At 69.7% G+C, this 57,234-nt stretch carries 49 protein-coding genes (2 of these 49 running past the window's edge); 15 read left to right on the plus strand and 34 right to left on the minus strand.

All coding sequences use genetic code 11. From position 1 onward, the window contains the following. From ASD66_RS07540 to aat, 5 genes are all read right to left on the minus strand, one after another. A protein-coding gene (locus tag ASD66_RS07540) for a hypothetical protein (protein ID WP_056890465.1) crosses the window boundary here: on the minus strand, positions 1-289 show its 5' portion. 272 nt of this gene lie to the left of the window's left edge; 289 of the gene's 561 nt are visible here — the first part of the coding sequence; it begins with the start codon at positions 287-289; its stop codon lies off the left edge, out of view. A gap of 31 nt (positions 290-320) precedes the next feature. Continuing rightward, complete coding sequence (locus ASD66_RS07545; RefSeq protein ID WP_056890466.1) at positions 321-800, minus strand: hypothetical protein; 480 nt, start codon at positions 798-800, stop codon at positions 321-323. Positions 801-940: 140 nt separating this feature from the next. Next, positions 941-1,285, minus strand: a complete 345-nt coding sequence (locus tag ASD66_RS07550; RefSeq protein WP_056684452.1) for a hypothetical protein — start codon at positions 1,283-1,285, stop codon at positions 941-943. Positions 1,286-1,449: 164 nt separating this feature from the next. After that, positions 1,450-1,980: a hypothetical protein gene (locus tag ASD66_RS07555; RefSeq protein WP_056890467.1), complete on the minus strand. Its 531-nt coding sequence runs from the start codon at positions 1,978-1,980 to the stop codon at positions 1,450-1,452. A 117-nt stretch (positions 1,981-2,097) separates the two neighbouring features. Further along, complete coding sequence (gene aat / locus ASD66_RS07560; RefSeq protein WP_056890468.1) at positions 2,098-2,757, minus strand: leucyl/phenylalanyl-tRNA--protein transferase; 660 nt, start codon at positions 2,755-2,757, stop codon at positions 2,098-2,100. 18 nt (positions 2,758-2,775) lie between these two features. Here aat and ASD66_RS07565 point away from each other — a divergent pair, with 18 nt between their 5' ends. Further along, entirely contained in the window at positions 2,776-3,456 is a 681-nt protein-coding gene (locus ASD66_RS07565) for an EcsC family protein (protein WP_056890469.1), read from the plus strand. On the opposite strand, the gene ASD66_RS07570 is transcribed toward ASD66_RS07565, so the two are convergent. From ASD66_RS07570 to ASD66_RS07595, 6 genes are read right to left on the minus strand one after another with little or no spacing between them, the layout of a single operon-like run. Then, positions 3,417-4,631 carry a hypothetical protein gene (locus ASD66_RS07570; RefSeq protein WP_056890470.1) on the minus strand — a complete coding sequence of 405 codons (1,215 nt, stop codon included), beginning with the start codon at positions 4,629-4,631 and terminating at the stop codon, positions 3,417-3,419. The genes ASD66_RS07565 and ASD66_RS07570 overlap by 40 nt on opposite strands. Then, entirely contained in the window at positions 4,628-5,767 is a 1,140-nt protein-coding gene (locus tag ASD66_RS07575; protein ID WP_056890471.1) for a hypothetical protein, read from the minus strand. Before ASD66_RS07575 ends, ASD66_RS07570 begins: the two co-directional genes overlap by 4 nt. Positions 5,768-5,771: 4 nt before the next feature. Beyond that, the gene (locus ASD66_RS07580) at positions 5,772-6,860 is read right to left on the minus strand and encodes a hypothetical protein (RefSeq protein WP_056890472.1); all 1,089 of its coding nucleotides are present in this window, start codon (positions 6,858-6,860) and stop codon (positions 5,772-5,774) included. 42 nt (positions 6,861-6,902) lie between these two features. Then, positions 6,903-7,820, minus strand: a complete 918-nt coding sequence (locus tag ASD66_RS07585) for a hydroxymethylglutaryl-CoA lyase (RefSeq protein WP_056890473.1) — start codon at positions 7,818-7,820, stop codon at positions 6,903-6,905. Next, positions 7,817-9,733 carry an acetyl/propionyl/methylcrotonyl-CoA carboxylase subunit alpha gene (locus ASD66_RS07590; RefSeq protein WP_056890474.1) on the minus strand — a complete coding sequence of 639 codons (1,917 nt, stop codon included), beginning with the start codon at positions 9,731-9,733 and terminating at the stop codon, positions 7,817-7,819. The genes ASD66_RS07585 and ASD66_RS07590 overlap by 4 nt, the downstream gene beginning before the upstream one ends. 4 nt (positions 9,734-9,737) lie before the next feature. After that, entirely contained in the window at positions 9,738-11,366 is a 1,629-nt protein-coding gene (locus tag ASD66_RS07595) for a carboxyl transferase domain-containing protein (protein ID WP_082599362.1), read from the minus strand. 81 nt (positions 11,367-11,447) lie between these two features. Here ASD66_RS07595 and ASD66_RS07600 point away from each other — a divergent pair, with 81 nt between their 5' ends. The 3 genes from ASD66_RS07600 to ASD66_RS07610 all read left to right on the plus strand — a co-directional run bounded on the left by ASD66_RS07600 (position 11,448) and on the right by ASD66_RS07610 (position 13,799). Next, on the plus strand, positions 11,448-11,993 hold the full coding sequence (locus ASD66_RS07600; protein WP_056684422.1) for a TetR/AcrR family transcriptional regulator: 546 nt from the start codon (positions 11,448-11,450) through the stop codon (positions 11,991-11,993). Between the two features lie 42 nt (positions 11,994-12,035). Continuing rightward, the gene (locus ASD66_RS07605) at positions 12,036-12,614 is read left to right on the plus strand and encodes a class I SAM-dependent methyltransferase (RefSeq protein WP_056890475.1); all 579 of its coding nucleotides are present in this window, start codon (positions 12,036-12,038) and stop codon (positions 12,612-12,614) included. A gap of 273 nt (positions 12,615-12,887) precedes the next feature. Further along, positions 12,888-13,799 (plus strand): MBL fold metallo-hydrolase, encoded by a 912-nt coding sequence (locus ASD66_RS07610; protein WP_056890476.1) that lies wholly within the window; start codon positions 12,888-12,890, stop codon positions 13,797-13,799. A gap of 96 nt (positions 13,800-13,895) precedes the next feature. On the opposite strand, the gene ASD66_RS07615 is transcribed toward ASD66_RS07610, so the two are convergent. The 4 genes from ASD66_RS07615 to ASD66_RS07630 form a co-directional block, all read right to left on the minus strand. After that, positions 13,896-14,597: a hypothetical protein gene (locus ASD66_RS07615; protein ID WP_056890477.1), complete on the minus strand. Its 702-nt coding sequence runs from the start codon at positions 14,595-14,597 to the stop codon at positions 13,896-13,898. Then, positions 14,594-17,317 carry a DEAD/DEAH box helicase gene (locus tag ASD66_RS07620; protein WP_056890478.1) on the minus strand — a complete coding sequence of 908 codons (2,724 nt, stop codon included), beginning with the start codon at positions 17,315-17,317 and terminating at the stop codon, positions 14,594-14,596. The genes ASD66_RS07615 and ASD66_RS07620 overlap by 4 nt, the downstream gene beginning before the upstream one ends. A gap of 119 nt (positions 17,318-17,436) precedes the next feature. Continuing rightward, a complete protein-coding gene (locus tag ASD66_RS07625; RefSeq protein ID WP_056890479.1) occupies positions 17,437-18,543 on the minus strand; it encodes a hypothetical protein in 1,107 nt (368 codons plus the stop codon). A 51-nt stretch (positions 18,544-18,594) separates the two neighbouring features. After that, on the minus strand, positions 18,595-20,049 hold the full coding sequence (locus ASD66_RS07630) for a M28 family peptidase (protein WP_082599363.1): 1,455 nt from the start codon (positions 20,047-20,049) through the stop codon (positions 18,595-18,597). Positions 20,050-20,207: 158 nt separating this feature from the next. Between ASD66_RS07630 and ASD66_RS07635 the strand changes: the two genes are divergently transcribed. From ASD66_RS07635 to ASD66_RS07645, 3 genes are all read left to right on the plus strand, one after another. Further along, positions 20,208-21,332, plus strand: a complete 1,125-nt coding sequence (locus tag ASD66_RS07635; RefSeq protein WP_056890480.1) for a GTP-binding protein — start codon at positions 20,208-20,210, stop codon at positions 21,330-21,332. Positions 21,333-21,362: 30 nt separating this feature from the next. After that, positions 21,363-21,857, plus strand: coding sequence for a glutathione peroxidase (locus ASD66_RS07640; RefSeq protein WP_056684399.1), 495 nt, complete (start codon positions 21,363-21,365; stop codon positions 21,855-21,857). Between the two features lie 158 nt (positions 21,858-22,015). Beyond that, complete coding sequence (locus ASD66_RS07645) at positions 22,016-23,572, plus strand: DHA2 family efflux MFS transporter permease subunit (RefSeq protein ID WP_056684396.1); 1,557 nt, start codon at positions 22,016-22,018, stop codon at positions 23,570-23,572. Between the two features lie 91 nt (positions 23,573-23,663). Here ASD66_RS07645 and ASD66_RS07650 read toward each other — a convergent pair whose 3' ends face one another. The 4 genes from ASD66_RS07650 to tpx all read right to left on the minus strand — a co-directional run bounded on the left by ASD66_RS07650 (position 23,664) and on the right by tpx (position 28,553). Beyond that, the gene (locus ASD66_RS07650; RefSeq protein ID WP_056890481.1) at positions 23,664-25,124 is read right to left on the minus strand and encodes a hypothetical protein; all 1,461 of its coding nucleotides are present in this window, start codon (positions 25,122-25,124) and stop codon (positions 23,664-23,666) included. Between the two features lie 116 nt (positions 25,125-25,240). Continuing rightward, positions 25,241-27,376 (minus strand): RecQ family ATP-dependent DNA helicase, encoded by a 2,136-nt coding sequence (locus ASD66_RS07655; protein WP_056890482.1) that lies wholly within the window; start codon positions 27,374-27,376, stop codon positions 25,241-25,243. 66 nt (positions 27,377-27,442) lie between these two features. Next, positions 27,443-27,934 (minus strand): glutathione peroxidase, encoded by a 492-nt coding sequence (locus ASD66_RS07660; RefSeq protein WP_056890483.1) that lies wholly within the window; start codon positions 27,932-27,934, stop codon positions 27,443-27,445. A gap of 124 nt (positions 27,935-28,058) precedes the next feature. Beyond that, positions 28,059-28,553, minus strand: a complete 495-nt coding sequence (tpx, locus tag ASD66_RS07665) for a thiol peroxidase (RefSeq protein ID WP_056684386.1) — start codon at positions 28,551-28,553, stop codon at positions 28,059-28,061. Between the two features lie 119 nt (positions 28,554-28,672). Between tpx and ASD66_RS07670 the strand changes: the two genes are divergently transcribed. Together ASD66_RS07670 and ASD66_RS07675 are read left to right on the plus strand one after the other, a co-directional pair. After that, entirely contained in the window at positions 28,673-30,004 is a 1,332-nt protein-coding gene (locus ASD66_RS07670; RefSeq protein ID WP_056890484.1) for an MFS transporter, read from the plus strand. Positions 30,005-30,132: 128 nt separating this feature from the next. After that, positions 30,133-30,837: a calcium-binding protein gene (locus tag ASD66_RS07675; RefSeq protein WP_056890485.1), complete on the plus strand. Its 705-nt coding sequence runs from the start codon at positions 30,133-30,135 to the stop codon at positions 30,835-30,837. 11 nt (positions 30,838-30,848) lie between these two features. Here ASD66_RS07675 and ASD66_RS07680 read toward each other — a convergent pair whose 3' ends face one another. The 13 genes from ASD66_RS07680 to ASD66_RS07740 all read right to left on the minus strand — a co-directional run bounded on the left by ASD66_RS07680 (position 30,849) and on the right by ASD66_RS07740 (position 48,722). Then, positions 30,849-31,649, minus strand: a complete 801-nt coding sequence (locus ASD66_RS07680; protein ID WP_056684376.1) for a 2-phosphosulfolactate phosphatase — start codon at positions 31,647-31,649, stop codon at positions 30,849-30,851. Continuing rightward, on the minus strand, positions 31,646-33,604 hold the full coding sequence (locus tag ASD66_RS07685; protein WP_056890486.1) for a M13 family metallopeptidase: 1,959 nt from the start codon (positions 33,602-33,604) through the stop codon (positions 31,646-31,648). Before ASD66_RS07685 ends, ASD66_RS07680 begins: the two co-directional genes overlap by 4 nt. A 67-nt stretch (positions 33,605-33,671) precedes the next feature. Next, positions 33,672-34,643: an NADPH:quinone oxidoreductase family protein gene (locus ASD66_RS07690; protein ID WP_056684370.1), complete on the minus strand. Its 972-nt coding sequence runs from the start codon at positions 34,641-34,643 to the stop codon at positions 33,672-33,674. 21 nt (positions 34,644-34,664) lie between these two features. Further along, positions 34,665-35,879 (minus strand): M15 family metallopeptidase, encoded by a 1,215-nt coding sequence (locus ASD66_RS07695; RefSeq protein WP_056684368.1) that lies wholly within the window; start codon positions 35,877-35,879, stop codon positions 34,665-34,667. A 98-nt stretch (positions 35,880-35,977) separates the two neighbouring features. After that, positions 35,978-36,991 carry an electron transfer flavoprotein subunit alpha/FixB family protein gene (locus ASD66_RS07700; RefSeq protein WP_056684365.1) on the minus strand — a complete coding sequence of 338 codons (1,014 nt, stop codon included), beginning with the start codon at positions 36,989-36,991 and terminating at the stop codon, positions 35,978-35,980. Further along, positions 36,988-37,761, minus strand: a complete 774-nt coding sequence (locus ASD66_RS07705) for an electron transfer flavoprotein subunit beta/FixA family protein (protein ID WP_056684362.1) — start codon at positions 37,759-37,761, stop codon at positions 36,988-36,990. The genes ASD66_RS07700 and ASD66_RS07705 overlap by 4 nt, the downstream gene beginning before the upstream one ends. Next, entirely contained in the window at positions 37,761-40,283 is a 2,523-nt protein-coding gene (locus ASD66_RS07710; RefSeq protein WP_056890487.1) for a GcvT family protein, read from the minus strand. The genes ASD66_RS07705 and ASD66_RS07710 overlap by 1 nt, the downstream gene beginning before the upstream one ends. A gap of 166 nt (positions 40,284-40,449) precedes the next feature. Then, positions 40,450-41,439, minus strand: coding sequence for an ABC transporter substrate-binding protein (locus ASD66_RS07715; RefSeq protein ID WP_056684356.1), 990 nt, complete (start codon positions 41,437-41,439; stop codon positions 40,450-40,452). Positions 41,440-41,484: 45 nt separating this feature from the next. After that, the gene (locus tag ASD66_RS07720) at positions 41,485-43,524 is read right to left on the minus strand and encodes an ABC transporter permease (protein ID WP_235529986.1); all 2,040 of its coding nucleotides are present in this window, start codon (positions 43,522-43,524) and stop codon (positions 41,485-41,487) included. Then, the gene (locus ASD66_RS07725; RefSeq protein ID WP_056684352.1) at positions 43,521-44,570 is read right to left on the minus strand and encodes a quaternary amine ABC transporter ATP-binding protein; all 1,050 of its coding nucleotides are present in this window, start codon (positions 44,568-44,570) and stop codon (positions 43,521-43,523) included. Before ASD66_RS07725 ends, ASD66_RS07720 begins: the two co-directional genes overlap by 4 nt. After that, on the minus strand, positions 44,567-46,297 hold the full coding sequence (gene betA, locus ASD66_RS07730; protein WP_056890489.1) for a choline dehydrogenase: 1,731 nt from the start codon (positions 46,295-46,297) through the stop codon (positions 44,567-44,569). Before betA ends, ASD66_RS07725 begins: the two co-directional genes overlap by 4 nt. Positions 46,298-46,346: 49 nt before the next feature. Continuing rightward, positions 46,347-47,819, minus strand: a complete 1,473-nt coding sequence (locus tag ASD66_RS07735) for an aldehyde dehydrogenase family protein (RefSeq protein WP_056890490.1) — start codon at positions 47,817-47,819, stop codon at positions 46,347-46,349. A 132-nt stretch (positions 47,820-47,951) separates the two neighbouring features. Continuing rightward, complete coding sequence (locus ASD66_RS07740) at positions 47,952-48,722, minus strand: IclR family transcriptional regulator (protein ID WP_056890491.1); 771 nt, start codon at positions 48,720-48,722, stop codon at positions 47,952-47,954. 102 nt (positions 48,723-48,824) lie between these two features. Here ASD66_RS07740 and purU point away from each other — a divergent pair, with 102 nt between their 5' ends. Beyond that, complete coding sequence (gene purU, locus ASD66_RS07745) at positions 48,825-49,712, plus strand: formyltetrahydrofolate deformylase (protein ID WP_056890492.1); 888 nt, start codon at positions 48,825-48,827, stop codon at positions 49,710-49,712. Between the two features lie 149 nt (positions 49,713-49,861). On the opposite strand, the gene ASD66_RS07750 is transcribed toward purU, so the two are convergent. Then, a complete protein-coding gene (locus ASD66_RS07750; protein ID WP_056890493.1) occupies positions 49,862-51,301 on the minus strand; it encodes a trimethylamine methyltransferase family protein in 1,440 nt (479 codons plus the stop codon). Positions 51,302-51,422: 121 nt separating this feature from the next. On the opposite strand from ASD66_RS07750, the gene ASD66_RS07755 reads away from it, so the two are divergent. The 5 genes from ASD66_RS07755 to ASD66_RS07775 are packed head-to-tail and all read left to right on the plus strand — an operon-like array spanning position 51,423 to position 56,450. Further along, the gene (locus ASD66_RS07755; protein ID WP_056684334.1) at positions 51,423-52,202 is read left to right on the plus strand and encodes an IclR family transcriptional regulator; all 780 of its coding nucleotides are present in this window, start codon (positions 51,423-51,425) and stop codon (positions 52,200-52,202) included. Beyond that, positions 52,199-52,894 carry a corrinoid protein gene (locus ASD66_RS07760; protein ID WP_200949903.1) on the plus strand — a complete coding sequence of 232 codons (696 nt, stop codon included), beginning with the start codon at positions 52,199-52,201 and terminating at the stop codon, positions 52,892-52,894. The genes ASD66_RS07755 and ASD66_RS07760 overlap by 4 nt, the downstream gene beginning before the upstream one ends. Positions 52,895-52,943: 49 nt before the next feature. Then, positions 52,944-53,825, plus strand: a complete 882-nt coding sequence (locus ASD66_RS07765) for a dihydropteroate synthase (protein WP_056890494.1) — start codon at positions 52,944-52,946, stop codon at positions 53,823-53,825. Further along, positions 53,822-55,858: an ASKHA domain-containing protein gene (locus ASD66_RS07770; protein ID WP_200949904.1), complete on the plus strand. Its 2,037-nt coding sequence runs from the start codon at positions 53,822-53,824 to the stop codon at positions 55,856-55,858. The genes ASD66_RS07765 and ASD66_RS07770 overlap by 4 nt, the downstream gene beginning before the upstream one ends. Beyond that, positions 55,785-56,450 (plus strand): DUF1638 domain-containing protein, encoded by a 666-nt coding sequence (locus ASD66_RS07775; protein WP_082599365.1) that lies wholly within the window; start codon positions 55,785-55,787, stop codon positions 56,448-56,450. The genes ASD66_RS07770 and ASD66_RS07775 overlap by 74 nt, the downstream gene beginning before the upstream one ends. Here the strand turns inward: ASD66_RS07775 and ASD66_RS07780 are convergent. Next, positions 56,447-57,234, minus strand: partial view of a methylenetetrahydrofolate reductase gene (locus tag ASD66_RS07780; RefSeq protein WP_056890495.1) — the 3' portion only. 70 nt of this gene lie beyond the right edge of the window; 788 of the gene's 858 nt are visible here — the last part of the coding sequence; its start codon lies beyond the right edge, outside the window; the stop codon is at positions 56,447-56,449. The genes ASD66_RS07775 and ASD66_RS07780 overlap by 4 nt on opposite strands.

Raw genomic sequence — 57,234 nt, forward strand, 5'->3', positions numbered from 1 at the left:
TGGCGCCCTCGAGATCCTTCTCGCTGTCCGCGTCGTCGTACGCGTCGACGAGGAGCTCGAAGCCCTCCCGGGCGTCGTCGGGGATGCCGTCGGGCGTGCCGACATCGGCCAGGTCCTTCACGGCGTCCTTGGCCTTGTCGAAGTCGTCACCCGTGGAGGAGTTGACCTTCTCCATGGCGTCACAGAAGTCGCCCTTCGACGCGTCGTCGGGTGAGCCGCCGCACGCGGCGGTCAGGCCACCCAGCAGGGTGAGGGAGGCCGCCACGGCGGCAAGTCGCTTGATCTGCACAGTCACTCCTGAGTCGGTGGTGCGGTGGGTGTCAGAGGCACTCGCGGTTGACGTAGGCCAGGAACGCGTCGACCTGGGCCTTCTCGTCGGGGGTGAAGGAGTTGCCGGCCTTGGTCAGCTCGGCCTCGGTCTTCGCGCCGTTGACCATCTTGATCAGGATCTGCAGGCCGGCGGCCTCGTCGGAGCTGAGCTCGGACGGCGGGGTGGCCTCGGCCAGGCCCGCGCCCCAGCTCTTGATCTCGGTGAAGCCGCCCTCGTCGAAGCCCTCCGCGGTGGCCGCGGTGCAGAACTCCGAGGTGTTCGGGTCGGTCGACTCGGTTTCCGTCGACTCCGTCTCGGTGGGCGTCTCGCTGACGTCATCGGTGGGGGTCTCGGTGGTTTCGGAGGTGGACTCACCGGGGCTGGCCGGGTCGCCGGCGCGGGTGTCGCCGCTCGAGTCGTCGTCGCCACAGGCTGCGGTGGTGCCGGCAAGCAGGATGGCGCTGGCACACAGGAATGCGATTCGACGCATGGGTCACACCTCTCGTCTTCGTCCCCGGGCAGAGCCCTGCCCGGGGACGTACATCAAACCAATGCCCCGGCCCGCAACGCGAACTGCGGGGCGGCCCGGAGAGGCCGCCCCGCAGTCACGCTGCACACCTTGGAACAGGCTTACTGGCATTCCTTGGCGTAGTACTTGCCGAAGGCCTCGGTGGCCTTCTTGTCGTCGCCCTTGACGTCGACGTCGTCGAGGTCCTTCTCGCTGTCGGCGTCGCCCACCTCGTCAACCAGGAACTCGAAGCCGTCACGGGCGTCGTCGTCGATGTTCTCCGGCGTACCGGTGTCGCTGAGCTCGTCGACGGCGTCCTTGTACTTGTCGAAGTCGTCGCCGGCCTTGCCGACCTTGTCCATCGCCTTGCAGAAATCGTCCTTGGACGCGTCGTCCGGGGAGCCGCCACATGCGGCCAGTCCGCCAACCAGGACCAGGCTCGCGCCCACGAGTGCGAGTCGTCGCATCCCGTCACCTCTTCGTCAATAGGGAATGTCTGTCGCCACGTTCCCATCCCAATGAGATTCCATGCATGTACGACACAGATTTCTTGAGAAATTCCTGAGAACAGCGGGCCAACCGCTCCCTGATCCCGACATCCGGGGCAAAATGTGCCCGCCCGCCAGCCGGGTCAGTTGGACGGCGACGTGCTCGGCGCTGCCGGCATCGAGCAGGTCTCGGACTCGAAGGCGCTGTACGCCTGGACCGCTGCCTGCTGCTCCGGTGTGGCCTTCTCGACCTCCTGCACGAACTGCTTCTCGCTCGATGACTTCGCCAGGGCGGACTCCAGGTAGGCCAGGCCGGCCTCGGCGTCACTGCCCGCGTCGTCGGGAAGGTTCTCGACGAGGTCGCCGACGGCGTCCTTCAGGTCGTCGATCTCCTCGGCCGCCGTCGCGTCCTCGGCGGCCTGGCAGAAGTCGGCGTTGGACGGGTCGACGCTGGCACCGTCGGAGGGCGCCTCACTGGACTCGTCGTCGTCCGTGGTGTCGTCGGACTCCTCGGACGCATCGTCGGACGCGTCCGCGGATTCGGTCGAGTCGGTCGGTGAGGCGGACGAGGTCTCGTCGTCCTTCTTCGAGTCGTCGCCGGAATCGTCACCGCAGCCGGCGGTGAGGCCGGCCAGCAGCAAGAGGCTGGCGCAGGCAAGTGTGGCTCGTCGCATCCCGGTCACTCCTCGGGTCGATGGAATTTCCCCGTTCAACTCCGCCCATCCTGACTCACGGCACCTGAGCCGACACCGGGGCGGGGTACGGCGCCGGTACCCGAGGATCGACAGTGCTCAGGCGAACGCCTTCGGCAGTGGGACCACGACGGCGCGCCGCAGCCGCTCGAGGTACGCCGACCGCGGCACCTCCACCACGCCCAGGGAGGCCAAGTGCTCGGTCCGCCACTGCACGTCGAGCAGCCGGCCCTCGACCCCGTCATCGAGCAGGTCGACCAGCCCGACGAGGGCCACCTTCGAGGCATCGCGCTCGTGGTGGAACATCGACTCACCCGCGAAGAGCCCACCCGTCGCGACGCCGTACAACCCGCCGGCAAGTCGGCCGTCGCGCCAGGCCTCGACGGAGTGCGCCCACCCGAGGTGGTGCAGGTCGACGTACGCCGCACGGATGCCGCCGTCGATCCAGGAGCCTTCGCGCGAAGGATCGGCACAGGCGTCGATCACCTCCTCGAAGGCGGTGTCGACGCGGATCTCGAAGTCACGGCACGACCTGCGCAATGAACGCGTGACCCTCATCCCGTCGAGTGGCAGGACGCCACGGAGCTGGGGCGACCACCAACCGAGGTCGTCGCCCTCCAGCGGCATCGGGAAGAAGCCCGCGCGGTAGGCGCGCAGCAGCGTTCCCGGCTGCAGGTCCGCGCCCATCGCGATCAGGTCGTCGGCCACGGGCGAGGGATCGGGGAACTCCCACGGCGTGACGGGCGGTTCGACGGGCACGCACCTAGGATGCACCGCATGGGTATCGGATCGAGCATCACCAAGCGGATCACGCCGAAGATCACGCAGGCAGCACCCAACCTGACTTCCGGGTTCGTCCGCGAGGCGCTCAGGCGGGCGATCGAGGGCGTGGGCCCCCTGCCGTCGGCCGAGACGACCGCCCGGCGCAAGCTCGAGAAGGAGGACGGCGACGTCGACCGAGCGATCCGCGAGACCATCGAGCTGCACGCCGCCTACGCCGGCGCCGAGGGCTTCGCCACGAACCTCGGCGGCCTGGTCACGGCCGCCGCCGCACTGCCCGCGAACATCACCGGCCTGGCCCTGATCCAGTGCCGGATGATCTCGGTGATCGCGTCGTTGCGCGGCTACGACCTCGACGACCAGCGGGTCCGCAACGCGATCCTGGCCTGCGCCCTCGGCGAGGACGCGGTGAAGAAGATGGTGAAGTCGAAGAAGCTGCCGGCACCGCCGATGGCCCTGGCCACCGCGCCCGTGCACGACGCCGCCCTCGACAGGACCATCGCGTCCGAGGTGGCCGCGTCGCTGATCGGCAAGGTCGCGGGCAAGCGCCTCGCCACCACGATCGGGCGACGAGTCCCGGTGGTGGGCGGCGTCGTCGGCATGAGCGCCGACGCATGGAGCACCTGGCAGGTCGGCCGCTATGCCGGCCGCGAGCTCCTGCCCCGCACCCGACGGTAGAGGCCGAGCATCCGGCGCCCCCAGCCCTTGTCCTCGGCGGAGCGGACGATCTTCTCGCGGGCGCGGTACGTCGGTCGCAGGTAGGCCCGCTCCAGCGCGATCTGGGTGTCGCGGAGCTCGTCGCGCAGGTCGGCCTCGACCTGGCGCATGCGGGCACCCTCGAGCAGCAGCGCGTGGATCGCGTCGAGCGCAGCGGCGTTGACCTCGCGATGGCGCGGGCGGTCGGGGTCGCTGAACTCCACCGGGTTGCGGTCCGGGATGAGGTCGTCGAGATCACCGACCACGTCGTACCGCCGCGCGCGCAGCTCGTCGACCCAGGCGTGGGAGAGCTCGTCGGCCCAGGTCCAGACGTCCGGCGGGAGCGCCAGCCGCGGCGACTCCGCGCGCCGGGACAGGGTCTGGTGGGCCAGGAGCTCGCGCACCAGAGGCCGGTAGGCACTCGGCTCGACGTCGGCGTTCGAGGTCTTGTTGATCCGCCGGATCAGGGCCGTCTCGGGGACGCCGAGCGACGGGTTGGCCCGCTCGACGTGCAGGTCGAGGTCGAGGCCGCCGAGGTCGAAGGCCTCGGCGAAGCGCTCCCAGAGCAGCGTCTTGGGTGCGCCCGGCTTCGGCACGGTGACGACGTGGACGCGTGACGGATCGAGCTCGGCGCCCCATCGGTTGAGGATGTCGGGAATCTCCTGGACGCCCCAGAACCACGTGGCGATGCGGCCGGCGCGGTCGGGGTCCTGCACCTGGGCGAGGAACCTGCGGTAGCTGATCGTGCGCCGGTGCTTGATGTTCTCCTGCCACTCCGCCGGGATCTGGCGGACCAGGTCGCGCACCGACAGCACCACGTGGATCTCGGTGTCGGGGTGGCCCAGCGTCTCGAGGGCCCGGCGGATCTGCGTGCGGTCGGCGGTGGCCAGGATCTCGTGGCTGATGATCGCGGTTCCGGGCCACTCGCGCACCTGGGCGGCGAGCCGGTCCCATGCCCCGACGGCCTGGGTCTCCAGACCGCCCCACGGAAGCCGCATCAGGTCGAGCGCCGCCAGGAAGTGCCCGTCGAAACGGTCGGCCGGGTAGAGCACGCCCTGTCCGGCGAGGTGGTCGCGGTTGCTGAACAGCACGTCCTGGAGGTAGGACGTGCCGGTCTTCGGGGTCCCGACGTGGAGGATGACCCGCTTCGGGCTCACGTATCGATCTCCTTGACCTTCAGCAACGTTCTCAGGGCCACGTCGAGGACACCGTCATCGGTCGGACCGGCAGCACGTGGCTGGTCGGTCGGGACGAGGGCGTCCAGATCCCCGAGCACAGGGTATCCAGCAACCCGGAGTTCATCGCGCATTCGCATCGCCCGGTGGCGCACCCACTCCAGGTGGCGGGGCGGTACGACGCGGCGGCGGCCGGTCTCGTCGGCCAGCCACGGCAGCAGCACGTCACGGAGGAGGTGCTGGTGCCGATCGGGGTCGGCCAACACCCGGAGCACCACGTTGACGTGGCGCACGACGTCGAGGGCTTCCGGTGAGAGCCCCACTCTCGTCGCGTCGACCGGTCGTCGGCAGCCGACCAGGCCGGCGACCAGCGGGACGTGATGGGCAGCCGCGACGATGTGCACACGGTCGGCACCCAACCGAGCGGCCTGGTTGGCGGCCACCGAGGGCAGGTCGAGCACCCGGGGCAGCCGGTCGTTGCGGGCCCAGCCGGCCAGCCACCAACGCCACGAGGGGTTCACCGCGTGCTGCACCCGCCAGCTCCACACGTCGGCCAGCATGCCGGCCAGGTCGTCGGCCAGGATCACCGCGACGGGCGATCGACGTCCCGGCGCCGCCCCGGCGCGGACCAGGGTGGTGCGCACCTGCGACACGGCCAGCGGGTCGCCGTACAGGCTGTAGGCACGGCGCCACGGGAGCGCGGCCCGCGGCTTCTCGACCACCGGCTCGCCCGGCTCGTGCGCGACGACGAGGTCGGCGAGCAGGCCGACCGCCATCCGGATCAGCTCGTCGCCGGGCAGTTCCGCGGGATCGACGGGCCGGGGCCCGAAGCGGGAGCCGGTGTGCACGCCGACGAGCTCCAGGTCGGGTTGGCCGCGCCCGGGTCCGCTGGTCTCGAAGACCCGGTCGACCAGCGCTGCATGCTCCGCAGAGTCGACCCCGCCGACCAGGTTCAGCCGACGGGCCACCTCGAGCTGGATCGCCCCGGGCAGGAGGCTGCCGCGGGAGTCGACGCTGCCGGTGAAGTCGCTCCACGGGGTCGTGCCGCCGGCGCGGAGGTGGTCGACCCAGGCCCAGGCGCGATGGAGACCGGGCTCCCGATGCGCGTCACTGCTCAAGCCGTCACCGCTGCCGCATCTGCTCGGCGCGCGCCTTGAGGCGGGCACCGATCTCGCGTGAGGGGTCGGGACGACTGGCCGCCTCGCGAGTCATCACCGTGAGCGCACTGACCGCGGCCTTGGTGATCGCCTTGGCCCGGACCTCGTTGGGGTCCTCCGGCAGGTCCGCGGGCGGCTCTCCGGAGCGCAGGTCGGCCAGGTCGCCGACCACGTCGACGCCGACGCGCTCGGCCCACGCGATCCACCGCTCGGCCTCACCCTGCGCCCAGGCGTAGTGGGCCGGCGGGAGCTGCACCTTGCGCGACCGGCGCCGCCCGAGCTCACTTCGGTCGAGCATCGTCTGGATCAGCTCGTCGTGGGCCGCCGTGCTGCGGGTGGTGCGGTCGAGCTGACGGTTCAGCCGTCGCAACAGCTCCGTCTCGGCGACGCCGAGCCCCGCGTTGGAGCGCTCACTGTCGAGGGGCGCCCACGTCGGGTCGACCCCGAACGCGGTGCAGAAGCGCTTCCAGAGCAGGTTGGAGTCAGTGCGCCCCTGCGGGACGGTGACCACGTGGAGGCGTTCGGGAGGGAGGCTCCTCCCCCACGCTTCCAGCACGGCCGGCAGGTCGAAGGCCTTCATGAACCAGGGACTGCCGTGCTCGGCCTTGGCCAGGAACCGCTCGAAGGTCCACCGCCGGCCCTGCTTGACGCTCTCCTGCCACGCGGCGGGCAGCTGGCGGACCATGTCCCGGGCGCTGTAGACCACGTGGATCTCACTGTCGGACAGGTCGTTCATCACGCGGGCGATCTTGTCGGCCGGTGCCGGCGCGAGGATCTCGTGGCTGATGATCACCGTGCCGCTGCGCCGGCGTACCTGCTTGAGCATGGTGGCCCAGGAGCCGTCCGCGTGCCCCGAAGGTCCGCCCCAGTCCTGGCCGAGGAGGTCGAGGGCCGCACGGAAGTGGAACAGGGTCGGATCGGCGAAGAGCCGCTTGTTCGGGAAGTGCACACCGTGGCCGGTCAGGCCGCGGGCGTTGAGCGCCAGCCTGTCCTGCACATAGGTGGTGCCGGTCTTCGGCGCCCCGATGTGCAGGTAGACCTTGCGCTTGCTCATGGGCGGCATTGTGCCGCACGCGTCATGACAGCACCGCACCCGTCATGACAGCGCGGTGACCACCCGCGAGGGGCTGGGCCGTCCGAGGTGTCCGGCCATCCAGGTGCTGGTCGCGACCAGCGCCTCGAGGTCGACCCCGGTCTCGATGCCGAGTCCGTGGAGCATCCAGACGAGATCTTCCGTGGCCAGGTTGCCCGTGGCGCTCTCGGCGTACGGGCAGCCGCCGAGGCCGCCCGCGCTGGCGTCGAACGTCGTCACGCCGGCCTCGAGCGCGGCGTACGCGTTGGCCAGCGCCTGGCCGTAGGTGTCGTGGAAGTGGACCGCAAGGTGGTCGACGCCGAGGCCAGCTTCGTCGAAGGCGCCGATCAGCCGCTTCACGTGGCCGGCGGTGCCGACGCCGATCGTGTCGCCCAGGCTGAGCTGGCTGGCGCCGAGGTCGAAGAGCCGCTTGCCGACGCCGACGACCTGCTCGACCGGCACGTCGCCCTCCCACGGGTCGCCGAAGCACATCGACACGTAGGCGCGCACGTCCATGCCGGCCTCGCGGGCCCGGCGTACGGTCGGCTCGAACATCGCGAACTGCTCGTCGAGGCTGCGGTTGAGGTTCTTGGTGGCGAAGGTCTCCGTGGCGCTGCCGAAGATCGCGATGTGCTTGAGACCCAGCTCGAGCGCCCGGTCGAGGCCACGCTCGTTGGGCACCAGCACCGGCAGCTCCGGATTGGCCAACCCCTCCATCAGCTCCTTCGCGTCGGCGAGCTGCGGCACCCACTTGGGGTGCACGAAGCTGGTCGCCTCCACGATCGGGAGCCCTGCGTCGAGGAGCCGCCGGATGAACTCGGCCTTCACCTCGGTCTGCACGATCGCCTTCTCGTTCTGCAGGCCGTCGCGGGGTCCGACCTCCCAGATCGTGACCTTGTCCGGGAGCGCGGTCGCGCTCTCGACGCGTTGCGGTTGCCTCATGCGCCTGCCTCCACTTCGAAGAGTACGGCGCCCAACGGCACCTGCTCGCCGACCTTCGGGTGCACGGCGACGACGGTGCCGTCGAAGGGCGCCTTGAGGGCGAGCTCCATCTTCATCGCCTCCATGGTGCCGAGCACGTCGCCCTCCTTGACCTCCTGGCCGCTGGTGGCGTTGACCGCCAGGACGGTGCCGGGCATCGGGGCGAGCAGGGTGCCGTCACCGACCACGGGCCCGTGGTCGCCGAACACGTCGGGGCGTTCGAAGTTGAAGCGCTGCCCACGCAGGGCGACGTCGATGCCGTGCTCCTGGGCGTTGACGACGGCGTCGATGCGTTGGCCGTCGACCCGCAGGCTGGCGACGTGGTCGGCCATCGAGCGCTCGACCACACGGGTGTCGTCGACCAGTCCTGCGGCGCGGTCGACGCGGACCACCTGGTCGAGCTCGACCAGGGTGGGTACGGCGGGGCCGCCGTCACGCCATCCGTCGGCCATCAAGGGTCCGGGCCTCTCGACCAGGCGGGCGATCGCCACGTCGGTCCACGCCGCGATGGTGCGGGCCAACGACGGATCCGGCGCGGTCGGCGGGTGGCGGTCGAGCCAGGCCGTGTCGATCTCCGCGTCGCGGAACGCGTCGCTCTCGGCGATCTCGCGCAGGAAGCCGGTGTTGGTGGTCAGGCCGAGGATCGAGGTGCGCTCGAGCGCCGTGACCAGCTGGCGACGGGCCTCCTCGCGGTCCCTGCCGACGGCGATCACCTTGCCGAGCATCGGGTCGAAGCTGGTGGAGACGACCTGGTTGCTCTCCAGCGCCGCGTCGACGCGCATGCCGTCCCGGGTGCCCTCGAACGGCGGCACCGGCCAGCGCACGAGGGTGGCGTTGCCGGCCTGGGGAAGGAAGCCCGAGTAGGGGTCCTCCGCGTAGACGCGGGCCTCGATGGCGTGGCCGTCGAGCCAGAGGTCGTCCTGCGTGAACGGCAGCTCCTCGCCCGACGCGACCGCCAGCTGCACGGCCACGAGGTCGACCTTGTCGCCGCTCGGCGTAAAGGCCACGACGGACTCGGTGACCGGGTGCTCGACCTGGAGGCGGGTGTTCATCTCCAGGAAGTAGGCCTCACCGGTGTCGGCGTCGAGGAGGAACTCGACCGTTCCGGCGTTGACGTAGCCGACCTGCTTCGAGAGGGCGACCGAGGCACCGGTGATCAGCGCACGGGTGGCCTCGTCGATGGTGGGCGCGGGGGCCTCCTCGAGCACCTTCTGGTGGCGCCGCTGCGTGGAGCAGTCGCGCTCGAAGAGGTGGACGACGTTGCCGTGGGAGTCGGCCATCACCTGCACCTCGATGTGGCGACCGCGCTCGACGTACTTCTCGATCAGCATGGTGTCGTCGCCGAACGACTTCGCGGCCTCACGCTTCGCGGCGGCGACCGCGGCCTCGAACTCGTCGGCCGCGCGCACGATGCGCATGCCCTTGCCGCCCCCGCCGGCCGCAGCCTTGACCAGGATCGGGTAGTTCATCGAGGCCGGGTCGTCGTCGATGCCGTAGCTCGGCACGACCGGCACGCCGGCCGCGATCGCGACCTCGCGAGCGGCGTCCTTGCGGCCCATCCGGTCCATCACGTCGGCGCTCGGGCCGACCAGGGTGAGCCCGGCCTGCTCGACCGCGCGGGCGAACTCTGCGCGTTCCGACAGGAAGCCGTAGCCCGGGTGGATGGCCTCGGCGCCGGAGTCCTTCGCGGCCTGCACGACCGCGTCGATGTCGAGGTAGGCCTCGACCCGGACGGCGTGGTCGGCCTCACGGACGTGCGGCGCCGTGGCGTCGAGGTCGGTGTGGATCGCGACGGTCCGGATGCCGAGGGCGCGGGCGCTGCAGATGACGCGCAGCGCGATCTCGCCACGGTTGGCGATCAAAAGAGTCTTCACCTGTTCACATCCTGAAGATTCCGTAGGAGGGCTCGGGCAGCGGCGCGTGCGCGGCCGCAGCCAGGCCCAGGCCGAGCACGCGGCGCGTGTCGGCGGGGTCGATCACGCCGTCGTCCCAGATGCGCGCGGTGGAGTAGTAGGGCGAGCCCTGGGCTTCGTACTGGTCGCGGATCGGCGCCTTGAACTGCTCCTCCTCGTCGGCCGACCACTCGCCGCCCTTGGCCTCGATGCCGTCGCGCTTGACCGTGGCCAGCACGCTCGCGGCCTGCTCGCCGCCCATCACCGAGATGCGCGCGTTGGGCCACATCCACAGGAAGCGCGGGTCGTAGGCCCGGCCGCACATGCCGTAGTTGCCGGCCCCGAACGAGCCACCGATGACCACGGTGAACTTGGGTACGACGCTGCACGCCACCGCGGTGACCAGCTTGGCGCCGTCCTTGGCGATGCCGCGGTTCTCGTACTCGCGACCGACCATGAAGCCGGTGATGTTCTGCAGGAAGACCAGCGGGATCTTGCGCTGATTGCACAGCTCGATGAAGTGCGCGCCCTTGAGGCTGGACTCGCTGAACAGGATGCCGTTGTTGGCCACGATGCCCACCGGGTGACCCCAGATGCGGGCGAAGCCGCAGACCATCGTCTCGCCGTAGTACTGCTTGAACTCGGTGAACCGGCTGGCGTCGACGACGCGGCGGATCACCTCGCGGACGTCGTACGGCGTGCGGGTGTCGCTGGGCACCACGTCGTACAACGTCTCGGGCGCCTCGTGCGGCTCCTCCGGCTCGAGCACCTCCCACGGCGTGGAGGTGGGCCGCGGCACGGTCTCGATGATGCCGCGCACGATGGCCAGCGCGTGGGCGTCGTCGTTGGCGAGGTGGTCGACCACGCCGGACTTGCGGGCGTGCACGTCGCCGCCGCCGAGGTCCTCCGCGGTGACGACCTCACCGGTCGCCGCCTTCACCAGGGGCGGGCCGCCGAGGAAGATCGTCGCCTGGTTCTTCACGATCACGGTCTCGTCGGACATGGCGGGCACGTAGGCGCCGCCGGCGGTGCACGAGCCCATCACCGAGGCGATCTGCGGGATGCCCTCGCCGCTCATGTTGGCCTGGTTGAAGAAGATGCGGCCGAAGTGCTCCTTGTCGGGGAAGACGTCGTCCTGCATCGGCAGGAACGCGCCGCCGGAGTCGACCAGCGAGATGACCGGGAGCTTGTTGGCGCGGGCGATCTCCTGCGCGCGCAGGTGCTTCTTGACCGTCATCGGGTAGTAGGTGCCGCCCTTGACCGTCGCGTCGTTGGCGATGATCACGCAGGTGCGGCCGCTGACCTGGCCGAGGCCGGTGACGATGCCGGCGCTGGGCACGGCGTTCTCGTCACCCTCCTTGCCGTACATGCCGGTCGCTGCCAGGGCACTGAACTCGAGGAAGGGACTGCCCGGGTCCAGGAGCCTGTTGACCCGCTCGCGCACCAGCAGCTTGCCGCGGTCGGTGTGCTTGGTGCGGGCCGCCTCGTTGCCACCGGCGCCGTCGTTGCGTACGGCGGCCAGGCGGTCGCGCAGCTCGTCGACGGCAGCCCGCAGGCCTCCGGACTCGGTGTCGGTCACGTGCCCTCCCAGAAGATCTTGTTGGTTAATGATCATTAACCGTTGCTTAGGCTACGACACATCCGAGGATTGCGCACCCTCGTCGTCCTGAACAGTGCGTGGCCTACTCTGTCGCGCATGAGCCGACGCGAACAGATCCTCGCCACCGCGGCGACGCTGTTCGCCGAACGTGGCTTCCACGGGGTCTCGGTCGGCGAGCTCGGCGCAGCGTGCGGCATGAGCGGCCCCGCGCTCTACAAGCACTTCCCGGCCAAGGACGCGATCCTCGCCGAGATGCTGGTCGCGATCAGCGAGGAGCTCCTCAGCGTCGGGCGCTCTCGAGTGGCCGCGTCGACCGACCCGCGCTCGGCCCTGGAAGCGCTGATCGACTGGCACATCTCCTTCGCGTTGGCCAACAAGGCGCTGATCGTCGTACAGGACCGGGACTGGGCCTCGCTGCCTGCCGAGGCGCGCGAGAAGGTCCGCACCCTCCAGCGGTCGTACGTCGACCTGTGGGCCGGCGAGCTGCGCAAGGCCGACGACTCGTTGACCCTGGTCGCGGCCCGGGCCAGGGCCCACGCCACGTTCGGCCTGCTCAACTCGACGCCGCACAGCGCCTTCCTGCCGGAGAAGGAGATGCGCCGACTGCTCCAGGACATGGCCGCCCGCGCGCTCGGCCTCTGACCGAGCCGGGTGGCCGTCCGTCGGCGTGGGAGACTCGGGAGCGTGAGCACCAGGTGGTTCGACGAGCGGTCCCTCGAGCAACGTGAGGACTACAGCCAGCGATTCGTGAGGATCGCGGCCCAGGGCAAGGACGTCGACGGCGAGGCCAGGTTCATCGACGCGATGGCGAAGCGCGGCTCCCGGATCCTCGATGCGGGCTGCGGTGCCGGACGGGTCGCCGCCGCACTCGCCCGGGTCGGGCACGACGTGGTCGGCGTCGACGCCGATCCGCTGCTGATCGAAGCGGGCCACGAGCAGCACCCCGACGTACGCCTGGAAGTGCTCGACCTCGTCGACCTGACGCCGTCGCTCGGCACCTTCGACGTGATCGTGTGCGCCGGCAACGTGATGGTCTACGTCGACCCGGGCTCCGAGCCGCGGGTGCTGGCGGCGATGGCCTCTGTGCTGGCGCCGGGCGGCCGGGCGGTGTTCGGCTTCCACCTCGACCGGCCCTACTCGACCTCCGATCTCGACCGTGACGCGTCCGCTGTCGGTTGGACCCTCGAGCACCGCTTCGGCACCTGGGAGCTCGATCCCTTCACCGATGCCTCCGACTGGGCGGTCTCGGTCTACCGCGGTTGACCCGGCTCGTCGTCCAGCCCGAGCCAGCCGTCGACAGGCGCTGAGCGGATCCCCGGCCTCGCGCGTAGGTCCCCAGAGAGTCCATCGCGCGCTCGGTCGGCCGGGCCGATTGGCCTCGAATGCTGACCGCAGAGGGGGCCAATCGGATCGGCAGATGCAGCGGGACACCGACCTGGCCGTCGCCGTGAGCCCAACGCACACCCGACAGCACGCCCGCTGCGGAAGGAGGTCGACACGGTCCTCCTCGGTCGGTCCAAGGTCTAGCCTCGGGCCATGCGCCTTCGCTTCGGACGCCCGGACCTCGCCCAGTACGCCGACCGGTTCGACGTACCTGCTGCGGACAGTGACCTCTCGGTGACCTTCCTGGGAGTGGCCACCCTGCTGGTCAGCGACGGCGAGACCTCGTTGATGACCGACGGGTTCTTCAGCCGGCCGAGCCTGCCCAGGGTGGCGCTGCGCGCGTTGAACCCGGACGACTCACGCATCGACACTGCGTTGAACCGGGTCGGCGTCGACCGACTGGCCGCCGTACTGCCGGTGCACAGCCACTTCGACCATGCGATGGACTCCGCCGTCGTCGCCGAGCGCACCGGTGCGCAGCTGGTCGGCGGCACCTCGACCGCGAACATCGGGCGCGGCCACGGACTGCCCGAGTCACGCATCGACGAGGTGGCGCCGGGCGACTCGCTGACCTTCGGCGACTTCACGCTCACCCTGGTCGAGAGCCACCACTGCCCACCGGACCGCTATCCGGGCACGATCGACACTCCCGTGGGTACGCCGGCCCGCGCGTCGGCGTACAAGTGCGGCGAGGCGTGGTCGACGTTCATCCGGCACGCGTCGGGGCGTTCGGTGCTCGTCCAGGGCAGCGCCGGGTTCGTCCCCGGTGCCCTCGCAGAGCAGAGCGCGGACGTCGTCTACCTCGGCATCGGGCAGCTCGGGGTCCAGCCCGAGGAGTACATGACCACGTTCTGGCAGGAGACGGTGCGCGCGGTGGGCGCCCGACGCGTGGTCCTGATCCACTGGGACGACTTCTTCAGGCCGCTCGACGAGCCGATGCGGGCACTGCCCTACGCCGGTGACGACCTCGACGAGACGATGCGGGTGCTCGACCCGTTGGCGCGTGCCGACGGCGTCGACCTGCACTTCCCGACGGTGTGGCGTCGCGAGGACCCCTGGGCCTGAACCGACCACCAAGAATCCACGGCTCGCGCATCAAGAACCCACGGCTCGCGCATCAAGAATTGCAGGTTCGCGACGCAAGGATTGACGGTTCGTGGGTCAGAGGAGGTGGTCGACGTCGGCGCCTTCTTCGAGCAGCTCCAACACGCGTGCGGCCCGAAGGGCAGCATCGACTCCCACGTCGACATCCGCGAGAAGCTCGGGGTCTGCGCTGCCTTCCGCTGACTGGGGTTCCGTCTCGGCGCCCTGGACCTGGCGGGCGTGCAGCTGGGCGAGCAGCTCCTCGCGCGGGAGGCCGCGCAGGTGGAGCAGGGCCAGGGCGTCGTCGTCGATCAGCCAGGTGAACTGGGTCAGCACGGCGAGGCCGTGCACGCACGGCTGGGCCCACGCCTCGCAGCTGCACTCGGCCGACAGCTCCCCGCCGTACGGCAGCAGCTCGACGCCGGCGTCCTCGGCGTCCTCGACCAGCTGGTGCGGGAGGTCGCCGTCGAGCAGCCGGGCGATGCGCCCGGACTCGGCGGCCACCAGCTCGACGAACGTGGCGATGCCCTCACCCGACAGGGTGGGCATCGCGATCTGGACCGTCCAGGCGTCGTCCCCCTGCTGCACCGCGGCGAAGAGGCTGCCCCGGTCGAGGGTCAACGCGCCGACGTGCCCGCCCCGGGCCAGGGCTCGGCCGGTGCGCAGGTCGGTGAGGTGGTAGGCCGCCTCCTCGACGGCCCGCGACCAGGCCTTGCTCCACCACGGAGCTGACCTGGTCGAGCGGCGCGGGGCGAACCGGGGATGGGTGACCGCGCTCAATCGGTGCTCCGCAGGGTGACCAGGTCGCGCAGGTCGTCGTTGCTCAGCTCGGTCAGCGCCGCCTCGCCGCGGGCCAGCACCGAGTCGGCCAGTGCCCGCTTGCGGGTCAGCAGCTCGGCGATGCGCTCCTCGATCGTGCCGCGGGTGATCAGCCGGTGCACCTGCACCGGCCGGGTCTGTCCGATGCGGTAGGCCCGGTCGGTGGCCTGCTCCTCGACGGCGGGGTTCCACCAGCGGTCGAAGTGGATGACGTGGTCGGCCGCGGTCAGGTTGAGCCCGGTGCCGCCGGCCTTGAGCGAGAGCAGGAAGACCGGCACCTCGCCCCGCTGGAAACGGTCGACCATCGCCGAACGCTCCTGCACGGGCGTGCCGCCGTACAGGAACTGGGTCGGGACGCCGGTGTGCGCCAGGTGCTGCTCGAGCAATCGCGCCATCTGCACGTATTGGGTGAAGATCAGCACCGCGCCCTCCTCGGCGAGCACGGTGCCGAGGAGCTCGTCGAGCAGGTCGAGCTTCTCGGAGCGACCGGCGAGGCGGGAACTGGCCTGCTTGAGGTAGTGCGCCGGGTGGTTGCAGATCTGCTTGAGCCCGGTCAGCAGCTGGAGCACGAGGCCGCGGCGGGCGTGCTCGTCGGCCTGCTCGATGCGCTCCATCGACTCGCGCACCAGCGTCTCGTAGAGCACCGCCTGCTCGCGGGTGAGCTGGAGCGGGTGGTCGGTCTCGGTCTTGGCCGGCAGCTCGGGCGCGATCCCGGGGTCGGACTTGCGACGGCGCAGCAGGAACGGCTCGATCAGGTCGGCGAACTGGCGCGCCTTGGTCGGCTCGAGGCCGGACTCGATCGGGCCGGCCCACACCTTGCGGAACGCGTTGCGCGAGCCGAGCAGCCCGGGGATCGCCCAGTCGAGGATCGCCCACAGCTCGGTCAGGTTGTTCTCGACCGGGGTGCCCGACAGGGCGATGCGGGCCTGGCCGTCGATCGTGCGCAGCGCCCGGGCCGTGGAGGACTGCGGGTTCTTCACGTGTTGCGCCTCGTCGGCGACCACGAGGTCCCACTCGACACCGGCCAGCTCTCGCTTGCCCTTCGGCTGTCCGTCGGCGCGCATCGTGCCGTACGTCGTGAGCACGAAGCCCGACTCCAGCCCCTCGAGGGTGCGCTGGCCGCCGTGGAAGCGGCGTACGTCGACTCCGGGGGCGAAGCGGTTGATCTCGGCCTCCCAGTTGCCCAGCAGTGAGGCCGGGCAGACCACCAGCACCGGTCCGGTGTGGCCGCGCTCGAGACGGTGCAGGTGGAGCGCGATCACGGTGATCGTCTTGCCGAGGCCCATGTCGTCGGCCAGGCAGGCACCCAGGCCGAGGGAGCTCATCTCGGCCAGCCAGGTCAGGCCGTGCAGCTGGTAGTCACGCAGCGTGGCCCGCAACGCGGATGGCGCGGCGAGCGGATCGCGGGTGGCGGCAGTGCGGATGCGCTCGCGTACCTTCTCGAGCGTCGCCCCGACGATCACCGACGTGTCGACCTCGTCGACGGCGATCGTGCCGGTCAGGGTGGCGGCCAGGGCCTGGGCCGGCCTGGCCGTGCTGATCAGCCGCTTCTTGGCCCGCTTGGCGACCTTGGGGTCGACCAGCATCCAGTTGTCGCGCAGCTTGATCACCGGGCTGGTGGCGGCAGCCAGCTCGTCCATCTCGGCCTCGGTGAGCGGGTCGCCGTGCAGGGCCACCTGCCAGTTGAAGCTGAACAGCGCGTCGGTGCCGAAGAGCCCGTCGACCAACGGCTCCTCCTGCTTGCCGCCCCCGGGCCGAAGGACCGCGCGGGTGGTCAGGTCATGCCCGAGCGAGCGTGGGAAGAGGACGTCGACCCCCCGGGCCTGGAGCGCGGTCAACCCGTCGTCGAGCAGGCTGGCGACCTCGACCGAGTCGAGGGTGATCTGGTCGGGGACGCGCAGCTCGAGGAGTCGCTCGAGCACCGGCCAGGCCTCGGCCGCGGCCCGGAGCGCCTGGCTGGCATGGATGTGGGCGCGCGAGCCGAAACCGTGGGTGGCGTCGGCCGGGCGCTCGGTCCACAACCGCGCGGCGTCGGCGAAGTGGAGCGGATTCTGCTCGTCGTGCACCTGGAGCACGAGGCGCACGGAGCCGCCGATCAGCTCCTCCTCGTCGGCCTCGATGCGCAGCCCCAGGGAGACGAGGTGGGGCAGGTCGTCGGGCCGGGCCAGCCGCGACACCCGCTCCTGGATGCGGGCGGTGACGTCGGCGTGCGGAGCCCTGCGCTTCAGGCCGCCGGGACCTCCACTGCCGATGCCGGTCGGGCGCGCGGGTCGTCGTACGGACGTGGAGGACGGGGCGGAGCGGGCCATCGCGTCGGCGACGGCGTGCACCACACCTCGCACCAGGCCGAGCGGGTCGGTGGTGCCGTCGTGGTCGCGGGACTCCGCGAGCAGGCGCAGCCGCTCCTCGTCGGCGTGCTCGAGCGTCGCGATGCGCCAGCCGCCGGTGCCTGGCTCGAGCTTGCCGGCAGCCACGAACTGCATGCCGAGCAGCGCCGCACCGGCCAGCAGACCCACACTCGGGTGTACGTCGTCGCGGCCGCGGGCCCGGGTCAGGACCGGAAGGGCGGCCCGCATCGGCAGGCTGACCGTGCGCCGGTCGTCACTGAACTCGACCACACTGTCGCGGGCCGGGTCGGCGACGTGGAAGGTCGCCGGTCCGGTGACGGGGACGAAGCTCAAGCGGGGCCTCCCAGGTGGCCGAGGTGCGGGCTGCCGACGTTAGCCGGTGCAGCCGACAGTGTGCCGTGCCCGCACAAGCCACCTCGTCCCTGTCGCCGCCGGGAAGCGAACGAGTCTGCTCAGACGGGAGGCCGGGTCGGCGCCTGGCGGTTGTTCGGCAGCATCCCCAGCGCCCGGCCGACGGCCAGCGCGAGACCGATGGCGCCGAGCGCGGCCAGCACGACACCCCACCAGGTCGGGTGCTCGACCGCGAGCGCGAACGTGGCAGCGGGAAGGATCGAGGTCAGCATCGCCAGGATGAGCACGCGGTAGCCGTCGTGGCCGCGCAGCCACCAGGCGGCCGCCCAGACGAGCGTGAGGATCGCTCCGAAGACGAGCAGGAACCACACGTCGTTGGTGTAGGGGTTGTCCGGCTGCTTGGGCTCCCCTCCGTCCATCTCGTCGAACCCGGAGAACGCCATCGACACGGCAGCGATGGCGACGAGCGCAACCAGCGTGACCGCGTAGGCGCCGACCGCGAAGGCACCCACGATGAGCGCGGTCAGGTCACGGGTGGGCAGGAACCATCCAGCGACGGTGATCATCAGTGTGAAGACGAGGACGACGAGGCCGAGGGCGATGCCGAAGTTGTCGCCGTCGATGTCGTCGACGCCGTAGGTGTCGTCGAAGACCTGCACGTAGAGCAGGAAGATGCCGACGATGGCTGCGACCACGAACGCGGGCTGGCGGATCAGGTAGTAGCCGCCGGCGCAGAGCGCCACGATGACCGCGCCGACGCCGTAGACGGCAAAGTCGTTGTCGTCCAGGCCAACGCCGATCATCTGGCCCACTCCGATGGCCCCGAGTGCACCGGGCCACGACATCAGGTTTGCCTTGCGCGCCGGGTCCTGCACGAGGAACCACCCGGCGGCGGCACCGGCCAGGAGGACGACTGTGGCACCGATGCCGACCAGGTAGTTCGACCAGTCGATGTCGCCGTCCTCGCGGGTCCACACGGTGGAGACGGCGACGGCCGCACTGAGCAGCGCCGTGCCGAAGACCACCAGGAGTACGTCGGGACGCAGCCACACCGGCACCAACGAGTTGGCGAAGAACGGCGCGCGTCCTCCGCCGGCACGCGTGGCGTCCAGCGCAGCCTGGGCCTGGTCGGGAGACAGCTGTCCGGCGGCCACGAGCTGGTTGAGCGCCTGGTACGTCGGGTCGTGCTGCTGCGGCATCTGCGTCATGACAGAACCTTCCCCCGGTGGCGCAGCGATCAAACGCGCGCCGCGCCGAGGTCACCCGGCAGAAGTGAGGGACACGTCGTCGATGACGAAGTCCGAGGCCAGGTAGGCGTCCTCGGTTCCCACGAAGGTGAGCGCCACCGACTGCCCGGCGTACGCCGACAGGTCGAGCGCGATGCTCCGGTAGTCACCTGCGTCGAGGTTCGACCACGTGCCGAGCGTCGTGGAGCCGGCCTTGACCCGGAGCGTGTCGTAGGCCTGGCCGGTGGTGTCCTCGTCGGTGTCGACCCTGAGCCAGAACGTGAGCCGGCCGGCGTCGGGCACGGTGACGGTCTGCGCGACGCTGTCGGTGTGCGCCCGGCCGTAGCCGTTGAGCCACGCCTTGCCCGAACCGCCGTGCGCGGACTGGTCGAGGTCGGTGGTGACCACGCCGTTGGTGGCCTGCCATCCGGTGGTGCCGTCCTCGAAGCCGCCGTTGGTGATCGCGTCGTCGCCGGTCGGCGGCTCCGTCGTGCCGCCACCGAAGTCGTGGTCGGCCCACGCCCACAGGGTGTCCGCGATCAGGTCGGCGTTCAGGTCGAGTGCCGCGGTGTCGAGGTTGTCGATGTCGTCGCAGGCGGAGTGGTAGCACGGGTCATAGGCCTGCCCTGCCTGCCCGCCCCATTTCGCGGCCTGCGTCGAGGTCTTGGTCCCCTCGGCGCCGGAGAACGTGCCGGCGGTGGGAATGCCGCGTTGCATGAACGCGGCGTGGTCGGAGCGACCGTCGACGTCGATGTAGTCGGAGTCGATGCCGGCCGCGTCGTACGACGCGGTCAGGCTGTCGCGCAGCTCGGTGCCGTTCGCGTCGTCGTCGTAGACGAAGTAGCCGGGGTTCGGCGAGCCGACCATGTCGAAGTTGAAGTACGCCGCCAGGTCGTCGACCTCCACTGTCGAGAGGCTGTCGACGTAGTGCGTGGAGCCGAGGAGACCGAGCTCCTCCGCGCCCCAGAATCCGAAGCGCACGTGGTTCGTCGGCTCCGCGCCGCTCTGCGCGAACGCGAGGGCGCTGGCCAGGATCGCTGCGGAGCCGGTGCCGTTGTCGTTGATGCCCGGCCCCTCGTCGACGCTGTCGAGGTGGCCGCCCATCATCACGGTGTTCGTCGGGTCGCCGCCCGGCCAGTCGGCGATCAGGTTGTACGACGTACCGGCCCGGGTGCTGAACGACTGCACCTCGGTGACGAACCCTGCGGCGTCGAGCTGGGCCTGGACGTAGTCGAGCGAGGCGCGGTAGCCGGGCTGCCCGGTGTAGCGGTTGCCGCCGTTGGCCTCGGCGATCGACTGGAACTCCTCGAGATGCGCCGTCACCGCGCTGAGCGGGATGTCCGGCGCGTCCGCCAGGGCTGCCGGCTGAGGGTCGACAGTGGCGCCGCCGGACAGGGCGGTGGCGCTGCCGGGCAGGGCAAGTGCGACTCCGGCGGCGAGGGTCGCGATGCCGGCCAGGGCCGCAATGCGAGTGCGTGCGGGTGTCATGCGGTGGATCCTCCCGAGAGGGCATGGCCGTCACCTCGACGGCCGGGTCGAGCCCAACACTCGGGTCTGGGCCGGAGTCCGGCAAGGCATCCGACCCCGTTAACTTTTGCCGCATCTCGGGTTGTGTTTGAGAACCATTCTCATTTAGGGTCAGGGCCATGCGTTCGTTCACCAGCCGCCAGACTCCCGTCGTCGTCCTTGCCGGCCTCACCCGTGAGGCCCAGGAGCCGGTCGAAGCCAGCCTCGCGTTCACCCTGCCCGACTCGGCCCTGGCCCGCTTCGAGCTCGACGTGATGGGCCAGACGATCACTCGTGTCGTCTCCGACGCGACCGGCATCCTCGAGCGCGAGACCGTGCCCCTCGACCACGCGTGCCTCTCCTGCGCACTGCGCCACGAGATCGTGCCGACGCTGGCCCGCCTGTCCGAAGCGGGTCGCTGGGCCTCACTGGTGCTGAGCCTCCCGCCGGCCGCCCACACCTCGGCACTCACCGCGGCCCTGCCGCCGATGCTCGAGCGCCGGCCCCTGCTGACCATGGGCGCGGTCGTCGCCGCTCTCGACGGGTCCCGCCTGCTCGACGACCTGTGCGGCGACGATCTCCTGCGCGAGCGCGACGACCAGCGCCACGCCGGCGACATCCGCGCCGTGGGCGAGGTGCTGGTCGACCTGCTCGGCGCTGCCGACCTGCTGGTGCTCGACGGCGCCGCTGACGACGTGGCCCGGGCCCTGGTCGACGAGGTGCGCGCCCCCGGCGCCGTGCTCGTCCCCGAGTGCACCGAGCTGACCGCCGGGCAGTTGCTCACCCCGGGCACCGCCCCGTCGTCGTACGACGCGCCGCAGCCGGCCTTCCTCCCCGCCCGGGTCGACGAGGACGGGGTCACCGACTGCACGTCACCCCTGGCCGAGGAGACAGGCGTCTGGACGGTGATGCTCGACTCCTGGCGGGCCTTCCACCCGCAACGACTGATGGACTCGATCGAGTCCCTCGGCGGTCACTCCTACATCGGTCGCGGCACCTTCTGGCTGCCCACCCATCCCGACAGCGTCGCACTGTGGGCCGGCTCCGGTGGCCAGCTGAGCATCGGCACCGCCGAGCACCGCCCGGTCCGCGGGCCCCGCACGCACCTGGTGATCACCGGATGCGACGAGCGGCGCGACCAGGTCCTCCACGACCTCGACGCCGCCCTGATGACCGACGCCGAGCTGGCCGCCGGCCTGGCCCGCTGGGTCGGTCGCGACGACGGCTTCGGCCCGTGGCTGGGTGCCCGCTCGGCCAGCGCCTGACTCCTTCCGGACTCCGGCTAGGCTCGCCGCATGAGCATCCTCGACGCCCCCATCGCCCGCCTCGACGGCACCAGCGCGACCCTCGGCGAGATCACCGGCGGCAAGCCCGCGCTGCTCGTCAACGTCGCCTCCAAGTGCGGGCTCACCCCGCAGTACACCGCTCTCGAGCAGCTGCACGAGCAGTACGCCGACCGCGGCTTCTCGGTCATCGGCATCCCGTGCAACCAGTTCGGCGGCCAGGAGCCCGGCACGTCGGACGAGATCGCCGAGTTCTGCTCCGCGACGTACGGCGTGACCTTCCCGATGACCGAGAAGGTCGAGGTCAACGGTGACGGCCGGCACCCGATCTACGCCGAGCTGGCCAAGGTGCCCGACGAGGAGGGTGAGGCCGGCGACGTGCAGTGGAACTTCGAGAAGTTCCTGATCGCCGCCGACGGCAAGGTCATCTCGCGGTTCCGTCCCGGCGTGACCCCCGACGACCAGCGCCTCGTCGACGGCGTGGAGCGGCTCACCTCGGGTTCCTGAGCCTTGCAGGTTTCCCCGGTGCACCGGGGAAACCTTCGCTCCCCACGGGACATCTGCCGTGGGGAGCGAATGTTCTCCGTGGGAGGTGAGTGAGGTCACGCCCCCGGACAGACAAAAGTAGGGTGCGCCGGACCTGAGCGCTTCCGTATTCTTCTTGGGTGTCTACAACCATCCCGGAGCCCACCGCCGCTCCTCAAGACGACAAGCTCGACAAGAAGGTCCTGATGGTGGCGGGCGTGGTCGTGCTCGGCGCGATCATGTCCATCCTCGACATCACGGTCGTCTCTGTCGCACTCGAGACGTTCCAGAACGACTTCGACGCCACCTCGGCCGAGGTTGCCTGGACCATGACCGGCTACACCCTCGCCCTGGCCTCGGTGATCCCGTTGACCGGCTGGGCAGCCGACCGCTTCGGAACCAAGCGCCTCTACCTGATCGCGGTGACCCTGTTCACCGCCGGGTCCGTGCTCTGCGCGACCGCAGGCGACCTCAACACCCTCGTGCTCTACCGCGTCCTCCAGGGCCTCGGCGGCGGCATGCTGATGCCGCTGGGCATGACGATCCTGACCCGCGCCGCCGGCCCGCACCGCGTCGGCCGCGTGATGGCCGTCCTCGGCATCCCGATGCTCCTCGGACCGATCTTCGGCCCGATCCTCGGTGGGCTCCTGATCGACAAGGCCTCGTGGCACTGGATCTTCCTGATCAACCTGCCGTTGGGCATCCTCGCGTTCGTCTACGCCCAGATCGTGCTGCCGAAGGACAACGTCGAGCCGTCGGAGACCTTCGACTGGCTGGGCATGATCCTGCTCTCCCCCGGTCTGGCCGCCTTCCTGTACGGCGTCTCGTCGATCCCCGAGGCGGGCACCATGTGGGACCGCGAGGTGCTCATCCCCGCCGGAATCGGCGCCGTGCTGATCATCGCGTTCGTGCCGTGGGCGCTGAACAGGCGCAACATCCACCCGCTGGTCGAGCTGCGGCTCTTCCAGAACGTGCAGATGACGATCGCCGTGGTCGCCATGGCGCTCTTCGCGATCGCCTTCTTCGGCGCCAGCCTGCTGTTCCCGCTCTACTTCCAGCAGGTGCGTGACGAGACCGCGCTGGGTGCCGGACTGCTGCTGGCCCCCCAGGGCATCGGCGCGATGATCACCATGCCCATCGCCGGGTTCATGGCCGACAAGCGCGGTCCCGGCAAGGTCGTCATGGTCGGCATCACGCTGGTCACGATCGGCATGGCGATGTTCACCCAGCTCGACGACGACACGTCGTACGCCTACATCCTCGGCTCGCTGTTCGTGATGGGCCTCGGCATGGGCTCCACGATGATGCCGATCATGAGCTCGGCGCTGGCCACGTTGACCGACCACAACATCGCCCGTGGTTCGACGCTGATGAACATCACCCAGCAGGTCGCCGCCTCGATCGGTACGGCGCTCTTCTCGGTGATCCTGACCAACGAGATCAAGGGCAGCCGAGACGCCGGGATGTACGTGTTCCTCAGGTCCAAGCTCTCTCAGGCCTCAGGGGAGAAGGCCACCCAGCTGAAGGCGCAGCTCGACGCCATTGCTCCTGACGCACTGCCCGACCTGGCGTCCGCGTTCGCGACGGTCTTCATCGTCGGCACGGTCCTGGTCGGCTGCGTGCTGATCCCGTCGTTCTTCCTGCCCCGCAAGCCCCCGGAGAAGCCGGTCGACCCGACGGCGATGGTCGGCCACTGAGGTCTGGGCTCACGCTGCACTGACAAGGATGCGATCCGCAGTCACCTGGTGACTGCGGATCGCATCCTTTGCCGCATTTCGGCTGCAGGCCTCAGACCGGCACCTCGTGGCCCGGCCCCCGGTGCACCGGCGGCGGAGGCGGCGGCGCCGGCATGCTGCCGTCGTCCTTGCGCATGTCGACGAGTTCGGCCGAGTGGTTGCGCATCTTGTTCTCGGAGTCCTGGTCGGCGTCGGAGTAGGCGTTGGCGGCCGCGTCGAGCTGCACCCCTGCGTCCCCGATGATGATGCCGTTGTCGCCGATGATGTCCTGGAGCATCGTCACGCAGTTGGCGTACTGGTCGGCGGCCCCGGTGTAGCCGTAGCCCAGCCCGGCGACGCGGTTGCGGGTGGCCGAGGGTGAGTTGATCGCGCAGGCGCTCGAGGCAGTGCGGGCATCGCCGGCGGCGTCGATGCAGGTCTGGGCGAACGAGCGCAGGTCCTTGATCTCCGAGACCTCGAACTGGTCACCCCGCACGCCCACGTCGTAGGGGTCGGTCGATCCGAGCAGGGCATCGGCACCCGTGCCGATGAAGGCGGTGCGCACGTGGAGCTTGTCCTGGAGCGCCTTGAGGTCGGTGTGGATCGCGTGTTCGGCGTCCCAGATCTCGTTCTCGAAGGTGGTCAACCCTGCGTCGAGCTTGGAGAAGACCGCGTCGGGGGTCTCGGCACCGAAGCTCATCTCCTTCGCCTGCTTCTTCTCACCCTTCATGGAATCGGCGACGGCGAGGCTCCCGACGGCGGCGGCCAGGGCCACCTGCCCGGCGACAGGGATGGCCACGCCGACCACACCTGCCGCGGCGGCGAAGATCGCAAGCGCGACCTTGTCGTCGGGCTCCGGGCCGTCGGCACCCTTCATCGCGGACACGGCGTGGTCGGCGGTCAGGGCGATCTGCTCCCGCGCCTTGGTCCACATCGCCTTCTCACGCTCGATGTTGCCCTTGAGCATGGCCAGGGCAGCGAACTGGTTGGAGAGGTTGGCGGGCCAGGTCTTGAGGTACTTGTCGCGGAACGCAGTCGCCGCCGCACCCGACCAGCCGAGCATCTTGCCGCGCTCACTGCCCACCTGCCACAGGTGGTAGTCGAGGTTGGTGCCCTCGAACCTGGTGTCACCGATCTTGAAGCCGCCACCGTTGAGCGTGGTGCCGGTCAGGTCCAGGTCGGACGACTCCCGTGCGAAGTGTTCGGGGTAGGGCATGCCCAGGTACTTGTCGAACAGGGGTGGGATCGCGGTCTCCCACTTCGACTTCCAGGCCAGGAAGGTGCCCGACGGGTCGAGAGGGGGCGTCACGCCGTTGTCGTGAGACGTGCGGATCACCGCGCCGGTCGACCAGTCGAACTCGACCTGGCATCCGAGTGCGGGTCGCGCCGCGAAGGTGTACGTGACGCGTGTCGGGTTCTCCTGATCGTCGGCCAACCAGTTGTTCGGGAACTTGGTGGCAAGGCGCATTTCGGCGAGGATCGCCTGCGTCACGATGTCGTCCACGGTGCTGGCGAGTGCGTCGTACGTCGACATGGGGTTCCTTCCCGAGACGGAGCGTCAGCTCCCGGTGTGCGTCCGGGGTTCCGGACACACAGGAGGTGACGCCGACAGTCCGGGAAAAGTTCGCGAGCGCGTGCCGACCGGGCGGATCAGGCCTGCGTGCCCAGGGCCAGCGGGTGTACGTCGGTCGCGCCGGCCTGCCTGAGCGCACGGGCCGCGATGGTCATCGTCCAGCCGGTGCCGACCAGGTCGTCGAGCAACAGGATCGGACCGGCCGGGATCTCGCCCTGCAGCGCGTAGCGCCGCAGCACGGCGGCCACCCGCTGGGCGGAGTTGGCGGACCCGTGCCCGGGCTCGACCGACGGGTCGACGATCGCGAAGCGGCCTACGACCGGCACCTGGAGGAACCGGGAGAGCCCGTCGGCGAAGTCGGCGGTGAGCGCTGCCTTGCGCTGTGACTCGACGAAGACGATGCCCGCGACCTGCGGCCGCCAGTCGCCGAGGACCTCGATGACGGCCTTGACCAGGGGCACCGGCACCGGGCCGTCCTCGGCGTCGTCACGGAACAGGTCGCGCAGCGCCTGCCCGTAGCCGAGGTCGGTCAACCGGGCCACCGCGCGCCCGGTCGACGAGGCGTCGGCGATCTTGCCCTTGAGCTCGATGCCGAGGTTGGCCAGGGCTGTCGGCCACATCTTGCGGGGCGCGATCTCGACACCGGGCCTGGTGAGCTGGGTGCGCGCCTCGTCGAGCGAGGCGTCGGACACCTCGGAGTCGAAGGAGACGCCGCCACAGTTGTCGCACCGCCCGCACGGAGAGCCGACCTCGTCGTCGAGCTGGCTGCGCAGGAACGTCATGCGGCACTCGGTCGAGGAGATGTAGTCGAGCATCGCCTGCTGCTCGCGATCACGCGCGGCCTTGACCCGGTCGTAGCGCTCCTGGTCGTAGCTCCACGCCTGGCCGGTGGACACCCACCCGCCCTGGACCCGCTGCACGGCACCGTCGACGTCGAGCACCTTCAGCATCATCTCGAGGCGCGAGCGGCCCAGGTCGACGTACGTCTCGAGGGCCGGGGTGCCGAGCGGCTTCTCGGAGCCCTCGAGGGCGGAGAGCACCTGCCGCACCTGCGGCTCGGGCGGGAAGGCGAGGGAGGCGAAGTACTTCCAGATGTCGCGGTCTTCGAGGGCGGGCAGCAGCACGACGTCGGCCCGCGGCGTGCCGCGTCCGGCACGGCCGACCTGCTGGTAGTAGGCCACCGGTGACGAGGGCGCGCCGACGTTGATCACGAAGCCGAGCGTGGCGTCGAAGCCCATGCCGAGCGCGCTGGTGGCGATCAGCGCCTTGACCCGCCCGGCGGCGAGGTCGGCTTCGAGCGCCTCGCGCTCGGTGGTCTCGGTCTGCCCGGAGTACGCCGCGACGGTGTGGCCGCGGGCCCGCAGGAACGCCGCGATCTCCTGGGTCTGGGCGACGGTGAGGCAGTAGATGATGCCGGAGCCGGTGAGCGAGCCGAGGTGGTCGGCCAGCCAGCCCAGGCGCTGCTCGGCGGTCCTGAGCCTCACCACCGCGAGATGCAGGGACTCACGGTCGAGCGAGCCGCGCTGCACGAGCACGCCCGGCCCCGAAGGCTCGCCCTCGCTGACCGCCAGCTGCTCGGACACGTCGAGCGTGACCCGCTCGTTGGCCGTCGCCGTGGTGGCCAGCACCGGGATGCCCGGGCGCAGGTCGGAGAGCATGGTGCGGATGCGCCGGTAGTCGGGCCGGAAGTCGTGGCCCCAGTCGGAGATGCAGTGCGCCTCGTCGACCACCAGCAGGCCGGTGGTCGCGGCCAGCCGGGGCAGCACGTTGTCGCGGAACGACGGGTTGTTGAGCCGCTCGGGCGACACCAGCAGCACGTCGACCTCGCCGGCGTTGATCGCCGTCTCGATGCGCGTCCAGTCCTCGTTGTTGGTCGAGTTGATCGTCACTGCGTGGATGCCGGCGCGCTCGGCGGCGGCGATCTGGTTGCGCATCAGGGCGAGCAGCGGCGAGACGATCACGGTCGGCCCCGCTCCCTGGGCACGCAGCAGCGCGGTGGCCACGAAGTAGACCGCGGACTTGCCCCACCCGGTCTTCTGCACGACCAGGGCGCGCCGCTTGTCGACGGCGAGCGCCTCAATGGCCGTCCACTGGTCGTCGCGCAGCTCCGCGTCGTCGCTGCCCACCAGCGCCTTGAGGTGGCGTTCGGCGTCAGCGCGCGCAGAGCGGCGTACGTCGTCGGGGGCGGCGGTCTCGACATCGGGGGAAGTCATGTCCGCATGTCTACCAGCGGCCCCGGACAGTCCGTGACCGCCGTCCACAGGGTCAGGCGGCCGGGCTCAGGCGGCCAGCGCCTTCTCGATGTCGGCGCTGATCTTCTCCGGCTTGGTGGTCGACCCGTATCGCTTGATCACGGTGCCATCCTTGCCGACCAGGAACTTGGTGAAGTTCCACCGGATCTTCCTGCCCAGCGCGCCGGGCTTCTCCGCGCGCAGCCACTGGTAGAGCGGGTGTGCGTCGTCGCCGTTGACCTCGACCTTCTCGAAGATCGGGAAGGTGACCCCGAAGTTCCGCTCGCAGAAGCTGCCGATCGCCTCCGCGTCTCCGGGCTCCTGGCCGCCGAACTGGTTGCAGGGGAAGCCGAGCACGGCCAGGCCTTGGTCGGCGTACGCCTCGTGCAGCTCCTCGAGCCCCTTGTACTGCGGGGTGAAGCCGCACTGTGAGGCGGTGTTGACGATCAGGGCGACCTTGCCGGCGTACGCGCTCAGCGGCTGGTCGGTGCCGTCGAGCAACCTGGCGTTGAAGTCAGAGAGGGTGTGCGGGGAGGGCATGCGGGACTCCTTGTCCGATTCGGCGGGCAGTGGTCATTCGGCGCCGACCGCTCATTGGATGGGCCCCGCGGGAAATGCGCCGAGCCCCGGTCGGGCGACCGGGGCTCGGAGAGAAGGAGTCGGGTCAGGCCAGCGCTGCGATCGCGGCGTCGTAGTCGGGCTCGGTGGTGATCTCGGGGACGAGCTCGCTGTGCACGACCTGGCCGTCGGCGTCGAGGACGACGACCGAGCGGGCCAGCAGGCCGGCCATCGGGCCGTCGGCCATGGTCACGCCGAAGTCCTCGCCGAAGGAGGAGCGGAAGGCGGAGCCGACCTTGACGTTCTCGATGCCCTCGGCGCCGCAGAAGCGGGCCTGGGCGAACGGCAGGTCCTTGGAGACGTTGACGACGGTGGTGTTCTCGAGGCCTGCGGCGAGCTCGTTGAACTTGCGCACGCTCGCGGCGCAGATGCCGGTGTCGATGCTGGGGAAGATGTTGAGGACGGTGCGGCCCTGGACGTCGGACGAGGCGAGCGAGGAGAGGCCCTCACCCACCAGGTCGAACGCCGGGGCGCCGGCGCCTACGGCGGGCAGTTCGCCGACAGTGTTGACGGGGGATCCCTTGAAAGCAGTGGTAGCCATGCCCCATTCCTACAGGGATCGTCCATGTCCACGCCGCGCGGGTCCACTCCTCAGACTCACGTTCACCCCTTACTCTGTTAAGTCAATGATCTTTATTGACTATCTTCAGGAGTGAGCACATGGCACCCACCGCAGCCTCCCCACGGAAGGTCGCGGTCGCCTCGGCGGTCGGCGCGACGATCGAGTGGTACGACTTCTTCCTCTACGGCACCGCCGCCGGGCTGGTCTTCGACAAGCTCTTCTTCAACGGCCTGAGCGGGCCGACGGCCCAGTTCGCCGCCTTCGGCACGTTCGCCGTGGGGTTCCTCGCACGTCCGCTCGGCGGCGTCATCTTCGGCCACTTCGGTGACCGCATCGGGCGCAAGACGATGCTGATCTGGACGCTGGTCATCATGGGCGTCGGCACCGCCGCGATCGGCCTGCTGCCCACCTACGACTCGATCGGCGTGTGGGCACCGATCCTGCTCGTCGTGCTCCGCGTGCTCCAGGGCATCGGCGTCGGCGGCGAGTACGGCGGCGCCGTGCTGCTCGCCGTCGAGTTCGCCCCGCCCGAGAAGCGCGGGTTCTTCGGCAGCTTCGCGCACATCGGAGTCCCGGGCGGGCTGTTCCTCGCCTCGGGCGCCTTCGCGATCGCCAGCCAGCTGCCCGACGAGGCGTTCCTGTCGTGGGGCTGGCGGGCCTGCTTCCTGCTCAGCATCCTGCTGCTCGGCATCGGCACCTGGATCCGGATGAGCGTCATCGAGACCCCGGCCTTCCAGAAGGTGCAGGAGGAGAAGGAGCTCTCCGCGATGCCGGTGACCGAGCTGGTCCGCCGCCAACCGCGCCACCTCCTGCTCGGCATGGGCACCCGCTTCATCGAGGGCTTCACGTTCAACCTGTTCTCGGTCTACCTGCTGGCCTACGCGGTCAAGGAGGTCGGCGTGCCCAAGTCGACCGTGCTGAACGCGATCATGGTCGGTGCCCTGCTCGGCGTGGCGCTGACCGTCTTCTCCGGCCACCTCAGCGACCGGTTCGGCCGCAAACGTGTCTACAACACCGGCACCGTCGCCGCCCTGCTCTTCGCCTTCCCCGCCGCCTGGCTGCTGCAGACCGGCAACACCGTCGCGGTCGCGGCGACGTTCATCGGCGGCCTCGGCGTGCTGTACGGCGTGATCTACGGACCGTTGGCCGCCTTCTGGAGCGAGCTGTTCGACACCCGCTACCGCTACTCGGCGCTCAGCACGCTCTACCAGATCTCGGGCATCGTGGCGTCGGGCTTCACGCCCCTCATCGCGGCCTGGCTCGTCTCTCTCTCCGACGGGACGCTCTGGCTCGTGGCGACGTACAACGCCGCCATCGCGCTGTTCAGCCTGGCCTGCGCCCACTTCCTGCCCGAGACCCGTGGCCGGGACCTGCACGTCGACCTCGCACCGCGGGTTCCCACGGGGCACGACGAGCTCGTCGACGCCTGAATCGGTGCCCGTGCCGGAGCAACGCCCGGAGAAATCGTTCGCTCCGCCGCAACGTTTTGACCGCGTGGGGTGTCTAGGTGTGTGTAGGGCAGTCACGGGGGCTGCCCGCGCCTACGGAAGGTCCCTCCATGCGTTCGCTCCGGACTCTCGCGCTCCTCGCCGCCACCGCACCGCTGATCGCCGTGGGGGCACCTGCCTTGGCCTCGGCACCTGCCGCGAACCCCTCGACCCGTGCCGTCACCGCGCCGCCGACCTGCTTCGGCAAGCCGGCCACCATCGTGTCGCGCACCGGATCCTTCGTGCGGGGCACAGCGGGCGCCGACGTCATCGTGGTGCTCGGACACGCCAGCGTGTCGAGCCTCGGGGGCGCTGACCGCATCTGTGGCTCCCACCTGGTCAGGTCCGGCACGGGCAACGACAAGGTCTCCTTCCACCGTCGCGGGGTCGTCACCGACTACGCCGAGTTCGACCTCGGCTACGGGAACGACCTCCTGACGATGACGGCTCCGGACTCGGCCGTCATCAGCGCCGGCGGCGGCCGGGACCGGGTCCAGACCGGCGCCGGTTGGCAGTACGTCGACGGCGGCAACGGGGTCGACGTGATCAGCACCGGCCGGGGCCACGACGAGCTCCAGGGCGGGTCCGGCGACGACCTGCTCTACGGCCAGGACGGCAACGACGAGTTCCTCGGCGGCCAGGGTGACGACCTCATGTTCGGGGGCGAGGGCAACGACGTGCTGCGGGAGATAGTCGACCAAGGGTTCGACATCGGCCGAGGTGGCGCGGGCACCGACCGGTGCCGGGGAGACGTGGAGCGTCGCTACAGCTGCTGATCCGGGCGGACTCAGTCGACGGAGGCGAAGCAGCCGTCGGTGAGCACCGGCACGACGTCGCTCACGTCGAGCTGAGAGGCCACCTCGACGTCGTCGGCGAAGCCCTTGGCCGCCAGCTCGCGCCCGCCGGCACACGCGGCGACCTCCCCGACCAGCTCGGGCTCGACCGCGCGGAACGCCTGCTCGGCGACCCGGGCCTCCGGCGAGAGTCCCTCGACACCCAGGTCGACCAGGGCGGCCAGCACGGCGCCGGCACCCCACAGGTCCTCGGCGCAGGGCCGCAGTGAGTCGTCGGGCCACCGCTCCCCGCCGGCGATGACGGTCAGGCTCGGGGCGTGGCCGACCGCCGACGGCGCCCAGAGCCTGGTGGCCAGGTGTGCAGCGACCGCGCGACGGTTGCGCAGGCTGGCCGCCAGCACGGTGCAGCCGGAGTCGGCAAGGCCGAAGCTGATCGTCGAGCCGTTCGGGCTGGGCAGCACCAGCCTGGTGATGTCGTGGCTCTGCAGCAGCGACGCCGGCGACAGCGACACGTGCCGGCCCTCGAGGGCGAGCGCCTCGAAGCGACCCACGGCCAGGGTGGCTCCGAGCCGCATCGCCAGCTCCTTGGCGCGGGCGTCACGCCACGGATGAGGGAACACCTCGATGCCCTGCTCCACCGCCACGGTCACCGTCGTGGTGAACGACAGCACGTCGACCACCACGGCGTACGCCGCCCCGGCCGGGCCGATCGTCGCTTCCGCGCCGGTCGGCCCCCAGTCGAAGCGGACCGGGTACGCCGACTGGCCGTGCTCCGGATCGAACTCCGTGTTCACCAGATGCGCACGCGCTGCGAGGGGTCGAGCCAGAGCCCGTCGCCCTCGCTGGTGCCGAACGACACGTGGAACTCGTCGAGGTTGCGCACGATGTTGGCGCGGAACTCCGGCGGGCTGTGCGGGTCGATGGTGAGGTACTGCTGCTCCTGCTCGGTGCGACGCTTCGTGCGCCAGCAGTAGGCCCAGTTCATGAAGAGCCGCTGCGAGCCGCTGGCGTCGGCGGGCGCTCCCTCGACCGGCGCACCGAGCGAGATCTGGTAGGCCTTGTGGCCGATGGTCAGGCCGCCGAGGTCGCCGATGTTCTCGCCGACGGTCAGGGCGCCGTTGACCTTCTCGCCCGGGAGGTTGCGCGGGGAGAATCCGTCGTACTGCGCGATCAGGGCCTTGCTCTTCACCTCGAAGGCGGACTTGTCGTCGGGCGTCCACCAGTCGTTGAGGTTTCCGGCGCCGTCGTACTGTGCGCCCTGGTCGTCGAAGCCGTGGCCGATCTCGTGACCGATCACCGAGCCGATGCCGCCGTAGTTCTCCGCCGGGTCGGCGTCGGGGCTGAAGAACGGCTTCTGCAGGATGCCCGCGGGGAAGCAGATCTCGTTGGTGCCGGGGTTGTAGTAGGCGTTGACGGTCTGCGGCAGCATGAACCACTCGTCGCGGTCGACCGGCGCACCGATCTTCGCCAGCTGGCGGTCGGTCTCGAACGCCGCCGAGGCCGCCACGTTGCCGATCAGGTCGTCGGAGGTGACCAGCAGGCCGGAGTAGTCACGGAACTTCTCGGGGTAGCCGATCTTGGGGCGGAAGGTGTCGAGCTTCTCGTAGGCCCGCTGCTTGGTCTCCTCGGTCATCCAGTCGAGCGCCTCGATGGAGACCCGGTAGGCCTTGAGCAGGTTCTCGACCAGCTCGTCCATCAGCTCCTTCGAACGCGGCGGGAAGTGCCGGGCGACGTACTCCTCGCCGACCGCCTCGCCGATGGCGCCCTCGACGAAGGCCACCGCCCGCTTCCAGCGCTCGCGCAACTCGGGGGTGCCGTTGAGGGTGCGGCCGTAGAAGTCGAAGTTGGCCTCGACGAACTCGTCGGGGAGGTACGGCGCGGCCGAGCGCAGCACCCGGCTGAGCATCCACGCGCGCCACTGCTCGATCGGCACCTCCTCGAGCACCGTCGAGAGGTGCTGCAGGTAGGACGGCTGGCGCACGCAGGTCTCGGCCAGCGTCTGCTCGTTGCCACCGAGGTTGGTGGCGTAGGCCTTCCAGTCGAAGTTGGGGGCCAGCGCCTGCAGCTCGTCGTACGTCGTGAGGTTGTAGGTCTTCTGCACGTCGCGGGTCTCGGCGCGCTCCCAGTGGCCCTTGGCGAGGCGGGTGTCGACGTCGAGCACGGCACGGGCCGCGCCCGCCGGGTCGGCGATGCCGCCGAGGGTGAAGAGGCGCTCGAGGTAGCCGACGTACTTCTCGCGGATCTCGGCGAACTTCTCGTCGCGGTAGTAGGACTCGTCGGGCAGGCCGAGGCCACCCTGGCCGATGTTGAAGAGGTAGCGGTCGGAGTTGCGGTCGTCGGTGTCGACGAACGAGCCGAACAGGCCCGCGCCGCCGAGGCGCTCGAACTCACCGATGAACGCAGCCAGGTCGCGTACGTCGCGCAGGGCGGAGGCGGCGTTGAGCAGCGGTTCGGCCGGTGTCAGCCCTCGGCGGTTCACCGTGTCGGTGTCCATGAAGGAGGCGCAGAGGGCGGCGATCTTCGCGCCGTTCTCGGACAGCGTGTCGCGCTGCGTCGCGGCGAAGTCCTGGATGATCTCGCGCACCTGCTCCTCGGCCACGTCGGCCAGCTGCACGAACGGCCCCCAGCTCGACCGGTCGCTCGGGATCTCGGCCTCGTCCAGCCAGCGCCCGTTGACGTGACCGAAGAGGTCGTCCTGCGGGCGGATGTCGGGGTTCATGCCCTCGCGGGCGTCATCGAGAATGCTCACGGCGACGACACTAACTGAGGGGTGTGCGTGCGGGAATCACCCGTTGGGGCCGAACTCGCGAGTAGGTCTACTTGTCCTGGAGGACGACGACCGACTTGCCGAGCGTGCGGCGCTCGTCCATGTCGACCAGGGCCTGCCCGAACTCCTCGATCGGGTAGACCCTGCCGATCGGCGGCTTGACCGCCCCCGACTCGAGGAACGGCATGATCGCCGTCCACTGCTCCTGCATGTAGCCGGGGCGCACCATCGCGTAGGCGCCCCACCCGACGCCCCGGACGTCGATGTTGTTGAGCAGGAGCCGGTTGACCTTCACCTCGGGGATGCCCTGCCCGGCCGCGAAGCCGACCACCAGCAGGCGGCCCAGTGGGGCCAGGGAGCGCAGCGAGTCGGTGAACAGGTCGCCGCCCACCACGTCGAGGACGATGTCCACGCCCTTGCCGTCGGTGAGTCGCGCGACCTCGTCCTTGAAGCCCTCGGGGCGGATCACCTCGTCGGCCCCGGCCTGCCGGGCGATCTCGGCCTTCTCGTCGGTCGAGACGACGGCGATCGTGCGGGCGCCGTACGCCTTGGCCAGTTGGAGGGTGGCGGTGCCGACGCCGCCGGCCGCGCCGTGCACGAGCACGGTCTCGCTCTCGCGCAGGTTCCCGCGTACGTCGAGCGCGAAGTGGGCGGTGAGGTAGTTCATCGGCAGCGCGGCACCCTCGTCGAACGAGAGCGTGTCGGGCAGCGGGAACGTGAAGATCGCCGGGCAGGCGACGCGCTCGCTGGCGCCGCCATGGGGCAGTACGCCGACCACGCGCTGGCCCGCCTCGAACCCGTGTGCGGCCTCGACCACGGTGCCGGCGAAGTCGACGCCCAGCGTGAACGGCGGCTCGGGCTTCATCTGGTACTCACCCCGGCTGAGCAGCAGGTCGGGGAAGGAGATCCCGACCCGGTGCACGTCGATGAGGACGTCGTCGGGGCCCGGCTTCGGCTCGGGGACCTCGTTGACGACAAGGGCTTCGGGACCGTCGTTGCTGACCACCTGGACTGCGCGCATGGACCCGACCCTAACCGGGGTTCAGCGGACCTCGAGCACCTGGTTCAGCTCGAAGTGCATGGGGTCGGTGTAGTTCCAGTCGCCGCCCCAGCCGAAGCCCCACTTCTTGAAGATGTCGACGACGGTGCGGTCCATCTGGCCGACCGTGCCGCGGCCGTTCTCGGCGGAGTTGATGTCGATCGCCATGCCGAAGGCGTGGTTGGACAACGACGTGGTGCCGGCGATGAAGCGCGGGTAGTAGCAGCCCGCGGTCTGGTAGACCTTGTCGGCCAGGTCGCGCTCGACGACCTCCTGGAGGGCCGCGCGCAGCTGCGGGAGCATCGCCTTGTGGCAGGTCACCCGGCCCAGGATCGGCACCTCCTCGGTGCGGATGTTGGCCGCCACCCAGGCCGCGTCCGGGGTCACCCGGCCACCGATGACCCGGTAGTTGTAGACCCCGACCGCGGCACCTACCGAGGTCCCCGTGGGTACGGCGGTCAGTCGCGCGCCGGGGTCGAGGCCGTAGCGGGCGACCGCGTCGAGCATCTGGATCGAGACGTCGTCGTCGCCGATGATCTTCTGGATCGGCTTGCGCACCGACTGCGGCGAGGTGGCGCCGGTGGCGATCACCAGGGCGTTGCCCTCGACCATCTTCAGCTCCTCGCCCCACTTCTGGTTGACCACGAGGTCGACGCCGTAGGGCTGGTCGGTGTAGGCGCCGACGTGCACGGACGGCGCCTCCTTGTCGGCACCGAGGCGCACGAAGGCCTGCTTGTCCTGGATCCGCTTGCCGGTCGCCTGCGAGGTGGCGAGCTCGCCGCCGGCGACGCGGGTCCAGATCTCGTCCTGCTTGCCGGAGATCGTGAACCGGCGGAACGTGGCTGGGTCGACCGCGGCGAGCGTGACCACACGGTTCTCGATCGGCACCGAGGCAAGGGAGAACTGCTCGGCGGCCTCGACGCCCTTGAGGTCCTTGATCCGCTGGATCATGTCGTCCGAGAGCGGCTTCGTGCTGTAGACGAGGATGTCGGCGATCTCGAGCGACTCCTTGAGCGGCCCGGGCGGGTCGACCGCGTGGTCGGGGTCGGCCACCGGAACGCCTGACCCGGACCGGGACGGGCTCGGCGTGCTGGTCGGCGACGACTTCGCGTCGCCGGGCTCGTCCTTGCCGTCACCCTTGTCGCCGCAGGCACCCAGCAGGGTCGCTGCACACACCAGCGTCAGTGCTGCCGCGGTCGCGCGTCGACGTACGAACATCCGTCAGGTCCTCCCCCGAGTCGTGAAGAGTGTAGAGGGAGTGGCCTCGTGGGCGCGGGACGTGCTCGGCAATCCACGAGTGGCCCGCTGATTCGGTCTCAGGAGCCGGAGCGGCGCCGGATCTCCTCGACGATCGCGGGCACGACCTCGTGCATGTCACCCACCACCGCATAGGTCGCCTTGGCCATCATCGGAGCCTCGGCGTCGGTGTTGACGGCGAGGATCGTCTTCGAGCTCGCGCACCCGGCCCAGTGCTGTATCGCGCCGCTGATCCCACAGGGAACGTAGAGGTCGGGGGCGATCCGGCTGCCGGTCTGCCCCACCTGCTCGTGGTGCGGACGCCAGCCGAGGCTGGTGACCACGCGGGAGACCCCGAGCTGCCCACCGAGGAGGTCGGCGAGCTCGCTCACCGCGCCGAAGCCGTCGGGTCCGCCGGCGCCACGCCCCGCTCCCACCACCACGCGCGCCGACCTCAGGTCTCCGGACCGGTCGGGGACGCCGGGCTCGGTGGACACCACCCGGGCGACGAGGTCTCCGGCGTCGAGCGCCGGCTCGAGCTCCTCGACCACTGCCTCGGTGGCGGCGTCAGCCGGTCTGGCCTCGACGGCGTGGCCGGCCACCGTGAACACGGCCGGGCGCGCGGTCAGCTGCATCTCCTCCAGCGCCGCACCGCCGGCCACCTGCCGGGTCACGACGAGGGGTGCCAGCCCGTCGAACGCCACCGCGTTCGCGGCCATGGGTACGTCGAGGCGCGCGGCCACGTGGGCAAGCACCTCGTTGCCCCGCGGCGTCCCGGCGGCCGTGACCACCACCGCACCCGCACGGTCACGCGCCTCGATGATCGCCGCGGCCCAGGCGGCGGCGCAGTACGACGCGAAGCCCTCGCCACGAGCCACGAACAGCGTGGAGATCCCGTGCTTGCCCAGCTCGTCGACCAGCACCTCGGGAGTCACCTCGGTGGTCGAGCCACCGTCAGCGAGCGAGGTCGGGACCACCAACCCGTGGACCGGCACCCCGCCACCTTCGGCGGCAAGGTCGCGGGCGAAGCGGATCGTCTCCAGGGAGGTGTCGGCGACTCCGTCGGCACCGGTCTCGATCAGGACCAGGATCATCGGAGCACTCCCAGGGACTGGAACAGGTCGACCACCGCGGGAGCCGCCTCCGGGCCCTCGCCCAGCACCTGGACGGTGGAGGGAGCCGGCGGCGGGAGCGTCAGCCGGACCCGGCCCGAGCCGCGCGGGGCACGGGTCGGCGTACGCATCTCGATCTCCACCTTCTTGGCCCCCATCCGACCCTTGATCGTCGGATAGCGCGGCGAGACACCGCCCTCGGAGACCGCCACCACTGCAGGCAGCGGCAGGTCGTAGGTCTCCCGACCCCCGTCCGGGGAGTCGCCGTGCGCCGTCGCCCGGCCTTCCTCGATCGCCACGGTCTTGATGCCAGTGACCACCGGGCGTCCCAGTGCGTGTGCCAACCGCACCGGCACCTGGAAGTCGCCGGTGTCGGCGGCGTCGTTGCCCAGCAGGACAAGGTCGTGGTCGCGGCCCTGCTCGGCGTGCGCCCGGACCACCTCGGCGATCTCGTGGGCGATGTCAGCAGGCCCGAAGTCACGCAGGTCGGTCTCGACGAGGGTGGCCGCGGAGGCACCCACGGAGAGGGCGCTGCGCAGCTGCTCGACCGACTCGGGCGGTCCGACCGAGACCAGGCTGACGGTGCCGCCGTGGACCTCCACGAGCTGGGTGGCCAGCTCGACCGCGCAGTTCTCGTGGTCGCTCAGCGTGCAGCCGACGTAGCGCGAGTCGACCGCCTGCGCGTCGGGGGTCAGCAGCACCTCGCCGGACGAGTCCGGCACCCGCTTGACGCAGACCAGGATGTCGACCATCAGCGGATCCGGGCGTTCTCGGGGTCGAGCAACGGTGTGGAGTCGACCGACTCGATCGTCACGGGGTAGAGCTCCTCCATGTAGGAGACCGCCAACCGGTTGCCCAGGGAGGCCTGGTCGGGCGGCAGGTAGGCCATCAGCACGTGCTTGCCCAGGCTCGGGGCGGACCCGGCGCTGGTGACATGGGGGTGGTGCCCGTGGCCGTCGGTCAGGGTGCCGCCGTCGCGGGTCAGGATCGGCTCCCCGCCCAGCATGTAGCGCTTCACGCCGGACGACGACGTGTGGTCGTCGACGGTCAGCGTGCACAACACCGTCTTCGGGTCCTCCTCCCGCTGCTTCACGTAGGCCTCGCGCCCGATGAAGTCGGCCTGCTTGACCTTGGGCCGTTGCATGGCGGCTTCGACGATGGTGCGTTCGCCGTCGAGCTCGAAGCCGAAGGCCCGGTAGCCCTTCTCGATCCGGCCGGTGGTGCCGTAGACGCCGATCCCGACCGGGACCGCGCCGTCGGGCTCGCCGGCTTCGTGGAGAAGCGACCAGAGGCGAGCACCCTCCTCCATCGGGACGTAGAGCTCCCAGCCGAGCTCGCCGACGTACGAGATGCGGGAGGCCAGCACCCCGAGGTTGCCGACCTCGATGTCGCGGCAGCTGAGGAAGCCGAAGCCGCCGTCGCTGATGTCGTCGTCGGTGAGCCGGGCGAGGATGTCGCGGGCCCGCGGGCCCCAGAGTCCGATCGTGGAGTACGCCGAGGTCAGGTCGACGACAGCCGCGGCACCCGTCGAGCCGTCACCGGCCAGGTGGTCGCTGAACCACTTCTTGTCGGCCATGCCGTGCAGCCCGCCGGTCACCACCCGGTAGCGGTCGTGGGCCAGCCGCATCACGGTCAGGTCGGACTTGAAGCCACCCCGCTCGTCGAGGACCGGGGTGTAGATCACCTTGCCGGGAGCCACGTCCGCCTGCGCGACGACGATGCGTTGCACGGCGTCCTTGGCGCTGGGGCCGACCACGTCGAAGATCGCGAACGCGGTCAGGTCGACGATGCCGGCGCGTTCCCGCATGGCCAGGTGCTCGGCATTGATGATCGGCGACCACCAGCGGCTGTCCCACTCGTGCTCACGCGGCATCACGCGGTCGCCGTACTCGCCCAGGAGCGCCTCGTTTCCGTCGTACCAGTGCGGTCGTTCCCAGCCGACGGTCTCGAAGAACCGGGCGCCCTGCTCCTGCTGCTGGGCGTGCATCGGCGCGAGCCGCTTGCCGCGCTCGCCCTCCCACTGCTCGCCGGGGTGCACGATGCCGTAGGTCTTGATGAACGCCTCGGACGTGCGCGCCTTCACGTGGGAGCGGGTGCGCTGGTGGGGGTAGAACCGGGCGATGTCACTGTGGTGCACGTCGATCTCGGAGCTGCCGTGCGTCATCCACTCGGCGACCGCACGCCCGACGCCGGGCCCCTCCTTGATCCAGACGGCTGCCGCCGACCAGAGGCCCTTCACCTCGGGGGTCTCTCCGAGTATCGGTGCCCCGTCGGGGGTGAGCGAGAGGAGTCCGTTGATCGCGTAGCGGATCTCGGCACCGTCGGCGCCGAGGGCATCGGGCATCAGGTCGAAGGCCTGCTCCAGCTGGGGATCGAAGTCCTCCTGGGTGAACGGCATCTCGGTCGGCGACAGGCGGGCCTGCTCGATGGACGGGATGTCGTCGGGCTCGTGCAGGATCGCGCGGTGGGCGTAGGAGCCGACCTCCATGTCGGCGCCGTGCTGGCGCTCGTAGCAGAAGGTGTCCATGTCACGCACGATCGGGAAGCTGATCTCTCCGGGCCGTTCGGCGAGCTGCGGGATCGGGCCCACCGAGATCATCTGGTGCACCGCCGGGGTGAGCGGAATGGCCGCGCCGGCCATCTTCGCGATGCGCGGGCTCCACACGCCACAGGCGACCACGACGGTCTCGGTCTCGATGGTGCCGCCGGAGGTCTCGACGGCCGTGATCCGGCCGTCGGTCACCACCAGGTCGGTGACCTCGACGTTGGGCACTACGGTCAGGGCGCCCAGCTCGAGAGCCTTCTCACGCATGATGGTCCCGGCACGCAGCGAGTCGACGACACCGACGGACGGCGTCCAGAAGGCGCCGAGGATCTCGTCGGTCTCGATGAAGGGGATCTTCTCCTTCACGTGCTCCGGGCCGACCAGCTCCGACTCGATCCCCCAAGCCTTGGCGCTGGACATCCGGCGACGCAGCTCCTCCATGCGCTCCTCGGTGCGAGCGATCTCGTAGCCGCCCGACTCGGTGAAGACGTCCATCTCCTTGTACTGACGCACAGAGTCGAGGGTCAGGTCGGTGATCTCGCGGGAGTGGTCGACCGGGAAGATGAAGTTCGAGGCGTGACCGGTCGAGCCGCCCGGGTTGGGCAGCGCGCCCTTGTCGATCTGCACGATGTCTCGCCAGCCCAGGCGGGCGAGGTGGTGCACGAGGCTGTTGCCCACGATGCCGGCGCCGATGACGACGACACGGGCGTGATTCGGAACGTCTGCCATGGATCCGCCTATCGGTTGCGCAATGCGCAACGTAATGCGCATTAAGGAACACCACCAGCGTCCGCCCGGGCGCCTTGTGTGTCAAGGGAATCGCCCTCGAAATCACGACAGCCCCACGGAGATCACCGTGGGGCTGTCGTGCGCGTCCGACGCGGTCAGGGCTGGTTCAGCGGCCCAGCCATGCATCGACCTTGTCGGGGTTCTCCTTGATCCACTTCTTGGCGGCGTCCTCCGGCGACATCTTGTCGTCGGCGATGTACTTGGCCACCAGGTTCTGGTCCTCGTTCTTCCAGGTGAAGTTCTTGACGAGGTCGACCATCGCTCCGCCGTCACTGGACCAGCTGGTGGAGACGACCTTCTTCAGATCGGTCTCCGGGTAGTCGCAGGCGACCTTGGCCGGGTCGTCCTGGCAGCCATCGGTGTACTCGGGCAGGGCGACCTTCTCCAACGGAATCTCGGCCAGCAACCACTGCGGGTCGTAGAAGTAGCCGATCAGCCACTCGTGGTTCTTCTCGGCCTTCTGGAACGCGGTGATGCTGGCCGCCTCACCACCGGAGAAGACCACCTTGAAGTCGAGGTCGAGGTTGGCGACGATCGCCTCGTCGAACTGGACGTAGGACGGGTCGGACCCCAGGAACTGTCCCTTGCCGCCGGACTCCGAGGTCTTGAACTTGTCGGCGTACTTGTTCAGGTTCTTGTAGTCGAGGATGTCCGGGTGCTCCTTGGCGAGCCACGGCGGCACGTACCAGCCGATGATGCCTATGTTGCCGGTCGACCCGAAGTCCTCTGCCGAGCCGTCGCCCTTCTCGGCGAAGTACTGCTTCTCCAACGCCGGGTGGCCCCAGTCCTCGATCACCACGTCGACGCCGCCGCTCTTGAACTCCTGCCAGGAGACGTCTTCCTTGAGCTCCTTGTAGTTGACCTTGCAGCCGAGCTCCTGCTCGGCGAGGGTGCCGACCACGTAGGCGTCGGCCGCCATCCCGACCCACGGGTTGACCGCCAGGTTGAGCTCGCCGTCGCCACCGCACTCGGCCTGGGCGTCCTTGTTCTCGTCGGTCGCCTTGTCGATCGACCCGTCACCACACGCGGCGAGGACGAGGGCCAGGCATGCCGACACTCCCAGGAGCTGGACTCCCCTGTTCCATCTGTTCTTCATCTGGATCTCCTTCTTCTCATGGCCGAGTCGCTTGGCCGAGTCGCTTCATCCGGTGACGGCCAGCGGCGCGTCAGGGTCGGTCGATTCCTCCTCCGCAGTTGCGTTGCGTCGTGACCGGCGACGGACCGGAGCGGCCGACCCCGTCACGGCGGCAGCACGGAAGATGCGGTCGAGCATGATGCCCAGCAGCACGATGCTCAGGCCTGCGGCCAGTCCCTTGCCCCACTCCTCGAACCGCGAGAAGCCGAGTACGACGTCGTACCCCAGCGCCCCGGCTCCGGCCATCCCTCCGATCACCACCATGGAGAGCACGTAGAGCAACCCCTGGTTCGCGGCCAGGACCAGGGAGCGTGAGGCCATCGGCAACTGCACCTTCGTGATCTCCTGCCACGCTGTGGACCCTGCGGACCGGCCGGCCTCGAGGGTGGTCTCCGGAACACCGCGTACGCCGTCGGCGACCAGCTTGATCGCCACCGGGGCGGCGTAGACGATCGCGGCGAAGATCGCGGTGAACCGCGTCTGGTCGAACAGGTAGAGCACCGGCACCAGGTAGACGAACGGCGGGATGGTCTGCCCCATGTCGAGCACTGGCCGCAGGAGCAGGTCCACCGTGGGCCGGCGGGCCATCCAGACCCCGAAGATCACCGCCAGGATCATCGTCAGCAGGGTGGCGACCAGCACCATGTTCAGGGTGATCATCGTGTCGTGCCACAGGTCGAGGTACCAGATGCCGGCCAGGCAGGCGACGACCCAGCCCACCACGGCAACCGTGGTGGCCATCGTGCGGAAACCGCCGATCACCACGGCGAGCAGCAGGATCGCGGCGCCGCTGACGAACCACGGCGATTCGGCGAGCACGCTCTGCATGGGGTTGAGCAGGCCATAGCTGACCAGGTCCTTGAATGCCTCGCTCACCCCTCCGATCGCGTCGACCACCCAGCTCGAGAACTTGTTGATGCCGTCGGCCAGGTCGGAGGACCAGCCGGTGGACGGGTACGTCGCCGCCCATGAGTAGAACCGCGACATCTGGATCATCACGACCACCACGACCAGACCGACGGCGAGACCGGCCCACCTGAGTCGGCGGTTGCCTCCCCCGATTCGGGCAAGTTGTTCCGGCCGTTCGCTGGCGGCGGTGGTGGTGCGGTCCAGCATGATGGCCAGCAGCACCAGCATGGCCCCCGGAACCAGCCCGCGTCCGATGTCGGCGATCTGCAGCGCGGCGACGACCGGCCTGCCGAGCCCGGGTCCGTTCACGTAGGAGGCGATGACCGCCATCGCGAACGCGGCGAGCGTGGTCTGGTTGAGCCCCACGATGATGGTGCGCCGGGCCATCGGCAGCTGCACCTTGAAGAGGCGTTGCCAGGCTCGTTGACCCATAGAGTCGGTGGCCTCGATGGCCGTGGGCGAGACCTGCCGGATGCCGAACCCGGCGACACGGATCAGCGGAGGCAGCGCGTAGACCAGGGTCGCGACGATGGCGGCGGGTGCACCGGTTCCGAAGAAGAGCACCACCGGGATCAGGTAGACGAAGGTGGGCATCGTCTGCATCAGGTCGAGGATCACGCCGATGATCCGGTTCGCCCAGTCGCTGGTGCCGATCAGCACCGCGATGGGCAACCCGATCACCACGGCGCAGATGACCGACAGCAGGGTGACGATCAAGGTGTCGACCGCATCGGCCCAGAGACCCATCACCGCGGCGACGAACATGACCGAGCCGGTCAGCACGGCGTACTTCCAGCCGGCGACCGCGTGCGCGATCCACATCATGATGCCGAGCAGGCCCAGCCAGCCGATCTCCGGCACGGGTCGCGGATAGTTCGGCTTCGAGAGCATTCGCTGCAGCCAGTCGACCGCGTTGAGCGCACCCTCGGCGACGTTTCCGGTGAACTGCATCAGCGGGTTGTCGTCGCGGCCGGCGATCAGGTCGTTGCGCCACCCGGTCATCTCGTTGTGCAGGTCGGTGTGCTCGCGGCCGGGAAGGGCCAGCGTGTGGCTGCCCTTCATGAGCCACCAGGCGAGGATCCACGCCCCGACCACGACCAGCGCCCAGGCCCAGCGCGGCATCCTGCCGAGACTCACACCGACTCCTCGGCCACCACGACCCGCAGGATCGCGTCGTCGTCCACGATCCCGACCAGCTTCCCGTCATCGATCACGCGGACCGGATGGTCGGAGGCCAGCGCCGCCTGCGCTGCAGCCCGCACGATGGTGTCGGAACTCATCACCGGCCCCTCGCTCGAGTCGTCGGGCCGCGGGTCGCGCATCACCCACTTCAGGGTCAGCACGTGCGAACGGGGTACGTCGGAGGTGAAGTCCCGGACGTAGTCGTCGGCGGGCGCTCCGACCACCTCGTCGGGCGTGCCGATCTGGACGATCTCGCCGTCGCGCATGATCAGGATCCGGTCACCCAGCTTGAGTGCCTCGGCGAGATCGTGGGTGATGAAGACCATCGTCTTCTTCAGCTCCTCCTGGAGCCGGATCACCTCGTTCTGCATGTCCCGGCGGATCAGCGGGTCGAGTGCCGAGAACGGCTCGTCGAACAGCATCATCGCGGGGTCTCCGGCCAGTGCGCGGGCCAGGCCGACCCGCTGCTGCATGCCCCCGGAGAGCTGGTCGGGGTAGGAGTTCCCGTAGCCGGTCAGTCCCACCAGGTCGACCACCTCGGCCGCCTTGGCACGCCGCTCCTTCTTGCCGACGCCCCTGATCTCCAGGCCGTAGGCGATGTTGTCGATCACCTGACGGTGCGGCAACAGCCCGAAGTGCTGGAACACCATCGAGACCTGGTTCCGGCGCAGGTCCCGCAGCCCGGCCGCGTTGGCGGCGGTCACGTCGATGCCGCCGATCTCGACCTCGCCCGCGGTCGGCTCGATGAGCCGGGTCAGGCACCGGACCAGGGTCGACTTGCCGGACCCGGAGAGGCCCATCACCACGAACACCTCGCCGGGCGCCACCTCGAAGGACACGTCCTTCACACCGACCACGCAGCCGGTCTTCTCCTTGAGGTCGGCGCGAGAGAGGTCGGCGTCCGGCGTACCGATGATCCGGTCCGCGCGGTTGCCGAAGATCTTCCACAGTCCGCGGACGCTGACCGTGGCAGCCGTCTCGGTCGAGTTCTGCTGGCTCATCGTGTACCTGCCTCATCGATGGAGTTGCGTGGGTCGCCCGGTGGATGGAGCGGCGTGCCGTCGCGGTAGCGGTAGTACGGCGCGGGGTCCGGCGCCAGCGGAGTGTTCCCGAGGATCAGGTCGGCGGCCTTCTCGGCCAGCATCATCACGGGCGCATAGATGTTGCCGTTCGTGACGTACGGCATCGCCGACGCATCGACCACCCGCAGCCCGTCGATGCCGTGCACCCGCAACGACGTCGGGTCGAGCACGCTCATCGGGTCGGTGCCCATGCGGGTCGTGCACGACGGGTGCAGCGCGGTCTCGGCATCCTTGGCCACCCAGTCGAGGATCTCCTCGTCGGTCTCCACCCCCGGTCCCGGTGACACCTCGCCGCCGTTGAACGGGGCGAACGCCGGTTGCTCGAGGATGTCGCGGGCCACCCGGATCGCCTCCACCCACTCCTGGCGGTCCTGCTCGGTGGAGAGGTAGTTGAAGCGCAGCGCCGGATGCCGCGACGGGTCGGTGGAGGTGACCTTCACGCTGCCCCGGACGTCGGAGTACATCGGTCCGATGTGCACCTGGTAGCCGTGGGCACCCTTCTCCAGGCCGGCCGGAGCGCTGCCGTCGTACCGAATCGCGATCGGCAGGAAGTGGAACATCAGGTTCGGGTAGTCGACCCGGTCGTTCCCGCGGACGAACCCGCCGCCCTCGAAGTGGTTCGTGGCACCCAGGCCCTTGCGACGGAAGAGCCAGTCGGCGGCCAGCTTGGGACGGTTGCGCCACTTGAGTCCGGGGGCGATCGAGACCGGCTGCGTGGCGGCGTACTGGATGTAGACCTCGAGGTGGTCCTGCAGGTTCTCCCCGACCCCGGGGAGGTCGTGGCGCGGCGTGATGCCGAGCGCCTCCAGCTCCGCGGCGTTGCCGATGCCGGACAGCTGCAGCAGCTGCGGCGAGTTGATCGCCCCACCACACAGGATGACCTCGGCGGCGTACGTCGTGTGCGTGGTGCGCCCGCGCGACCACTCGACGCCCACGGCCCGTTGACCCTCGAAGACCAGGCCCCCGACGAACGCATAGGTCTTCACATCGAGGTTGGGGCGATGCATCACCGGGTGCAGATAGGCCTGCGCGGCCGAGAAGCGACGGCCCTTGTAGACGTTGCGGTCGAAACGGGCGAAGCCCTCCTGGCGGTAGCCGTTGACGTCGTCGGTCAGCGGATGACCCGCCTGCTGGGCCGCCTCGAAGAACGCCCCGAAGAGCGGGTTGAGTGCCGGGCCACGCTCCAGTCGGAGCGGCCCGCTGCCCCCACGCCACCGGTCCGCGCCGACGCTGCCGTCGGGAAGCAGGAGGGTCTCCATGCGCTTGAAGTAGGGCAGGCAGTGGGCGTAGCCCCAGGTCTCCATGCCGTCGTCCGCGGCCCACCGCTCGTAGTCGAGAGGATTGCCGCGCTGGAAGATCATCCCGTTGATGCTGCTGGAGCCGCCGAGCACCTTGCCGCGGGCGTGGTAGACGCGTCGGCCATCCATGTGCGGCTCGGGCTCCGACTCGTACTTCCAGTCGTAGAACCGGCTGCCGATCGGGAACGGCAGTGCCGCCGGCATGTGGATGAAGGGGTCGATCTTGTAGTCGTTGCGCCCTGCCTCGAGCACGAGCACCGTGGTCGCGGGATCGGCCGAGAGTCTGTTGGCGAGGGCGCACCCGGCGGAGCCGCCTCCGACAATGACGAAGTCGTAGCGATCGGTCATGCGCACCCACTCCCTTTCACGATTCGGCTCTCCGCGGCCTGTCACGCTGTCACGCCCCGTCGAACCACCCCTGTGGTTCTGGGCGCAGGTTCTGCCAGATGTGCTTGGTCTCCTGGTACTCCTCCAGCCCCGCGCGACCGAGCTCGCGCCCGATCCCGGACTGCTTGAACCCGCCCCACTCGGCCTGGGGCACGTAGGGGTGGTAGTCGTTGATCCACACGGTGCCCATGCGCAGTCGGCGCGCCATCCGCTGGCCGCGGCCGGCGTCACCGGTCCACACCGCGCCGGCCAGGCCGTAGATGCTGTCGTTGGCGATGCGCACCGCGTCGTCCTCGTCGGTGAAGGTCTCCACCGTGAGCACCGGACCGAAGGACTCGTCCTGGGTGACCGACATGTCGCTTGTGCATCCGTCGAGCACCGTGGGCAGGTAGTAGAACCCGCTGGCCAGCGCCGGGTCGTCGGGCCTGGCTCCACCGCACCGGAGCACCGCCCCCTCGGCGATTCCCGCCTCGACGTACGCCTCGACCTTGGCACGGTGGGCGGCACTGGTCAGCGGACCGGTCTCGGCCTCCGTGTCAAAGGGTCCGCCGAGCCGGATCAGCCTGGCCCGCTCGACCAGGGCGTCCACGAACTCGTCGTGGATCGACTCCTCGACGACCAGGCGGGCGCCGGCCGAGCAGACCTGGCCCGAATGCAGGAAGACCGCGGTCAGCGCCATGTCGAGGGCTGCCTCTCGAGGTGCGTCGGCGAAGACCACGTTGGGGTTCTTGCCACCCAGCTCGAGCGCGACCCGCTTCACGGTGCCGGCGGCGTTGGCCATCAGCAGCTTGCCGACCGCCAGGCTCCCGGTGAACGACACCAGGTCGACGCGTGGGTCGGTGCTCAACGGACTCCCGGCCCCGGGGCCGTCGCCGAGGACCAGGTTGCCCACTCCCGCCGGTAGGCCCGCCTCGCCGAGGATGCGCATCAGGTGGATCGCGGAGTGCGGCGTGATCTCACTGGGCTTGAGCACGAAGGTGTTCCCGGCTGCCAGGCAGGGCGCGACCTTCCACGACGTCTGCAGCAGCGGATAGTTCCACGGGGTGATCAGCCCGCACACGCCGAGGGGTTCGTGGACGACGGAGCTGGCCACGTCGCGGTTCCCGGTGTCGACGACCCGGCCCGCGTCCTCGGCGGCCACGTGACCGTAGTGACGGAACACGCCCACCACGTCGGCCACGTCGTACTCGCTCTCGACCAGACGCTTCCCCGTGTCCAGGGACTCCGCACGCGCCACGGCATCCTTGTCCCGCTCGAGCAGGTCGGCCACCCGCAGCAGCAGGTCGCCCCGCTCCCGGGCCGCTGTTCCGGGCCATGGTCCGGCGTGGAACGCACGGTGCGCGGCCGCGATCGCGGCGTCGGTGTCGGCGGAGTCTCCTTCGTCCACCTCGGCGACCTGGCTGCCGTCGGCCGGGCACCGGATCTCGCGCCGCCCCCCGCCGCGCGCGGCACACCACTCGCCGTCAATGTAGATCTCCGGCACCTCTGGCCCCACCTCTCCGGACGATGTGATCGCGTATCACGCAACAGGTTTCATGTCGCGCAACGACCAGGTCACCCTTTTGCAGGATTGCCCCCTCACCGGACGGCGTCAAGTGGGTCGACGAAACTTGCCCTAACGGTGACCCCAGCCCAAGCGGTACGACACCTCGGTGGCCGCCGCCACCAGTTGCTCGACGACCTCGTCCACGCGCTCCTGTCGCAGCCGCAGCGTGGGGCCCGAGACACTCATCGAGGCGATGACGTCATCGTGGGCGTTGCGGATCGGTGCCGCCACGGCCGTGAGGCCGACCTCCAGCTCGTCGACCGCCACGGCATACCCGACCTCGCGGACATGATCGAGCTCCTTGCGCAGCTTGCCCTTCCGGGTGATCGTCAGCTCGGTGTACGCCGGGAGGGCGCCGAGGAAGTCGTCCAGCTCGTCCGGGTCGAGACTGCTGAGCAGGATCTTGCCGTTGCTGGTCGCATGCAGGGGGATGTGCTGGCCGACCCAGTTGTGTGACTGCAACGCCGAGGACCCCGCAACCTGGTCGAGATAGAGCGCCGAGTGCTCGGAGAGCACCGCGATGTTCACCGTCTCCCCGGTCTCGGCGGCCAGGTTCCGGCAGACCGGACGCGCCTCCTGGACCACGTCGAGCCGGGCCGTGGCGGCACCGGCGAGGCGCAGGATGCCCATGCCGAGGCGGTACTTGCCACGCTCGGCCGTCTGTTCCACGAGCCCGTGCGACTCGAGCGTGGCCACCAGGCGGAACGCGGTGCTCTTGTGGACCCCGAGCTCGCCCGCGATCTCCGTGACTCCGGCCACCCCGACGCGGGCAATGCCCTCGAGGATGCTCAACGCGCGGTCGACGGACTGGACTCCGTCGACGGTGCGGGGCTTGTCCATGCCGTGACATTAGCGCAGGCACTGGCGCAGCCGCTGTTGCGTATCGCAGACTGATGACGCGAACTACGCAACAGTCCGTCGTTGCACCGAACAGGGGTCACCATGGTTCTCCGCTACTCCGCCAACGCCGGCGACCCGGCCGGTGACTTCGTCCTCACCCTGGTCTGTCCCGACCGCCCCGGCATCGTGCACGCCGTGTCGGAGTTCCTGGTGCGCAACCGTGGAAACATCATCGAGAGCCAGCAGTTCGGTGACCGGCTCACCAATCGATTCTTCATGCGCATCGACTTCGAGGTCGAGGGTGCGGTCCCCGACGTCGCCACACTCCGCGAGGACTTCGCCACCGTGGCCGCGCAGCTGTCGATGACCTTCGAGATGTGGGACGCCGCTGCGCCGTACCGCACCTTGATCATGGTCTCCCGGCACCTCCACTGTCTCAACGACCTCCTCTTCCGCACCTCCACCGGGGCCCTGCAGATCGAGATCCCCGCCGTCGTCTCCAATCACCCCGACGCCGAGGCCCTGGTCCGGTCCTACGACATCGACTTCCACCACATTCCGGTGACTGCCGCGACCAAGCCCGAGGCCGAGGCGGAGGTGTTGCGCCTCGTCGCCGAGCAAGAGGTGCACCTCGTCGTACTGGCGCGCTACATGCAGGTGCTCTCCGATCCGATGTGCCGTGCGCTGTCCGGCAAGGCGATCAACATCCACCACTCGTTCCTGCCGAGCTTCAAGGGCGCCAAGCCCTACCACCAGGCCTTCGACCGGGGAGTGAAGCTCGTCGGCGCCACCGCCCACTACGTCACCGCCGACCTCGACGAGGGGCCGATCATCGAACAGGACGTGATGCGGGTCGATCACAACCACAACCAGGCACAGCTCGTCTCCGCCGGACGCGACGTGGAGGCCCAGGTGCTCTCACGGGCGGTCCGTTGGCACTCCGAGTCCCGGGTGCTGCTCAACGGCCCCCGCACCGTCGTCTTCCGCTGACCCTGGTCCCGGGCACTGCTGGTCGGCCCTCGCCAGCGAAGTGTTCACTTGGACATACAGTTCAGCCCGACGTGCCGTTGTCCGAGCGCGAGCGGGCGGGCACGTTCGCGAACTGCATGTTCAAGTGAACATCGTGAGGTGGCAGAGAGTCAGTCGCCGAGCTCCTTGCGGCGGCGGGTCACGAACTCCTCCAGCTCCAGGCGTACGCCGTCGTCGAGCGCCGGCGGCTCGAACTCCTCGAGCTTGGTGCGGTAGATGTTTCCCGCACGCGCCGCGGTGTCGAGTCCGCCGCCTCGAGTCCAGCGCTCGAAGTTCTCCGACGAGGAGAGCATCGGTCGGTAGAAGCAGGTGCGGAAGCGTTCCATGGTGTGCTGCGCGCCCAGGAAGTGGCCGCCGTGGCCGACCTCCTTGTGGGCGTCGAAGGCCAGCGACGCCTCGTCGATCTCGAGCGGGGTGAACTCCGCCTCGAGCATCTGCAGGATCTCGGTGTCGATGATGAACTTCTCGTACCCCGAGACCAGGCCACCCTCCAGCCAGCCGGCCGCGTGCATCACCCAGTTCGCCCCGGCCAGGAAGGTCGGCAGCATGGTCATCAGCGCCTCGTAGCCGGACTGCGCATCGGGGACCTGGGAGGAGGTCAGCCCGCCACCGGTGCGGAAGGGCAGCCCGAAGTGGCGGGCGATCTGGCCGGTGCACAGCAGCCCGATCCCGGACTCCGGCGTGCCGAAGGTCGGTGAGCCGGACTGCATGTCGATGTTCGAGAGGAACGACCCGAAGACCACGGGTGTCCCCGGCCGGATCAGCTGGGCCAGCGCGATGCCGGAGAGCGCCTCGGCGATCTGCTGCACCAGCGCCGCGGGCACCGTCACCGGCGACATCGCCCCCATCAGCAGGAAGGGCGTGAGGATCACCGGCTGACCGGCCGCGACGTACTCGAACATCGACTCCAGCATCCGGTCGTCCCAGTGCAGTGGCGAGTTGCAGTTGATCAGCGAGATCGTGGCCGGCGTCTTCTCGATCGCCTCCCGCGAGCCGAAGACGATGTCGCACATCGACAACACGTCACGGGCGTTGACCGCCGAGACGACGTTGCCCATGAACACCTTGTCGGTCTCGGTGAGCAGGGCCAGCGTCATGTCGAGGTGTCGACTGTCGAGCGGAGTGTCGTTGGGTTCGCAGATCACTCCGCCGGCGGAGTCGAGCACCGGGAACGTCTGCGCCAACCGGCTGAAGTTTCGGAAGTCGGCCATCGTGGCGTCACGGCGCATCTCTCCCTCACGGACGAAGGGCGGGCCGTAGACGGCGGCGAACGCCATCGCGTCGCCACCGATGTGGACGGTGTTGTCCGGGTTGCGGGCCTGTACGTCGAACTCGGCCGGCGCCTTGGCCACCTGGGCCAACACGAACTCCGGATCGAGGAAGACGGTGTTCTCCTCGACCTTCTGGCCTGCAGCGCGAAAGAGCTCCAGTGCCCGCGCGTCCATGAACTCCACACCGATCTCGGAGAGGATGCGTCGCCACCCGCCGTCGAGGGTGGACATCGCATCGGCCGACAGCACTTCGTAGCGCGGCATGCGGTTCCGGAACATGCGTCCTCCTGTGTCGCTCTTGACCTGCCCTTGTCGAGATCCTAACCTCATAATATGGATCAGTGGTTCCATAATGTGGAACACTCGGAAACCGATCCAGTCGACCGCGAGAAAGGCACAAGTGAGCAACACCGGCAGTGAGCCCGTCACCGGAACCCAGGCCCTCGACCGTGCGGCCGCGTTGATCCGCACCGTGGTGAAGGCCGACGAGCCGCTGAGCTTCGTCGACCTCTTCGAGGAGTGCGGCCTCCCGAAGTCGACCACCTCACGCCTGCTGACGGCCCTCCAGCGCACGGAGCTGCTCGAGCGCACTGCCGACGGCTCCTACGTCGCCGGCCCGCTGTTCTGGCTCTACGCCACCCGGCACGATCCCTGGGAGGAGCTGGTCCGACTGGCCCGGCCGACCATGCAGAAGGTCGGAAAGGACAGCCTCGAGACCGTCAACCTCGCGGTGACGCGCGGTGACCGCGTGGTCCAGGTCGCCCAGGTCGACACGGCCTACATGCTCGGCACCCGTGACTGGACCGAGGTCGAGGTGCCGGCGCACTGCTCGGCTCTGGGCAAGATCCTCTTCACCCACGGCGTCCTCGACCTTCCGTCCGGCCCCCTCGACCAGCTCACGGAGCACACCGTCGCCGACGTCGACGGCCTGCGCCGCCACCTCGACCAGGCGCGTCGGCGCGGCTACGCGACCACGGTCGACGAGCTGGAGATCGGTCTCACCGGCGTGGCCGCCCCCGTGCGTGGCGCCGACGGCACGGTGATCGCCGCGCTCGGCATCTCGGGCCCCACCCAACGGCTGCAAGGCCGGCTCGATGACGTCGGGCGCACCCTGATCGACCGGGCGGACCAGCTCTCCGTGCTGCTCCGACGGCGAACCCGAAAGGAGGGGGTGGCATGACCTCCCCGAAGCTGACCTCCCCAGAACTGACTCCCGAAGAGATCCTGCAGGGCCTCTACGACGACACCCTCGTCGGCAACGCCCCGCATGTCCTCGAACTCACCCATCAGGGCCTCGCGCTCCAGATGGAGCCACAGACCCTGCTCTTCGACGCGCTGATCCCCTCGCTCGAGGAGGTCGGTGCCCGGTTCGAGCGCGGGGACTTCTTCGTCCCCGAGATGCTGATCGCCGGCCGGGCCATGGCCGGGGCCATGGAGGTGCTGCGACCCCTGCTCGCCGAGACCGGCGCAGAGACCATCGGCAAGTTCCTCATGGGCACCGTCAAGGGCGATGTGCACGACATCGGCAAGAACCTCGTCAACATCATGCTCGAGGGGGCCGGCTTCGAGGTGATCGACCTCGGTGTCCAGGTCGCTCCCGAGAAGTTCGTCGCCGCCATCGAGGAGCATCAGCCCGACATCGTGGGGTTCTCCGCGTTCCTCACCACCACGATGCCGATGTTCAAGGCCAACATGAACGCCCTGGAGAAGTCCGGCGTGCGCGACAGCGTGATCGTGATGGTCGGCGGCGCGCCGGTGACCCAGGAGTACGCCGACGCGGTGGGCGCCGACGGCTACGCTCCCGACGCGTCGGCGTGCGTGAAGAAGGCGAAGGCACTGATCAAGGAACGGCGCGCCAAGGTGCCGGCATGAACACCCCAGCCAAATCCTCGCTGCGCTGCGGTTTGCCCAGGGACCCCGCATGAGCGCGCCCGCGGAGCCTCTCGAGACGGTCCTGCGGTCGGCGAGCCGCGAGGTCGTGATCGGCCACGGGCGCCGGTTCTGCCTGATCGGGGAACGGATCAACCCGACCGGTCGCCGCATCTTCCAGGAGCAGCTGCGGGCCGGCGACCTGTCCGCGATCGAACGCGACGTCCACGCCCAGGTGGCAGGCGGGGCCGACGTGCTCGACATCAACATGGGGGTGCCGCTGACGGACGAGGCCGACCTGCTCGTGCGGGCGATCCGCATGGTGCAGGGCCTCACCGACCTGCCGGTCTGCATCGACTCCAGTGTGGTCGAGGCCCTCGAGGCCGGGCTGGCGGCGTACGACGGCAGGGCGCTGGTCAACTCCGTCACCGCTGAGGACGAGCGTCTCGAGCAGATCCTGCCGCTGGTGAAGAAGCACGACGCCGCCGTCATCGCCTTGCCCAACGACGAGCACGAGATCCCGATGGAGGTGGAGAGGCGGCTCGAGCTGACCGAGAAGATCATCCGGGTCGCCACCACCGAGTACGGCATCGCCGCCGCCGACATCGTCATCGATCCGTTGGCGATGCCGATCGGCGCCGACACCTCCACGCTTTTGACCACGTTGGAGACCATGCGCCGGATCCGGCACGACTTCGGCGTCAACATGACGTGTGGCGCCTCCAACGTCTCGTTCGGCATGCCCGACCGGCACACCCTTGGTGCTGCCTTCCTGCCGATGGCCATGGTCTCCGGGTTGACCAGCGCCATCATGGATGCCCGCGCACCCCAGATCGTCGACGCCGTCAAGGCGGCCGACCTGCTCCTCGACCACGACGAGTGGGGCTCAGCCTGGATCGCCGTACACCGCGCGAGGAGGGACGAGTCGGCGTGATCCGGGCAGAGGGTGAGTCCGAGGTGGCCCTCGATCCGGGCGTGCCCGACGGCCAGGAGCTGCCTCCCGACGCGGAGCCCCCGGAGGTCTCCGTCATGGAGATCCACCGCGAGGGGCTGCTCGAGGCGCCCGGGGCCGACGCCCCGCCGCACGACGGACTCGGTCGGGTGACGCTCTCGTTCACCGTCGACACCGGTCCGGAGAGTCCCGCCGCGCAACGCTCGGTCCGGGTGCCGCCGGGGGTCAGTGTCTTCGACTCCGCGTCGTGGAACGGGATCGCCGTCGACTCGACCTGCGGCGGCCACGGCACCTGCCACAAGTGCCGAGTACGCGTCGAGGGTGCCACGCCGGTGACCCGCCACGACGTACGCACCTTCACCCCGGATCAGCTCGACGAGGGATGGCGACTCGCCTGCCTGGTGCCGGCCACGCGCGACCTCGAGGTCTTCGTGCCGCCGTTGACCACCCGCCCCAAGGCCGCCACCGTCGGCGTCGGACGCCAGGTGATCCTCCGACCGGCCGTGCAGAAGCGGTACGTCGAGCTCGAGGAGCCGACCCTCGCCGACCAGCGCAGCGACATCGTGCGGCTGCTCGACGCGATCACCGACCTGGTGCCGTCCCCCGACCTGCACGTGCTGCGCCGACTGCCCGGCGTGCTCCGCGCCGCCGACTTCAAGGTGACCGCGGTGATCGTCGACGAGGCGCTCGTCGAGGTCGAGCCCGGCGACACCACCGGGCAACGTCACGCGATCGCGTTCGACCTCGGCACGACCACGGTGGTCGCCACGCTTCTCGACCTGACCACCGGCACCCCCGTCGCCGTGGCCTCCATGCTCAACAAGCAGCAGCCCTTCGGCGGCGACGTGATCAGCAGGATCAGCGCCACGATGATGGACGACCGTGCGCTGGCCCGGTTGCAGGACGCCGCCGGAGCCACCCTGGCCGAGCTCGCCGAGCAGGTCTGCCGCGAGGGTGGGGTGGCCGCGGAGTCGGTCTACGAGGTCGCCGTGGCCGGCAACGCCACGATGGTCGCCCTGGCACTCGGGATCGACCCCGAGCCCATCGGCGTCGCTCCCTTCGTGATGACCACGGCACTGCCACCCACCGTGCTGGCGGCAGAGCTCGGCCTCTCGCTGCATCCGCGGGCCCGAGCCGTCATGTTCCCCGCGCTCGGGGCGTACGTCGGGGGCGACATCGTCTCCGGCATGCTCGCCACCGGCATGGATCGTGACAAGCGGACCCGCCTCTTCATCGACGTCGGCACCAACTGCGAGATCGTGCTGAGCGACGGCGACACGATCGTGGCCACCGCGGCCCCGGCGGGGCCGGCATTCGAGGGCGGCGCCATCCGCTGCGGCATGCGCGCCGCCGACGGCGCCATCGAGGTGGTGAGGCTGCACCCCGAGGCAGGGGCGACCGACCCGGTCGAGCTGCAGGTCATCGGCGACGTGGCCCCCCGCGGTCTCTGCGGGTCCGGCCTCGTCGATGCGGTGGCCGAGCTGGTGCGGGTCGGGCTCCTCGACGACTCCGGCCGCTTCATTCCCGACGAGGCCGCGGCCGACGTCGCTCCGGGCCTGGTCGACCGGTTGACCCGCATCGGCGAAGAACGCGTGTTCGTGCTGCACCGGCCCACGCCCGACGCCGACCCGGCCGACTGCGTCGTGCTCTCCCAGCGCGACGTCCGCGAGCTGCAGTTCGCCAAGGCCGCGATCTCCACGGGGTGGTCGCTCCTGCTCGACGAGCTCGGTCTCGAGCACCGCGACGTACAACAGGTCCTGCTCGCGGGCTCGTTCGGCAGCTACCTCTCCCCCGCGGCCGCCGTACGCATCGGCCTCGTGCCCTCGTTGCCGCTGCTGCGGATCGTCTCGGCGGGCAATGTCGCCGGCGAGGGCGCCAAGATGGCGCTGCTCTCCCTGCCGGAGCGGGCCGGCGCCCTGACCCTGGTGGAGGAGGTGACCTATGTCGAGCTCTCCGACCGCCCCGACTTCAACGACCGCTTCGTCGAGCACCTCGGCTTCGCCAAGGGCTCCTGACGGACGCACGGTCCTGATCGCGTGCGGCGCCCTCGCCCAGCCGGCCGCGCAGATCGCCGACCGTCGAGGATGGCCCCTCGACATACACCCGCTTCCGCCGCTCCTGCACAACCAGCCGCACCTCATCGCCGACCAGGTGCGCACCCTGGCCCTTGAGCTGCGGGCCCGCGGCGCCCGCGTGGCAGTGGGGTACGCCGACTGCGGCACGTACGGCGCCCTCGACGAGGTGTGTGCCGAGCTCGGGCTCGAGCGGCTGCCGGGACTGCACTGCTACGACGTCTTCGGGGGAGCCTCGAGGATCGAGGAGTTCTTCTCCGAGCAGCCCGGCACCTACGTGCTGACCGACTTCCTCGTGCGATCGTTCGAGCGCAGCGTCGTGCGAGAGCTCGGCCTCGATCGCCACCCCGAGCTGCGCGACGACTACTTCGGCAGCTACACCCGCGTCGTCTGGCTCGCCCAGGAGCCTGATGACGAGCTGTACGCGCTCGCCGCCGAGGCCGCCGCCAGGATCGGGCTGCCACTGACCGTCGTACCCACCGGCCTGTCCGGCCTCGAAGGCGCACTTGCCGCGCTGCTCGGTAGCGGCAGCTAGAGGCGCTGCAACAGGTCGGTGCGCCACGCCTCGGTCTCCGCGATCTGGTTGAACGTGAAGACGTGCAGCCCTTCGACGAACGCGGTGGGGGCGCCCAGCGCCGGGGCGCACCTGGCCAGGAACCGCTCGCCGGTGAACCCGCCGGGGGCGGCCAGACGAGCGAACGTGCCCTTGTGCTTGGCCAGGAACCGGGTCGACTCACCGACCCCGATGCGGGTCGCCATGCCCAGCAGCTTGGTGCGGTCGACGGGTCCGGGCATCCCGAGCAGCAACGGCATGGTGATGCCGCGCTTCCGCATGCGTTCGAGCCACACCTTGATGACGGCCGGATCAAAGGTGAGGTTGCTGACGATGTGCGTGGCGTGCCGGCGCTTGTCCCACATGGCCTGCACGGTCATGTCGTCACTGATCTGCGGGTGCGACTCGGGGTAGCCGGTGATCCCGACGTGGGCGAACGGCCGCCCCAACGCGACGAGGTCCTCCAGCAGCGACAGGGCATCGGGGTAGTCGCCGGCCGGCTCGGCGTCACCACCAGGGACGAAGACACGGGTGATGCCGCCGGAGGTCAGCCGGTCGCAGATCTCCGCGAGCTCACCGCGGCCGCTGACCATGCGCGCTGCCAGGTGGGGTACGACGGCGTACCCATGGCCGGTCAGCCGCTCCGCCAGGTCGAAGGTCGCGCCCAGGCCCTTGCTCGGCGATGCGGTCACGGTGATCATCCGGTCGAGTGGAACGTTCTCGACGACCTTCTGCTCGGTCGATTCGGTCGGCAGGACCTCGTACC

Source organism: Nocardioides sp. Root151, assembly GCF_001427925.1.
In the GTDB taxonomy this organism is placed as follows: domain Bacteria; phylum Actinomycetota; class Actinomycetes; order Propionibacteriales; family Nocardioidaceae; genus Nocardioides.

What these genes read in the sequence shown, in the direction of transcription:
- ASD66_RS07545 (WP_056890466.1), bottom strand. Translation starts at nt 800, where the DNA reads ATGCGTCGAATCGCATTCCTGTGTGCCAGCGCCATCCTGCTTGCCGGC.
- ASD66_RS07550 (WP_056684452.1), bottom strand. Translation starts at nt 1,285, where the DNA reads ATGCGACGACTCGCACTCGTGGGCGCGAGCCTGGTCCTGGTTGGCGGA.
- ASD66_RS07555 (WP_056890467.1), bottom strand. Translation starts at nt 1,980, where the DNA reads ATGCGACGAGCCACACTTGCCTGCGCCAGCCTCTTGCTGCTGGCCGGC.
- ASD66_RS07565 (WP_056890469.1), top strand. Translation starts at nt 2,776, where the DNA reads ATGGGTATCGGATCGAGCATCACCAAGCGGATCACGCCGAAGATCACG.
- ASD66_RS07580 (WP_056890472.1), bottom strand. Translation starts at nt 6,860, where the DNA reads ATGAGCAAGCGCAAGGTCTACCTGCACATCGGGGCGCCGAAGACCGGC.
- ASD66_RS07585 (WP_056890473.1), bottom strand. Translation starts at nt 7,820, where the DNA reads ATGAGGCAACCGCAACGCGTCGAGAGCGCGACCGCGCTCCCGGACAAG.
- ASD66_RS07595 (WP_082599362.1), bottom strand. Translation starts at nt 11,366, where the DNA reads ATGATCATTAACCAACAAGATCTTCTGGGAGGGCACGTGACCGACACC.
- ASD66_RS07600 (WP_056684422.1), top strand. Translation starts at nt 11,448, where the DNA reads ATGAGCCGACGCGAACAGATCCTCGCCACCGCGGCGACGCTGTTCGCC.
- ASD66_RS07610 (WP_056890476.1), top strand. Translation starts at nt 12,888, where the DNA reads ATGCGCCTTCGCTTCGGACGCCCGGACCTCGCCCAGTACGCCGACCGG.
- ASD66_RS07625 (WP_056890479.1), bottom strand. Translation starts at nt 18,543, where the DNA reads ATGACGCAGATGCCGCAGCAGCACGACCCGACGTACCAGGCGCTCAAC.
- ASD66_RS07630 (WP_082599363.1), bottom strand. Translation starts at nt 20,049, where the DNA reads ATGACACCCGCACGCACTCGCATTGCGGCCCTGGCCGGCATCGCGACC.
- ASD66_RS07635 (WP_056890480.1), top strand. Translation starts at nt 20,208, where the DNA reads ATGCGTTCGTTCACCAGCCGCCAGACTCCCGTCGTCGTCCTTGCCGGC.
- ASD66_RS07640 (WP_056684399.1), top strand. Translation starts at nt 21,363, where the DNA reads ATGAGCATCCTCGACGCCCCCATCGCCCGCCTCGACGGCACCAGCGCG.
- ASD66_RS07650 (WP_056890481.1), bottom strand. Translation starts at nt 25,124, where the DNA reads ATGTCGACGTACGACGCACTCGCCAGCACCGTGGACGACATCGTGACG.
- ASD66_RS07655 (WP_056890482.1), bottom strand. Translation starts at nt 27,376, where the DNA reads ATGACTTCCCCCGATGTCGAGACCGCCGCCCCCGACGACGTACGCCGC.
- ASD66_RS07660 (WP_056890483.1), bottom strand. Translation starts at nt 27,934, where the DNA reads ATGCCCTCCCCGCACACCCTCTCTGACTTCAACGCCAGGTTGCTCGAC.
- tpx (WP_056684386.1), bottom strand. Translation starts at nt 28,553, where the DNA reads ATGGCTACCACTGCTTTCAAGGGATCCCCCGTCAACACTGTCGGCGAA.
- ASD66_RS07670 (WP_056890484.1), top strand. Translation starts at nt 28,673, where the DNA reads ATGGCACCCACCGCAGCCTCCCCACGGAAGGTCGCGGTCGCCTCGGCG.
- ASD66_RS07675 (WP_056890485.1), top strand. Translation starts at nt 30,133, where the DNA reads ATGCGTTCGCTCCGGACTCTCGCGCTCCTCGCCGCCACCGCACCGCTG.
- ASD66_RS07690 (WP_056684370.1), bottom strand. Translation starts at nt 34,643, where the DNA reads ATGCGCGCAGTCCAGGTGGTCAGCAACGACGGTCCCGAAGCCCTTGTC.
- ASD66_RS07695 (WP_056684368.1), bottom strand. Translation starts at nt 35,879, where the DNA reads ATGTTCGTACGTCGACGCGCGACCGCGGCAGCACTGACGCTGGTGTGT.
- ASD66_RS07700 (WP_056684365.1), bottom strand. Translation starts at nt 36,991, where the DNA reads ATGATCCTGGTCCTGATCGAGACCGGTGCCGACGGAGTCGCCGACACC.
- ASD66_RS07705 (WP_056684362.1), bottom strand. Translation starts at nt 37,761, where the DNA reads ATGGTCGACATCCTGGTCTGCGTCAAGCGGGTGCCGGACTCGTCCGGC.
- ASD66_RS07710 (WP_056890487.1), bottom strand. Translation starts at nt 40,283, where the DNA reads ATGGCAGACGTTCCGAATCACGCCCGTGTCGTCGTCATCGGCGCCGGC.
- ASD66_RS07715 (WP_056684356.1), bottom strand. Translation starts at nt 41,439, where the DNA reads ATGAAGAACAGATGGAACAGGGGAGTCCAGCTCCTGGGAGTGTCGGCA.
- ASD66_RS07725 (WP_056684352.1), bottom strand. Translation starts at nt 44,570, where the DNA reads ATGAGCCAGCAGAACTCGACCGAGACGGCTGCCACGGTCAGCGTCCGC.
- betA (WP_056890489.1), bottom strand. Translation starts at nt 46,297, where the DNA reads ATGACCGATCGCTACGACTTCGTCATTGTCGGAGGCGGCTCCGCCGGG.
- ASD66_RS07740 (WP_056890491.1), bottom strand. Translation starts at nt 48,722, where the DNA reads ATGGACAAGCCCCGCACCGTCGACGGAGTCCAGTCCGTCGACCGCGCG.
- purU (WP_056890492.1), top strand. Translation starts at nt 48,825, where the DNA reads ATGGTTCTCCGCTACTCCGCCAACGCCGGCGACCCGGCCGGTGACTTC.
- ASD66_RS07750 (WP_056890493.1), bottom strand. Translation starts at nt 51,301, where the DNA reads ATGTTCCGGAACCGCATGCCGCGCTACGAAGTGCTGTCGGCCGATGCG.
- ASD66_RS07760 (WP_200949903.1), top strand. Translation starts at nt 52,199, where the DNA reads ATGACCTCCCCGAAGCTGACCTCCCCAGAACTGACTCCCGAAGAGATC.
- ASD66_RS07765 (WP_056890494.1), top strand. Translation starts at nt 52,944, where the DNA reads ATGAGCGCGCCCGCGGAGCCTCTCGAGACGGTCCTGCGGTCGGCGAGC.
- ASD66_RS07775 (WP_082599365.1), top strand. Translation starts at nt 55,785, where the DNA reads ATGTCGAGCTCTCCGACCGCCCCGACTTCAACGACCGCTTCGTCGAGC.